The organism is Methylohalomonas lacus, from assembly GCF_024808875.1.
In the GTDB taxonomy this organism is placed as follows: Bacteria; Pseudomonadota; Gammaproteobacteria; order Methylohalomonadales; family Methylohalomonadaceae; genus Methylohalomonas; species Methylohalomonas lacus.
In genome coordinates, this window is sequence record NZ_JANUCT010000011.1 from 1 (window position 1) to 57671 (window position 57671).

The 57671-nt window shown below is 60.2% G+C and carries 53 protein-coding genes, 1 other RNA gene and 1 pseudogene (1 of these 55 running past the window's edge); 44 read left to right on the forward strand and 11 right to left on the reverse strand.

From position 1 onward, the window contains the following. A pseudogene (locus J2T55_RS08490) lies at nt 1-267 on the forward strand (IS4 family transposase); the annotation flags it as partial. A gap of 37 nt (nt 268-304) precedes the next feature. On the opposite strand, the gene ssrA reads toward J2T55_RS08490, so the two are convergent. After that, nucleotides 305-661: a transfer-messenger RNA gene (gene ssrA / locus J2T55_RS08495) on the reverse strand. Between the two features lie 164 nt (nt 662-825). Further along, the gene (smpB, locus tag J2T55_RS08500) at nt 826-1305 is read right to left on the reverse strand and encodes an SsrA-binding protein SmpB (protein WP_259055633.1); all 480 of its coding nucleotides are present in this window, start codon (nt 1303-1305) and stop codon (nt 826-828) included. Between the two features lie 118 nt (nt 1306-1423). On the opposite strand from smpB, the gene J2T55_RS08505 reads away from it, so the two are divergent. Genes J2T55_RS08505 through J2T55_RS08525 form a run of 5 tightly spaced genes read left to right on the forward strand, consistent with a single transcriptional unit; the run spans nt 1424 to nt 5265 of the window. Then, entirely contained in the window at nt 1424-2794 is a 1371-nt protein-coding gene (locus J2T55_RS08505; RefSeq protein WP_259055634.1) for a sodium-dependent transporter, read from the forward strand. Nucleotides 2795-2808: 14 nt separating this feature from the next. Further along, on the forward strand, nt 2809-3237 hold the full coding sequence (locus J2T55_RS08510) for a type II toxin-antitoxin system RatA family toxin (protein ID WP_407660070.1): 429 nt from the start codon (nt 2809-2811) through the stop codon (nt 3235-3237). Then, nucleotides 3230-3520 carry an RnfH family protein gene (locus J2T55_RS08515; RefSeq protein WP_259055636.1) on the forward strand — a complete coding sequence of 97 codons (291 nt, stop codon included), beginning with the start codon at nt 3230-3232 and terminating at the stop codon, nt 3518-3520. The genes J2T55_RS08510 and J2T55_RS08515 overlap by 8 nt, the downstream gene beginning before the upstream one ends. A gap of 3 nt (nt 3521-3523) precedes the next feature. Continuing rightward, complete coding sequence (locus tag J2T55_RS08520; RefSeq protein ID WP_259055637.1) at nt 3524-4501, forward strand: FecCD family ABC transporter permease; 978 nt, start codon at nt 3524-3526, stop codon at nt 4499-4501. Next, entirely contained in the window at nt 4498-5265 is a 768-nt protein-coding gene (locus J2T55_RS08525) for an ABC transporter ATP-binding protein (protein ID WP_259055638.1), read from the forward strand. Before J2T55_RS08520 ends, J2T55_RS08525 begins: the two co-directional genes overlap by 4 nt. 15 nt (nt 5266-5280) lie before the next feature. On the opposite strand, the gene J2T55_RS08530 is transcribed toward J2T55_RS08525, so the two are convergent. Both J2T55_RS08530 and J2T55_RS08535 read right to left on the reverse strand, forming a co-directional pair. Continuing rightward, nucleotides 5281-6201: a cobalamin-binding protein gene (locus J2T55_RS08530; protein WP_259055639.1), complete on the reverse strand. Its 921-nt coding sequence runs from the start codon at nt 6199-6201 to the stop codon at nt 5281-5283. Beyond that, entirely contained in the window at nt 6152-6733 is a 582-nt protein-coding gene (locus J2T55_RS08535) for an outer membrane protein assembly factor BamE (RefSeq protein ID WP_259055640.1), read from the reverse strand. Before J2T55_RS08535 ends, J2T55_RS08530 begins: the two co-directional genes overlap by 50 nt. Nucleotides 6734-6948: 215 nt before the next feature. On the opposite strand from J2T55_RS08535, the gene fur reads away from it, so the two are divergent. Further along, entirely contained in the window at nt 6949-7356 is a 408-nt protein-coding gene (gene fur / locus J2T55_RS08540) for a ferric iron uptake transcriptional regulator (RefSeq protein ID WP_259055641.1), read from the forward strand. A 114-nt stretch (nt 7357-7470) separates the two neighbouring features. Here the strand turns inward: fur and recN are convergent, their stop codons facing one another. Together recN and J2T55_RS08550 are read right to left on the reverse strand one after the other, a co-directional pair. Continuing rightward, complete coding sequence (gene recN, locus J2T55_RS08545) at nt 7471-9135, reverse strand: DNA repair protein RecN (protein WP_259055643.1); 1665 nt, start codon at nt 9133-9135, stop codon at nt 7471-7473. A gap of 157 nt (nt 9136-9292) precedes the next feature. Beyond that, nucleotides 9293-10165 carry an NAD(+) kinase gene (locus J2T55_RS08550; RefSeq protein WP_259055644.1) on the reverse strand — a complete coding sequence of 291 codons (873 nt, stop codon included), beginning with the start codon at nt 10163-10165 and terminating at the stop codon, nt 9293-9295. A 144-nt stretch (nt 10166-10309) separates the two neighbouring features. Between J2T55_RS08550 and hrcA the strand changes: the two genes are divergently transcribed. The 6 genes from hrcA (at nt 10310) to hpf (ending at nt 16814) form a co-directional block, all read left to right on the forward strand. Further along, nucleotides 10310-11362 (forward strand): heat-inducible transcriptional repressor HrcA, encoded by a 1053-nt coding sequence (gene hrcA / locus J2T55_RS08555; protein WP_259055645.1) that lies wholly within the window; start codon nt 10310-10312, stop codon nt 11360-11362. Nucleotides 11363-11435: 73 nt separating this feature from the next. After that, on the forward strand, nt 11436-12050 hold the full coding sequence (grpE, locus tag J2T55_RS08560; RefSeq protein WP_259055646.1) for a nucleotide exchange factor GrpE: 615 nt from the start codon (nt 11436-11438) through the stop codon (nt 12048-12050). Between the two features lie 104 nt (nt 12051-12154). Next, nucleotides 12155-14092: a molecular chaperone DnaK gene (dnaK, locus tag J2T55_RS08565; RefSeq protein WP_259055647.1), complete on the forward strand. Its 1938-nt coding sequence runs from the start codon at nt 12155-12157 to the stop codon at nt 14090-14092. Nucleotides 14093-14217: 125 nt separating this feature from the next. Beyond that, entirely contained in the window at nt 14218-15348 is a 1131-nt protein-coding gene (gene dnaJ / locus J2T55_RS08570) for a molecular chaperone DnaJ (protein ID WP_259055648.1), read from the forward strand. Nucleotides 15349-15601: 253 nt separating this feature from the next. Then, on the forward strand, nt 15602-16405 hold the full coding sequence (gene dapB, locus J2T55_RS08575; protein WP_259055649.1) for a 4-hydroxy-tetrahydrodipicolinate reductase: 804 nt from the start codon (nt 15602-15604) through the stop codon (nt 16403-16405). Nucleotides 16406-16475: 70 nt separating this feature from the next. Next, entirely contained in the window at nt 16476-16814 is a 339-nt protein-coding gene (gene hpf / locus J2T55_RS08580; RefSeq protein ID WP_259055651.1) for a ribosome hibernation-promoting factor, HPF/YfiA family, read from the forward strand. Here the strand turns inward: hpf and J2T55_RS13205 are convergent. Then, on the reverse strand, nt 16793-17074 hold the full coding sequence (locus tag J2T55_RS13205; RefSeq protein ID WP_310521983.1) for a DUF1289 domain-containing protein: 282 nt from the start codon (nt 17072-17074) through the stop codon (nt 16793-16795). The genes hpf and J2T55_RS13205 overlap by 22 nt on opposite strands. A 284-nt stretch (nt 17075-17358) precedes the next feature. Here J2T55_RS13205 and J2T55_RS08590 point away from each other — a divergent pair, with 284 nt between their 5' ends. From J2T55_RS08590 to J2T55_RS08600, 3 genes are all read left to right on the forward strand, one after another. Continuing rightward, entirely contained in the window at nt 17359-19398 is a 2040-nt protein-coding gene (locus J2T55_RS08590) for a marine proteobacterial sortase target protein (RefSeq protein WP_259055652.1), read from the forward strand. Continuing rightward, nucleotides 19391-19969, forward strand: a complete 579-nt coding sequence (locus J2T55_RS08595; RefSeq protein ID WP_259055653.1) for a class GN sortase — start codon at nt 19391-19393, stop codon at nt 19967-19969. Before J2T55_RS08590 ends, J2T55_RS08595 begins: the two co-directional genes overlap by 8 nt. 75 nt (nt 19970-20044) lie before the next feature. After that, on the forward strand, nt 20045-21088 hold the full coding sequence (locus J2T55_RS08600; protein ID WP_259055654.1) for a DUF2157 domain-containing protein: 1044 nt from the start codon (nt 20045-20047) through the stop codon (nt 21086-21088). An 84-nt stretch (nt 21089-21172) separates the two neighbouring features. On the opposite strand, the gene J2T55_RS08605 is transcribed toward J2T55_RS08600, so the two are convergent. After that, on the reverse strand, nt 21173-22276 hold the full coding sequence (locus tag J2T55_RS08605) for a transporter (protein WP_259055655.1): 1104 nt from the start codon (nt 22274-22276) through the stop codon (nt 21173-21175). 323 nt (nt 22277-22599) lie between these two features. Here J2T55_RS08605 and J2T55_RS08610 point away from each other — a divergent pair, with 323 nt between their 5' ends. The 6 genes from J2T55_RS08610 (at nt 22600) to J2T55_RS08635 (ending at nt 28691) form a co-directional block, all read left to right on the forward strand. After that, the gene (locus J2T55_RS08610) at nt 22600-24804 is read left to right on the forward strand and encodes a TonB-dependent siderophore receptor (protein ID WP_259055656.1); all 2205 of its coding nucleotides are present in this window, start codon (nt 22600-22602) and stop codon (nt 24802-24804) included. A gap of 142 nt (nt 24805-24946) precedes the next feature. Continuing rightward, nucleotides 24947-25207 (forward strand): DUF3649 domain-containing protein, encoded by a 261-nt coding sequence (locus J2T55_RS08615; protein WP_259055657.1) that lies wholly within the window; start codon nt 24947-24949, stop codon nt 25205-25207. Beyond that, nucleotides 25204-26760, forward strand: a complete 1557-nt coding sequence (locus tag J2T55_RS08620; protein WP_259055659.1) for a PepSY-associated TM helix domain-containing protein — start codon at nt 25204-25206, stop codon at nt 26758-26760. The genes J2T55_RS08615 and J2T55_RS08620 overlap by 4 nt, the downstream gene beginning before the upstream one ends. Further along, complete coding sequence (locus J2T55_RS08625; RefSeq protein WP_259055660.1) at nt 26757-27089, forward strand: DUF3325 domain-containing protein; 333 nt, start codon at nt 26757-26759, stop codon at nt 27087-27089. The genes J2T55_RS08620 and J2T55_RS08625 overlap by 4 nt, the downstream gene beginning before the upstream one ends. A 130-nt stretch (nt 27090-27219) precedes the next feature. Next, entirely contained in the window at nt 27220-27720 is a 501-nt protein-coding gene (locus J2T55_RS08630; RefSeq protein WP_259055662.1) for an RNA polymerase sigma factor, read from the forward strand. A 50-nt stretch (nt 27721-27770) separates the two neighbouring features. After that, nucleotides 27771-28691, forward strand: a complete 921-nt coding sequence (locus tag J2T55_RS08635; RefSeq protein ID WP_259055663.1) for a FecR family protein — start codon at nt 27771-27773, stop codon at nt 28689-28691. A gap of 6 nt (nt 28692-28697) precedes the next feature. Here J2T55_RS08635 and J2T55_RS08640 read toward each other — a convergent pair whose 3' ends face one another. After that, nucleotides 28698-29039: a Rieske (2Fe-2S) protein gene (locus tag J2T55_RS08640; RefSeq protein ID WP_259055665.1), complete on the reverse strand. Its 342-nt coding sequence runs from the start codon at nt 29037-29039 to the stop codon at nt 28698-28700. Nucleotides 29040-29234: 195 nt separating this feature from the next. Between J2T55_RS08640 and carA the strand changes: the two genes are divergently transcribed. The 17 genes from carA to J2T55_RS08725 all read left to right on the forward strand — a co-directional run bounded on the left by carA (nt 29235) and on the right by J2T55_RS08725 (nt 46989). Then, the gene (gene carA / locus J2T55_RS08645) at nt 29235-30380 is read left to right on the forward strand and encodes a glutamine-hydrolyzing carbamoyl-phosphate synthase small subunit (RefSeq protein WP_259055667.1); all 1146 of its coding nucleotides are present in this window, start codon (nt 29235-29237) and stop codon (nt 30378-30380) included. Nucleotides 30381-30637: 257 nt separating this feature from the next. Continuing rightward, entirely contained in the window at nt 30638-33868 is a 3231-nt protein-coding gene (gene carB, locus J2T55_RS08650; RefSeq protein ID WP_259055669.1) for a carbamoyl-phosphate synthase large subunit, read from the forward strand. Then, the gene (gene greA, locus J2T55_RS08655) at nt 33861-34337 is read left to right on the forward strand and encodes a transcription elongation factor GreA (protein ID WP_259055671.1); all 477 of its coding nucleotides are present in this window, start codon (nt 33861-33863) and stop codon (nt 34335-34337) included. Before carB ends, greA begins: the two co-directional genes overlap by 8 nt. 107 nt (nt 34338-34444) lie before the next feature. Then, the gene (locus J2T55_RS08660; RefSeq protein ID WP_259055672.1) at nt 34445-35062 is read left to right on the forward strand and encodes an RlmE family RNA methyltransferase; all 618 of its coding nucleotides are present in this window, start codon (nt 34445-34447) and stop codon (nt 35060-35062) included. Between the two features lie 49 nt (nt 35063-35111). Then, nucleotides 35112-37052, forward strand: coding sequence for an ATP-dependent zinc metalloprotease FtsH (gene ftsH / locus J2T55_RS08665; RefSeq protein WP_259055674.1), 1941 nt, complete (start codon nt 35112-35114; stop codon nt 37050-37052). Nucleotides 37053-37233: 181 nt separating this feature from the next. Next, the gene (glmM, locus tag J2T55_RS08670) at nt 37234-38589 is read left to right on the forward strand and encodes a phosphoglucosamine mutase (RefSeq protein ID WP_259055677.1); all 1356 of its coding nucleotides are present in this window, start codon (nt 37234-37236) and stop codon (nt 38587-38589) included. 118 nt (nt 38590-38707) lie between these two features. Then, on the forward strand, nt 38708-39223 hold the full coding sequence (locus tag J2T55_RS08675; protein ID WP_259055679.1) for a hypothetical protein: 516 nt from the start codon (nt 38708-38710) through the stop codon (nt 39221-39223). A 155-nt stretch (nt 39224-39378) separates the two neighbouring features. Beyond that, nucleotides 39379-39978 carry a peroxiredoxin gene (locus J2T55_RS08680; protein WP_259055681.1) on the forward strand — a complete coding sequence of 200 codons (600 nt, stop codon included), beginning with the start codon at nt 39379-39381 and terminating at the stop codon, nt 39976-39978. Nucleotides 39979-40058: 80 nt separating this feature from the next. Continuing rightward, the gene (gene trxB / locus J2T55_RS08685) at nt 40059-41072 is read left to right on the forward strand and encodes a thioredoxin-disulfide reductase (RefSeq protein ID WP_259055684.1); all 1014 of its coding nucleotides are present in this window, start codon (nt 40059-40061) and stop codon (nt 41070-41072) included. Between the two features lie 201 nt (nt 41073-41273). Then, complete coding sequence (locus tag J2T55_RS08690) at nt 41274-42863, forward strand: inorganic phosphate transporter (RefSeq protein ID WP_259055685.1); 1590 nt, start codon at nt 41274-41276, stop codon at nt 42861-42863. 136 nt (nt 42864-42999) lie between these two features. Next, nucleotides 43000-44595 (forward strand): BCCT family transporter, encoded by a 1596-nt coding sequence (locus J2T55_RS08695; protein ID WP_259055688.1) that lies wholly within the window; start codon nt 43000-43002, stop codon nt 44593-44595. A gap of 83 nt (nt 44596-44678) precedes the next feature. Then, nucleotides 44679-45194, forward strand: coding sequence for a gamma-glutamylcyclotransferase family protein (locus tag J2T55_RS08700; RefSeq protein ID WP_259055689.1), 516 nt, complete (start codon nt 44679-44681; stop codon nt 45192-45194). A 100-nt stretch (nt 45195-45294) separates the two neighbouring features. Further along, entirely contained in the window at nt 45295-45498 is a 204-nt protein-coding gene (locus J2T55_RS08705) for a hypothetical protein (RefSeq protein WP_259055690.1), read from the forward strand. 29 nt (nt 45499-45527) lie between these two features. Next, on the forward strand, nt 45528-45950 hold the full coding sequence (locus J2T55_RS08710) for a hypothetical protein (RefSeq protein ID WP_259055691.1): 423 nt from the start codon (nt 45528-45530) through the stop codon (nt 45948-45950). A 108-nt stretch (nt 45951-46058) separates the two neighbouring features. After that, the gene (locus J2T55_RS08715) at nt 46059-46367 is read left to right on the forward strand and encodes a hypothetical protein (protein ID WP_259055693.1); all 309 of its coding nucleotides are present in this window, start codon (nt 46059-46061) and stop codon (nt 46365-46367) included. Nucleotides 46368-46460: 93 nt separating this feature from the next. Continuing rightward, entirely contained in the window at nt 46461-46841 is a 381-nt protein-coding gene (locus tag J2T55_RS08720; protein WP_259055694.1) for a hypothetical protein, read from the forward strand. A gap of 25 nt (nt 46842-46866) precedes the next feature. After that, nucleotides 46867-46989, forward strand: coding sequence for a hypothetical protein (locus J2T55_RS08725; RefSeq protein ID WP_259055695.1), 123 nt, complete (start codon nt 46867-46869; stop codon nt 46987-46989). A 980-nt stretch (nt 46990-47969) separates the two neighbouring features. Here the strand turns inward: J2T55_RS08725 and dapD are convergent. Further along, entirely contained in the window at nt 47970-48791 is an 822-nt protein-coding gene (dapD, locus tag J2T55_RS08730; RefSeq protein ID WP_259055696.1) for a 2,3,4,5-tetrahydropyridine-2,6-dicarboxylate N-succinyltransferase, read from the reverse strand. A 55-nt stretch (nt 48792-48846) separates the two neighbouring features. After that, nucleotides 48847-50049 (reverse strand): succinyldiaminopimelate transaminase, encoded by a 1203-nt coding sequence (dapC, locus tag J2T55_RS08735; RefSeq protein ID WP_259055698.1) that lies wholly within the window; start codon nt 50047-50049, stop codon nt 48847-48849. A 121-nt stretch (nt 50050-50170) separates the two neighbouring features. Between dapC and J2T55_RS08740 the strand changes: the two genes are divergently transcribed. From J2T55_RS08740 to J2T55_RS08760, 5 genes are all read left to right on the forward strand, one after another. Next, nucleotides 50171-51073 (forward strand): DMT family transporter, encoded by a 903-nt coding sequence (locus J2T55_RS08740; protein WP_259055699.1) that lies wholly within the window; start codon nt 50171-50173, stop codon nt 51071-51073. A gap of 118 nt (nt 51074-51191) precedes the next feature. After that, entirely contained in the window at nt 51192-52271 is a 1080-nt protein-coding gene (leuB, locus tag J2T55_RS08745) for a 3-isopropylmalate dehydrogenase (RefSeq protein ID WP_259055701.1), read from the forward strand. 96 nt (nt 52272-52367) lie between these two features. After that, the gene (locus J2T55_RS08750) at nt 52368-53393 is read left to right on the forward strand and encodes an aspartate-semialdehyde dehydrogenase (protein WP_259055702.1); all 1026 of its coding nucleotides are present in this window, start codon (nt 52368-52370) and stop codon (nt 53391-53393) included. Nucleotides 53394-53566: 173 nt separating this feature from the next. After that, nucleotides 53567-53935 (forward strand): type IV pilus assembly protein FimV, encoded by a 369-nt coding sequence (locus J2T55_RS08755; RefSeq protein ID WP_259055703.1) that lies wholly within the window; start codon nt 53567-53569, stop codon nt 53933-53935. Between the two features lie 46 nt (nt 53936-53981). Beyond that, nucleotides 53982-57671: the 5' portion of a FimV/HubP family polar landmark protein gene (locus J2T55_RS08760; protein WP_259055704.1), read on the forward strand. Its footprint extends 165 nt past the window's final position; 3690 of the gene's 3855 nt are visible here — the first part of the coding sequence; it begins with the start codon at nt 53982-53984; the stop codon falls past the right edge of the window.

Genomic DNA, 57671 nt, shown 5'->3' on the forward strand with positions numbered 1-57671 from the left:
CGGCTGGAGATAACCCGCATCGCCAGTGACGCCGACGTGCCGCCGCAGCGCATCTCCTTTGTCATGGCATTACGCTACATCCAGGACGAGTTCCTCTGGTGCGCCATCGCTTCACCCGGCAGCATCCCGAAAAAACTTCGCGACCTGCGCCACAACGTGAAACAGTTTATTGTCCCCGAACGAAAACGGCCCCCGAAACCGAGGGCCGTCAGAAGAAATAAAACCCAATATCCCATCCATCCTAAAAAACGCAACTGCCTTAACTGAATGGTATTAACCGCAAGGGTGGCCTTTTTACTTATATTGGTGGAGGCGGCGAGAATCGAACTCGCGTCCGCGGGTCCTCCGCCCTCGGTTCTACATGCTTAGTTGTCCTATTGATTTAACTGTCTGCTACCCGGGCAACAGGGAGCACAGACAGCGAGTCCGTTAGGTTTTAGCGAATCCGTCCCGGACTGACTTCATCGCGATCTTGTGAGATATGATACTCGAAACCTGAACGCACAAGCACGGCTTCAGTCGAGCATTAGCCGGGTTTAAGCGGCTAAGGCGTAGTTGTCGTCGTTGGCAACTATATTGGTTGCAGCTGGATTTACGAGGTAGTCTGCGCCTCGGCATGCTCCTTAGGTTTTGTGACCCACGTCGAAGCCAGGTCGCCCCCAAGAGAAACTCGATTGTAGCAAAAATCATCGGGCGCCCCCAGCGGGGGCGCCCCTGACTTTAGTGTAATAGAGGAGGAAATAATAGCACTGTATGGGACGCTTTCTGGACGCCCGGGTTCCACAAACAGTTATTTCCTTTTAAATCAATAAGTAATGCGGTATTTCAGGCTTTGTGGCGCAGCAGCCGCTGTTTCTCCCGTTGCCAGTCACGGTCCTTCTCCACGGCGCGCTTGTCGTGCTCCTTCTTACCCTTGGCCAGACCGATCTCGACCTTGGCGCGGCCGGCTTTCCAGTACATGGCTGTCGCGACGACGGTATAGCCCTTGCGTTCGGCTGCGCCAACCAGCTTGGCGATTTCGCGTCGGTGCAGCAGCAACTTGCGCGTGCGCTGCGGGTCCGGCTGGATATGCGTCGAGGCGGTCGGCAGGGGCGTGATCAGGGCGCCGAACAGGAATGCCTCACCATCCTTGAGCAACACGTAGGAATCCCGGATCTGGACCTTGCCGGCGCGCAGACTCTTGACTTCCCAGCCCTCCAGGACGACACCAGCCTCGAAACGCTCCTCGATGAAATAGTCGTGGCGCGCCTTCTTGTTCAGTGCGATGGTGCTGCTGGTGTCTTTCTTGTTTGCTTTGCCAGCCATAAATTATAGTGTGGTCTTGATTTGGGGGTTCGGCCATTCGATATAAAGCGCCGGATTATAACAGTCCTGCGGCGGTTCACGCCTGCCGGCTGTCGTGACCAGGAGAAAAAACACAACAATGGCCCGTCCACGACAATCCATCCATGGCCAGTGGTCTTCCCGCTGGGCGTTCATTCTTGCCGCCACTGGCTCAGCCGTGGGACTCGGCAACATCTGGCGATTTCCCTACATCACCGGGGAATATGGCGGTGGTGCGTTTGTACTGATTTACCTGGTCTGCATCATCGGTCTGGGCGTGCCGATACTGATGTCGGAGGTGCTGCTTGGCCGTCGCGGCCGGCAAAGCCCGATCAACACCATGCGCACGCTCGCCGAAGAGGAGGGCGCCAGGCCCCAGTGGGGCTATCTGGGCTGGATGGGTGTTGTCGCCGGCTTTCTGATCCTGTCTTTTTACAGTGTCGTCGGCGGCTGGACGCTGGCGTACGTGGTTCGCGCGATTGGCGGCACGTTTGCCGGGGTCACGGCAACAGACACCAGTAACACGTTCAACGCCCTTATCGGTGACGCTGAACGCCTGCTGGCCTGGCATACGCTGTTCATGGTGATGACCACCGTGGTCGTCGCGCGCGGGGTACAGCACGGTCTGGAAAAGGCCACCCGCATTCTCATGCCGGCCCTGTTTATTCTGCTGGTAGTCATGGTGGGGTATGCCATGAGTACGCCGGGTTTTGTCGAGGCCATGCAGTACCTGTTCCGGCCGGACTTCGCCAGAATCGAAACCGAGGCGATACTGGCCGCACTGGGGCAGGCGTTCTTCAGCCTGAGCCTGGGCATGGGCGCGATCATGATCTACGGATCGTATCTGCCGGCCAAGGCGTCGATACCGCGCACAGCGCTGGCGATCGCGGCGATGGATTCCGGGGTTGCCATTCTCGCCGGCCTGGCAATATTTCCGCTCGTTTTCAGCTACGGCCTCGAGGCGGGTCAGGGCAGCGGCCTGATTTTCCAGACTCTGCCCATCGCGTTCGGACAGATGCCCTATGGCACGTTGTTCGGGACGCTGTTTTTCGTGCTATTGACCTTCGCTGCCTGGAGTTCGTCGATTTCGTTACTGGAACCGGCGGTCGCCTGGCTGTCGGAGAACCGCGGCATCCGCCGCATCAATGCCTCGATCATTGCCGGCTGCATTGCCTGGGTCATGGGCATCGGCTCGTTGCTGTCGTTCAATCTCATGGCCGACAACAAGCTGTTCGGCAAGACTTTCTTCGAGTTGGTCGAATACTTGACCACGAATATCATGCTGCCGCTTGGCGGTTTGCTGACGGCGGTCTTTGCCGCCTGGATCATGAAGCGCAGCTCCAGCGCCGATGAGCTGGGATTGGGGGAAAGTCCTGGGTATCATATGTGGCGTTTTGCCACCCGCTATATTGCGCCGGTCGGTGTCGCGCTGGTATTCCTGCAGGCCACCGGCATCATCAATCTCGGCTAATCTTTACCAGACTCGTGACGGAAATCCATCGTTCTGCCCAGGTGCCCTATGGCGCCGCCCAAATGTATGCGCTTGTCACTGATGTGGCATCCTATCCGCAGTTCCTGCCATGGTGCGATAACGTGGAGGTGCTGCAGGAAAGTGACGCCGAGGTGCAGGCACGCGTGTCGCTGGCAGTGGGCAAGCTGCATCAGCATTTCACCACCCGCAACCGTCTGCAGCCGTATGATTCGGTGGTCATGGAACTCGTCGAGGGGCCGTTCAAGCACCTGACCGGTTTCTGGAAGTTTCAGCCGCTGGACGCCGGCTGCCATGTCAGCCTCGATATGCGTTTCGAATTCAAGAACACGCTCACCAGACTGGCGCTGGGCGGGCCGTTCAATAAATTTGCCAACACGCTGATGGATGCCTTCATTCAACGCGCCCACGATATGTATGGCTGAGACCATTCACGTTGAAGTTGCCTACGCCACGCCCGAACGGGCCTACTGTATCCCGCTGCAATTACCCGCCGGTAGCAACCTGAAGCAGGCTATCGAGGCCTCCGGGCTGCTGGCGCAGTGCCCGCAGATCGATCTTGATGTCAATCGCGTCGGTGTCTTCGGTCAGGTGTGCTCGCTCGAAACCCCGCTCGGCGACGGCGATCGCGTCGAAGTTTACCGGCCGCTCGAAATCGATCCCAAGGAAGCCCGGCGCCGGCGTGCGGCCGCGCGCCGCGGCGATTAGCGCATGGTCAGTCGCCGCCTGTTGTTGTTATTGGTTGTCACCCTCGGCAGCCTGCTGTACGGGTTGTTGACCGGCAGTGTCGAGATAGCCATTGCCGAGCTGCTGCGTATTCTCGGCGGCCACGGCGAGCCGCAGCTGGCACAGGTCATCTGGGATCTGCGACTGCCGCGCCTGGCCAACGGCTTCGTCGTCGGTGCGCTGCTAGCGCTGGCCGGTGTGCTCATGCAGGTGTTGCTGCGCAATCCGCTGGCCGAACCCTATATTCTCGGTGTTTCCGGTGGTGCGGCTGTCGGTGCGTTGCTGGCACTCATGGCCGGTGTCGCCGGTTACTGGGTCAGTGGCGCCTCGTTGCTCGGTTCGCTTGCATCCATGCTGCTGGTGTTTGCCCTGGCACACGCGCAGGGTGACTGGCAGCCGCTGCGGCTGTTGTTGACCGGGGTTGTGGTCGCTGCCGGCTGGGGCGCCCTGGTCAGCCTGTTATTGACGATCAGTCCGGATCAATCGTTGCGCGGCATGCTGTTCTGGCTGATGGGCGACCTCGGCCAGGCGCCGTTCACCTGGTCGCCACTGTTGATCCTGCTGGCCGGAGTCGTGATCGCCCTGTTGCTGGGCCGGCAATTGAACCTGCTGCAGCGTGGTGACATGGAGGCGGCCGCACTGGGCGTAGCGGTTTTGCGGCTGCGGCTGATCCTGTACCTGCTCGGCGCCCTGCTGACCGCGACCGCGGTGATGCTGGCCGGCACGATCGGGTTCGTCGGGCTGGTGGTACCGCACCTGATGCGCCTGTACCTCGGTACCGACCATCGCCTGCTGGTGCCTGCCAGCGTGCTTGCCGGCGGCAGCCTGGTGGTGGTGGCCGATACGCTGGCGCGCAGCCTGCTGGCGCCGCAGCAGCTGCCGGTCGGTGTGCTGACTGCCTTCATTGGCGTACCGCTGTTTCTTTATCTCATGCAGCGTCAGGCCGGCGCGCAGCACTCATGACGTTGCTGGCAAGCAGCAAGCTCGACATCCGCGTCGCCGGCCGGCCGCTTTGCCGCGGTCTGGATTTTCGCATGCAACCGGGCGAATGCTGGGCACTGCTCGGTGCCAACGGTGTTGGCAAGACCATGCTGTTGCACACGCTGGCCGGCCTGCGACCCGCCGATGCCGGCCATGTCCGCATCAACGATCGGCCGCTCGCTGACTGGTCAGCACGCGAGCTGGCCCGCTACCGCGGCGTGCTGTTCCAGGACAGCCAGGATACCTTTCCGGCCAGCGTGCTGGAGACGGTGTTGAGTGGCCGCCACCCGTACCTGCGGTTCTGGGAGTTCGAAAGCGCGCATGATCACGAGCTCGCGCGCCAGGCGCTGGCGCGGGTCGGTCTGCAGGGGCTAGAAGCGCGCCGCGTCGATACCCTCTCCGGCGGCGAACGCCGGCGCCTGGCACTGGCCACGTTGCTGGTGCAGTCGCCGCGCGTGATGCTGCTGGATGAGCCGAGCAACCATCTCGATCTGCGCCACCAGATGCGCCTGTTCGCCTACCTGTGTGAACTGACGCGCGAGGGCCTGGGCGGGCTGTTGATGAGCCTGCACGACGTTAACCTGGCGCAGCGTTTCTGCAGCCACGTCATCCTCATGTTCGGGAGCGGCGACGTCTGTACCGGCCCGGTGGCCGAGACGCTGTCGGAGCACACTGTCAGCCGGCTTTACGATTATCCGGTACACGCGGTGTACGACGGCGTTCACTGCTGGTACCAGCCGGACTGAGCCGGCAGTCGCCGTTCATCCACGTGCCTCCTCGAGGATCCGGCACAGTTGTGCCGTGCCGTCGAGAATGCGCGGGCTGTGGCGTTGCAGGTGATCGGGGTTGATGTGGTAGAGGTGTTCGTCGCGAACCGCCGGCAGTTGTGACCAGTGACGCCAGTCATCCAGCCACTGCGGCCTTTGTCCATCCGGGCCGCTGGCAACGATGACCTGCGGGCGCGCAGCCAGTACGGCTTCGGTCGCTACCCGCGGTGCCAGCCGCGTGCTGGTGGCGAATACGTTGCGGCCGCCGCAGAGCTCGATCACTTCGTTAAGCACGTGAGCACCGCCGACCGTAATCAGGGGCTGGTGCCATATCTGGTAAAACACACTGATGGGCGGCCGGTCCCGGTAACGCTTATGCAGCGCTGCCAGTCGGGCGCGGTAGTCGTCGGCGGCACTTGTCGCGGTTGCCCGGTGGCCGGTCAGTTTGCCCAGCGTTTCCAGCAGGCGGGCGATGTCCGTGAGCTGCCGCGGTTCGGAGACATGCACGGCCAGACCCAGCGCACGCAGTCGCTGGAGCTGGCCGGCGGGGTTACCGCTTTGCCAGCCGAGCACCAAATCCGGCTGCAGGGCCACGAGCCGTTCGTTGTCGAAGCGGGTGTAGTTGCCGATACGCGGTATGTTGCGGGCGGCGGCCGGATAGTCGCTGTGGCTGACAGTGGCGATGATCGTGTCACCGGCGCCGATAGCGAACAGCAGCTCGGTCAGGTGCGGCGCCAGGCTGACGATGCGTGTGGCAGGCTGCGCCAGTTCCAGCCGCTGTCCGGTTGCATCCGTGACCTGTACTGCGCTGCCGGCGGAGGCAAGCAGCAGCAGCCCGGCAAACAGGGTCAGGCGAGTGAACGTATCAGGGACCACCCGGGGCAGGCTGTCCACCGGGCGCCGGTTGTTGTCCACCGCCGCCGGTCGGCATCTGCACGCTTTCTTCCTGACGCCGCCGCGCGCCGCCGTCGCTACCGGGGTCGCCGCTGAACAGACGGGCGAAAAAGCCCGGCTTGCTGCGATCGGGCACGACGTAGGTTTCCGCCTGCTTGTCGTCGTCGGCCGTATCGATGTCGGTGCGCAATTTCGGATCGCCGACGACGACGTCGCCATCGACCTGGGCCAGGCGATCCTCGTCGTCAAAGTACAGGGTAACATGGCGCTGTTCGCGGACCTTGTCGCTGCCCTTCTGGAAGCTATAGATATACTCCCAGCGGTTATTACGGAACGGATCGACGAGCACCGGTGAGCCCATGATGTAGCGCACCTGATCCTTGTTCATGCCGGGTTCCAGCCGATTGAACATTGACTGTTCAAGCACCGCCCCCTGTTGAATAGGGATGCGATAGACACCGGGCATTTTCCAGTTATAGTCGGCACAGGCGCCCACCATCAGGAGGGCGCAGGTAACAAGGAAGCTGGCTGATAGGCGCTTGAATGCGTGCATAATTCGTACGGCTCGATGGTTGCGTGACTGTAGGCGCTGTCGGCGGGCCTGTCGAGCCCCTGATTATAAATGACTGCGCGCAGATTTTCCGGCCCGGATTGCGTATAATTTGCATTGCTGGCCGGCCGGGCCCTGCCAGTGCTGTTGCCGGGCCTGTTAGAATAACGCCTTTGGCAATTCGCTGAATATACCAAGCCCAGACTCAGGAGCGATTTGTGGAAGCACAGGATCTCAAAAAAGTCGGACTCAAGGCGACGCTGCCGCGCATACGTATTCTGCAGATTCTTGAGGATTCCGACCAGAAGCATATGAGTGCCGAGGATGTCTACAAGGCACTGATGGATGCCGGCGAGGAAGTGGGCCTTGCCACTATCTACCGCGTGCTGACCCAATTTGAGGCTGCCGGACTCGTCATGCGGCACCACTTCGATAGTGGCCATTCGGTGTTCGAGGTCAACGAGGGCGAACATCACGACCATATGATCTGTGCCGAAACCGGCAAGGTGATCGAGTTCCAGAACGAGCAGATCGAAAAGCTGCAGCACGAAATCGCCGACAAGCACGGCTACGAGCTGGTCGACCACAGCCTGGTGCTGTACGTGAAGCCGAAGAAGAAGAAATAATCGTCCCTCGTCGTTCGTGCCTCGTTCCTCGAAAGAAGCGTGTAGGAGCAGCGCCCTAGCCGTTTACGAGGAACGAGCGACGAGAAACGAGGCACGCGCGCAGCGCCACGCCCATCATCCAGCCAGCATCTCCCGGGCATGGGCCCGGGTCTGCTCGGTAATCTTCAGCCCGCCCAGCATGCGGGCAATCTCCTCGACACGTTCCTCGGCCGACAGGGTTGCGACCCGCGTGCGGGTTTCACTGTCGCCGGTCATTTTCAGTACGCGCAGGTGCGCGTGGCCGAGCGAGGCTACCTGCGGCAGGTGGGTGACACAGAAGACCTGGTGATGTTCGCCGATCTGGCGCAATAGCTGACCGACGATCTCGGCCACCCCGCCGCCGATGCCGGCGTCGACTTCGTCAAAGATCATGCTGGCCGCGCCGCTGCTGTCGCTGGCCCTGACCTGCAGGGCGAGGCTGATGCGCGACAGTTCGCCGCCCGAGGCGACTTTGGCCAGCGGTCGCGGCGGCTGGCCGGGATTGGCGCTGACCAGAAAGTCGATGCGGTCCTGGCCATGAACGCTGGGGCGTGCCTCGGTTTCTGCCTGAACGTCGATCACAAATTCACCGCCGGCCATGCCGAGTTCGCGGATCTGCTCGGTGACCGTCTGGCCGAGTGCCGCGGCGGTCTTCTGACGTTCCTTGTGCAGCCGCGTGCAGGCAGCGTGGTACTGGTCCAGCAGTTTCTGTTGTTGATCCCTGAGTTGGGCGTAGTGCTCGTCACTGGCCTCGAGCTGTTGCAACTGCTCGCTGAGTGACTGCAGGTGGTCCGCCAGGGTCTCGGGCTGGATGTGATGCTTGCGCGCCAGGTCGTGCATGGCGGAAAGCCGCTGTTCGACCTGCTGCAGGCGTTCCGGATCCAGCTCCAGACGGTCGAGGTAATGGCGCAGTTCGTCGCCGGCTTCATTGAGCTGAATCACGCTGTTGTCCAGCAGGTCGGCCACTGCGATCAGGCGCTCGTCGTAACGGCCGAGTTCGCGCAGTTCCCGCTCGATACGCTTGGCCAGCACGCTGATGGCCTGATCGTCGTCGGCCAGCCGGCTGTAGGCGGACTGCGCACCTTCCACCAGGCGACTGGCATTCGCCAGCCGGGTGTACTCCTGGTCGAGTGCCTCGAATTCATCCGGCTGCGGATTCAGGCTCTGTAGTTCCTGGACCTGGTAGCGCAGCAGTTCCAGTTTTGCCTCGCGGTCCTCGCCGAGGCCGGCCAGGTTGTCCAGCTGCTGACAGACGTCGCGCCACTGGCGGTACAGATCGGCGACCTCGGCGAGTAATGCAGCGTAGTCGCCCTGCTCGTCCAGCAGCTGGCGCTGGGCGTCACGCTTGAGTAATGACTGATGGGCGTGCTGGCCATGAATGTCGATGAGCAGCTCGCCCATCGGTTTCAGGGTTTGCAGGGCGACCTGGCTGCCGTTGACGAACGCTTTGGAACGGCCGTCGGCATTGATGACGCGGCGAATCAGCAGCTCGTCGTCGCCGCCGCTGATGGCCTGTTCCTCGAGCAGCTCCTGCAACGGCGCGTTGCCGGTGATATTGAAGGTGGCGCTCAGCTCGCAGCGCTCGGCACCGGCGCGCAGCAAGGCCGAATCGGCGCGGTCGCCTAGGATGAGACCGAGCGCGTCGACAATGATCGATTTGCCGGCGCCGGTTTCACCCGTGAGCACGGTCATGCCGGCACCGAAGTGCAGCTCGACCTCGTCGATGACGGCAAAGTTGCGGATGTGGAGAGCGGTGAGCATGGTGGCGACGCCTAACCGACTGGTGATGGAGCAAACGATTTCGCGATCCTGTAAAACGGTGATCGTCCATCGTCCCTCTTGCCTCGTTCCTCGAATGATCGCGGCGCGCTCGTCGCCATGTCCACGAGTGACGAGGAACGAGTGACGAGGAACGCGTTCAACACAGTTCCCGCCCCCAGTGCAGCTTGGTGCGCAGCAGGCGGAAGTGTTCGTAGTTGGCCGGGTGGATCAGGTGGATCGCCTTGTCCTTTTTCTTGATCAGCAGGCGGTCACCGGGCGCCAGTTCCAGTTGACTGTCGCCATCGGCGGTCAGCCGCGCCTGGTCGGCTTCCTGGGTGACGACACTGATCTCGATTTCGGCCTGGCCATCGACGACGATCGGCCGGTTGCTCAGGTTGTGCGGGGCGATCGGCACCAGCAGCATGGCATCCAGGCGCGGGTGCAGTATCGGTCCGCCGGCGGACAGGGCGTAGGCAGTCGAGCCGGTCGGCGTGGCAATGATCAGACCGTCGGAGCGCTGGCAGTTCACCAGCGTACCGTCGATGTGGGTATCGAATTCGATCAGCCGGGCGGTGTTCCATTTCTGAATGATGATGTCGTTGATGGCCTCGCACTCGTGAATCACCTTGCCCTGGCGATGTACGGTCGCCTGGATCAGGCAGCGCACGTCCTCGTCATAGTCGCCGTTGAGAATGACATCGAGGTGTTCAGAAATGGCGTCCGCCGGGATATCCGCCAGAAAGCCCAGCCGGCCGAGATTGATGCCCAGCAACGGTACCTGCTGCTGCGACAGCTTATGCGCTGCCTTGAGCATGGTGCCGTCGCCGCCGACGGCAATGGCCAGATCACAGTGCTGGCCCATGTCGACCGCCGCAATCGTTTCCAGGTCGTCGCGGCCGAGGATCTCGGCACAGCACTCGTCGATGATCAGGTGCCGTTTGCGATCCTGCAGATACTGGACGAGATAACTCAGCGTATCGCGGATTTCAACAGCGCCCTGTTTGGCGATCAGGCCAATACGTTCAAACATGAAATTCTAACCCTTGTACGGGTCTCCGGGCAGATGGCCGTCAAACTTAGCATGGCCGCCAGTGGTCGCCAACACGTTTTGACACTCTCAACGGGAGAGTGCTAAATTCATTGCCAATCAGCGTCCAACCCGACTCCACATGGCATGCCCAAGTCCAAGACTCATAAGGAATTATCCGAACGCAGCGTGCACCTGTTCAAGGCTCTGGTGGAGCATTACATCAACCAGGGCCAGCCGGTAGGTTCGCGGACACTGGCGCGCGAGACGGACCTGGACCTGAGTCCGGCAACCATTCGTAATGTGATGGCGGACCTCGAGGATATGGGGCTGATCACCTCGCCGCATACCTCATCCGGGCGCATTCCGACCGCCAAGGGCTATCGCTTCTTTGTCGACAGTCTGATGCGCATCGACAAGCTCGATAGCGCCGAGATGAAGCGCATCGCCAGCGAGCTGGATCCCGGCGCCGACATCAAGTCGCTGCTCGAGCGCACCTCGTCGATGCTGTCCGAGATCACGCACCTGGCTGGCATTGTCATGCTGCCGCGCACCGAGCATAAGTCGCTGCAGCATGTCGAGTTCGTCAAGCTGTCGGACAACCGGGTGCTGGTGATCCTGGTCATGAGCGATCGCGAGGTGCAAAACCGCATTATCCAGACGGCCAAGCCGTACAGCACGGCGGAGCTGCAGCGTGCTTCGAACTACGTCAACAGTCACTTCATCGGCAAGGATCTGAACAACGTCCGCGAGGACATCCTGCGCGAGCTGCAAAAGGCCAAGGACGACGTCAATCACGTCATGCAGACCGCCATCGAGATGGCCGGTAGCGCCATCATCAAGGGCGACGGCCACGGTGACTACTTGATGGCTGGCCAGACCAACCTGATGGAAGTGGCTGAGCTGTGCGACGTCGACAAGCTCAAGCGTCTGTTCGAGATTTTCAGCCAGAAACGCGACATCCTGCACCTGCTGGACCAGGCCATCCATGCCCGCGGCCTGCAGATCTTCATTGGCGAGGAATCCGGCTACGAAGTGCTGGACGCCTGCAGCGTGGTCACCTCGCCGTACGAGGCCGATGGCGAGATTCTCGGCGTGCTCGGCGTCATCGGGCCGACGCGCATGCCTTACGAGCGGGTCATCCCGATCGTCGATGTCACGGCGAAAATGCTCGGTACGGCCTTGAATTCAGATTCCTGAGTCCCCAAGTAGAGGCAATACCGGCCGCCGCGGCGGCCGCAGGGTTTTTTTGTCTTAAATCAAAGAGGTCATCATGGCGAGCCATTCAGAACAGACAACCGCGGGATCCGGCCAGGCCGGATCCGACCACGACGCCCAGGCGCCCGAGGAGGAAACAGCGGTCGCCGGCGAGGTGCTTGAGGAAGACGCGAGCGCAGCCGTGACGCCGGAATCCGACGATCCGGCAGTGCTGCAGGCGGAGCTGAACGCCGCGCGGGCCAAGGCCGAGGAGCACTGGAGCAATCTGGTGCGATTGCAGGCCGAGATGGACAACCTGCGCAAGCGGACCAGCCGTGATGTCGAGCAGGCGCACAAGTACGCGCTGGACAAGTTCGTCGCCGAGCTGTTGCCGGTTATCGACAGCCTGGAACTGGGCATCAATGCTGCCGGCGAGAACAGCGGCGAAGAGGCCGCCAGCCTGCGCGAGGGTATGGAACTGACACTGAAGAAGCTGCTCGATGCGGTGGCCAAGTTCGGTGTTGAGACGGTCAATCCGCAGGGTGAGAAGTTCAATCCGGAACTGCATGAGGCGGTTTCGATGCAGGAAAGCGCCGAGGCCGAGAGCAACACGGTCATCACCGTGGTGCAGAAGGGCTACACACTGAACGATCGGCTGGTACGTCCGGCCATGGTCGTGGTGGCCAAGTAGCCCTGCGGCCCTTGAAATGGCAGCCCGTGCCCCCCATATAGCGGGGTAACTAAACAGTTATTTAAATCAGTAATTTAGCGATACGATTCTGGAGAGTTTCTGAAATGGGAAAAATAATCGGCATTGATCTGGGCACGACCAACTCCTGTGTCTCGGTGCTTGAGGGCGGCAAGCCGAAGGTCATCGAGAACAGCGAGGGTACCCGCACGACACCGTCGATCGTCGCCTACACAGAGGACGATGAGGTTCTCGTCGGCCAGTCGGCCAAGCGTCAGGCGGTGACCAATCCGCACAACACGCTGTACGCGATCAAGCGCCTGATCGGGCGCCAGTATGACGACGACGTTGTCCAGCGTGACATCAAGATGGTGCCGTACAAGATCGTCAAGGCTGACAATGGCGACGCCTGGGTTGAGGTGAAGGACAAGAAGATGGCGCCGCCGGAAATCTCCGCGCGCGTGCTCATGAAGATGAAGAAGACCGCCGAGGAATATCTCGGTGAGGAAGTGACCGAGGCGGTGATCACCGTGCCGGCCTATTTCAACGACTCGCAGCGCCAGGCGACCAAGGACGCCGGCAAGATCGCCGGTCTCGAGGTCAAGCGCATCATCAACGAGCCGACCGCGGCGTCGCTGGCCTATGGCATGGACAAGAAGCGCGGTGACGCCAAGATCGCCGTGTTCGACCTGGGCGGCGGCACGTTCGATATCTCCATTATCGAGATCGCTGACGTCGACGGCGAGAACCAGTTCGAGGTGCTGTCCACCAGCGGCGATACCTTCCTCGGCGGTGAGGACTTTGACCTGCGTGTCATCAATCACCTGATCGATTCCTTTAAAAAGGAAAGCGGCATCGACCTGAACAACGATCCGCTGGCCCTGCAGCGTCTGAAGGAAGCCGCCGAGAAGGCCAAGATTGAGCTGTCCTCGAGTCAGCAGACCGACATCAACCTGCCGTACATCACGGCGGATCAGGCCGGGCCGAAGCATCTGAACATGAAGCTGACCCGTGCCAAGCTCGAGTCGCTGGTCGAGGATCTGGTCGATCGCACGATCGAGCCCTGCAAGACCGCCATCAAGGATGCCGGCCTGAGCACGGGTGACATCACCGACGTCATTCTGGTCGGTGGTCAGACCCGCATGCCGAAGGTGCAGGAAAAGGTACAGGAGTTCTTTGGCAAGGAACCGCGCAAGGACGTCAATCCGGACGAGGCCGTGGCCATCGGTGCCGGTATCCAGGCCGGCGTGCTCGGCGGCGACGTCAAGGACGTGCTGCTGCTGGACGTGACGCCGCTGTCGCTGGGTATCGAGACCCTGGGTGGCGTGATGACCAAGCTCATCGAAAAGAACACCACCATTCCGACCAAGGCGAGCCAAGTGTTCTCCACCGCCGAAGACAATCAGAACGCGGTGACCGTGCATGTGCTGCAGGGTGAGCGCGAAATGGCCTCCGGTAACAAGTCGCTGGGCCGTTTCGACCTGACCGATATTCCGCCGGCACCGCGCGGTACGCCGCAGATCGAAGTCACGTTCGATATCGACGCCAATGGCATCATGCACGTGTCGGCGAAGGACAAGGCGACCGGCAAGGAGAACAAGATCGAGATCAAGGCTTCCTCCGGTCTGACCGAGGAAGAGATCGAGAACATGGTCAAGGACGCCGAGGCGCATGCCGAGGATGACAAGAAGGCACGCGAGCTGGTCGATTCGCGCAACCAGGCGGACAACATGATTCATGCGGTGCGCAAGTCGATGCAGGACCTCGGCGAGGACCAGATCGAGGAGCAGGAGAAAACCGACATCGAGTCCGCAATCAGCGACGTTGAGGAAGCCATGAAGGGTGATGACAAGGAAGCCATCGACGAAAAAACCCAGAAACTGGCCGAGCTCAGCGGTAAGCTTGCCGAGCGCGCCTACAAGCAACAGGCGGAAAGCGAGCAGGCGCAGTCTGGCGAGACCGGTGGTAGCGGTTCGGACGAGTCCGGCTCCGACGACGATGTGGTCGATGCCGAATTCGAGGAAGTCGACGACAGCAAGAAATAAGCTGTAATCCGTTTCCGTTACAGCTGGAGTAAACCCCGCCCGGCGCGCGGCATATCCCCGATATGCTTCGTCCGGGCGTCTGTTTTAGTTTTAATTGAATACGAAACGATAAGGATCGGCGGCTAATGGCCAAACGTGATTATTACGAAGTCCTCGGTATAGAACGCGGGGCCAGCAACGACGAGATCAAGAAAGCCTATCGCAAGCTGGCGATGAAATATCATCCGGACCGTAATCCGGACGATGAATCGGCAGTCGAACAGTTCAAGGAAATTCAGACGGCCTACGATGTGCTGTCCGACAGCCAGAAACGCCAGGCCTATGATCAGTTCGGCCATGCCGGTGTTGAAGGTGCCGCTGGCGGCGGTGGCCAGTACGGCGGCGGCTTCAGCGGCTTTGGCGATATTTTTGACAGTGTCTTCGGCGATATCTTTGGTGGCGGCCGCGGCGGCGAACAGGTCTTTCGCGGCTCCGACCTGCGCTACGACCTTGAGCTGTCACTGGAAGAGGCGGTCAGCGGTACCACGGTCAAGATCCGGGTGCCCAAGCTGGTCGGTTGTGATACCTGTCGTGGCTCCGGCGCCAAGCCGGGCAGCTCACCGGTCACCTGTTCGACCTGCGGGGGCGCTGGCCAGGTGCGCATGCAGCAGGGCTTTTTTGCCATTCAGCAGACCTGTCCGGCCTGTCGCGGCCAGGGCCGCGTGGTCGAGGACCACTGCACCGCCTGTCGCGGTGAAGGCCGCGTACGCGACAATAAGACCATCTCGGTCAAGGTGCCGCCGGGTGTCGACGACGGCGATCGTATTCGCCTGGCCAACGAGGGCGAGGCCGGTATCAATGGCGGACCGGCCGGCGACCTGTATGTTCAGGTACGCGTCAAGGAACACCCGATCTTTACCCGCGATGGCGCCGATCTCTATTGCGAGGTACCGATCAGCTTCGCCACCGCCGTCCTCGGCGGCGAACTGGAAGTGCCGACGCTGGACGGCCGGGTGACACTGAAGGTGCCGAGCGAGACGCAAAGCGGCAAGCTGTTCCGCCTGCGCGGCAAGGGCGTGCGCACGGTACGCAGCGCTGCCAAGGGTGACCTGATCTGCAAGACCATGGTGGAAACGCCGGTCAACCTGAACAAGAAGCAGAAGGAATTGCTGGAACAGTTCGATGAGGCCATGCGCGAAGACAGCGCCAAGCACAGCCCGCGCGAGTCTTCCTGGTTTGATGGCGTGAAGCGGTTTTTCGAGGATATGAAATTGTGAGGCGCGTGGCGCAAGCGCGTCGCTCGTTCCTCGTTCCTCGTCGCTCGTTGCTCGTGGAAAGTGAAGACTGGACCGGTGGTGGTGGAGAAGGGTTCTTGCGGGAAATGTATGTCGGTGCAATTGGTTCCTGCGCTGCAGAATTTAAGGGATAGATTTTGTCATGAGTATTTGCATCATTTGTTCCCGAGAGGGACGAGGAACGAGAAAAGACTGCCATTGACCCAAACTTGAAACTAATGGGGAATAAAAAAACATGACTCGCATAGCTGTTGCCGGGGCTGCCGGCCGTATGGGCAAGACCATCATCGAGGTTATCCATGAGACGGCCGGGGTCGAGCTGGGTGCTGCAATCGAGGTGCAGGGCTCCAGTCTGATCGGGGCCGACGCCGGCGAGGCCGCGGGGGTCGGCAAGCTGGGCGTGGCCATCAGCGACGACATCGCCCGGGTCGCCGCGGACTTTGACGTACTCATCGATTTCACCGTACCCCAGGCGACGATGAAGAATATCGACAAGTGCCGTGAGCACGGCAAGGCCATTGTCATTGGCACTACCGGCCTGAGCGACGGTGAAAAGCAGACCATTCGCGAGGCCGGTGCGTCTATCGGCGTGGTGCTGGCGCCGAACATGAGCGCCGGCGTGAATCTCACCTTCAAGCTGCTGGAAATGGCGGCACGCGCCGTCGGCGAGGATGCCGACATCGAGATTATCGAAGCGCACCACCGCGAAAAGAAGGATGCGCCGTCCGGCACCTCACTGCGCATGGGCGAGATCGTCGCCGAACAGCTCGGTCGTGATCTGAAAGAGTGCGCCATCTATGGCCGTGAGGGTATTACCGGGCCGCGCGACAAGAACACTATCGGCTTCGAGACCATCCGTGCCGGCGATATTGTCGGCGAGCATACCGTGATGTTCGCGCTGAATGGTGAACGCATCGAGATCTCGCACAAGGCCAGCAGTCGCAAGACCTTCGCCTCGGGTGCCGTACGTGCCGCACAGTGGGTACAGAGCCGCGGCGCCGGCGCATTCGATATGCAGGATGTGCTCGGCCTGCGCTGATGGCCGGAAACCGTCGGCGACTGAGTGCGTCGAACCTGTAAATGTTTTCCGAATGGAGCTAGCGTAAATTATGCAAATCGAGTGGCAGTACGAGCATCTTGATCATTCTGACGCCCTGCAGGAATTCGCCGAGAAGAAGCTCGATAAGATTGATCGGCGTTGGGGCGATCGCATTACCCGGATGCGTATCTTCGTTAGTGACATCAACGCGAACAAGGGCGGCGTCGACAAGCACTGTACTATGGAGGCGCGGGTGGCCGGCATCGATCCGGTAGTGGCCGAGACGACCGCCGCCGATATTTACGATGCCGTCAAGGGTGCGGTGGACAAACTGTCCCATGCCCTCGAACATGCGATCGACAGTCGCAAGGAAAAGCGGCCTGATGATCAGGTGCCGCCGCTTGATTGATCGGGTGCCGGCGCGTCTGTTTGCCGGTGGCCGCTCGCGCGGCTGACCTTTTCATAACGGGCGCGCAGCTTGCGCGCCTTTTTCTTGTCGCCGCTGGCGTGCGTTTCCAGGATGCGCAGCCACACAGCATGTTTTTCCTGCTTGCTCAGGTTTTTCCAGCCTTTCTTTTCCGCCTTCGTGCGGCCGCAGGCCTTGCAGATATTCTTCTTGTTGAATTCGCAGATATCGATGCAGGGGTTCTTGGTCAGCAATTCGTACATTCGGGCAGGCCAATAGTCGCTGTTGGTTGAAACCGGTGCCGCGTGTGACTCCCGCCGTCACTGAATTATCCCGCATAGCGGCCGCCATTTTTTCGCCACAATAATCCCGTGCTTCGTCATTCTGCCGACCGGTCCCGGTCAGCCTCCGGCGTTTTAATGGTCCGACATTTACCGGTACGGAGGTCGGTATGCGGGGCATAAATCAAACCGGGCGGCAGCGGTCTTCGCGACCGCGCTGGCCCGCAAGCGTCAGGATCGGGCTGCAGCTTGTCCTGATTATTGTGTTGTTTCTTGTTGCGAACGAGGTTGTGACGGCCCGGCAATCCGTGACCGGTGACGGCGTGTCACCGGAACAGGTTGACGCCGGCGAATTGCTGTTCAGGCACGCCGGCGGCTACGAGCGCGCCGTGATGCTCGACAGCCGTGTCGATTTCCGCGTCAGCGGTTTGATCGCTAACGTTACCCTGCAGCAGTCTTTTCGCAATACGGGCGATGACTGGCGTGAGGCGGTGTACGTATTCCCGCTGCCGGAACAGGCGGCGGTGCGTGACATGCGCATCCGGGTGGGCGAGCGTGTTATCGAAGGCGAGATCCGCGAGCGTGCCGAGGCACAGCGCGACTACCAGGCGGCCAAAAGCGAAGGCAAACGGGCGGGGCTGGTCGAGCAGGAGCGTCCGAACCTGTTCACCGTGTCCGTGGCCAATATCGCGCCGGGTGAGACGATCGCGGTGGAACTGGTGTATGTCGAGACGCTGCAGTACGACAGCGGTGAATTCAGCCTGCGTTTCCCGATGACGGTAACGCCGCGTTATATACCAGGCGCGGCGCTGAACGCAGGTGCTGACGAGACCGTCACGGCGGTGGACGGCGACGGCTGGTCCTACAATACCGACCAGGTGCCGGACGCGGCACGTATCACGCCGTTGCAGGATCCGCATCCGGCGACGGACAGCCGGATCGTGAATCCGATAACCATCCAGGCCGAGATCGACGCCGGCATGCCACTGGCCGCGATCGACAGTCCCTGGCACGACATTCGCGTCGACCGCGACGAGCAACGCTACCGGGTTGCATTGCGTGGCGGTCCGGTGTCGATGACGCGCGATTTCGAACTGCGCTGGCGGCCCGATACCGGCCGCCAGCCACAGGCCGCCTGGTTCACCGAGACGCTGGCCGGGGAACACTACGGTCTGCTGATGCTGGTGCCGCCCGCCCGGACTGAACAGGAACAGGTGTTGCCGCGCGAGATGATTTTGGTGATCGATACCTCCGGTTCCATGGGCGGTGCCTCGATCCGGCAGGCCCGCGCCGGCCTGTCGCTGGCGCTGGACAAGCTGCGGCCGGGCGATCGCTTCAACGTCATCGAATTCAACAACCGGCCGCAGGCCCTGTTCCGCGACAGCCGGCCGGCCAGCCGTGAACATATCGACCGGGCAAGGGAATACGTGGCGAACCTGGAAGCCGGCGGCGGCACCGAGATGCGCGCCGCCCTCGATATGGCGCTGTCGCAACAGGCGGCCGACGAATCGCTTTTGCGCCAGGTTCTGTTCATTACCGATGGCGCCGTCGGCAACGAGGCGGCTCTGTTCGGGCTGATCGACGAGAAACTCGGCCGCTCGCGGTTGTTCACGGTGGGTATCGGCTCGGCACCGAACAGTCACTTCATGCGCAAGGCCGCCGAATTCGGTCGTGGCAGTTATACGTATATCGGCGCGGTGGATGAGGTCGGCGCGCGCATGGCCGAGCTGTTCGGCAAGCTTGAGCATCCGGTCGCCGGTGATCTGACGGTCGACTGGCCCGCTGGAGTAGAGGCCGAAGCCTATCCGGCACCAATACCGGATCTGTACCAGGGCGAGGTGCTGTTGCTGGCGGCGCGCCTCGACGACATCAGCGGCGCGGTCACCCTCAACGGTCGTACCACCGGCCAGCGCTGGCAACGACGCCTGCCTTTGACCGCACGCGACGACAGCAGCGGTGTCGCCAGCGTCTGGGCGCGGCGAAAAATCGCCGCTTTGCTGGATGAAAAGATCAGCGGCCGGGATGCGGAGGCGGTGCGGGCCGACGTGCTCGAGACTGCTCTGGCGCATCAGCTCCTGAGTCCGTACACGAGTTTTCTCGCTGTCGACAAAACGCCGGTTCGCTCGCTCGACGCCGACCTGGAACGGGAATCCGTTCTGAATGCGCGTCCGCATGGCCAGAGCGCGCAGCCCTATGCCTGGCCGGCCACGGCAACCGACAGTCGATTCAACATGTTGATCGGCGTGTTGCTGTTGCTGCTCGCCTTTGTGAACTGGTGGCAAAATCGCCGGCCGCGTCATGGTTAGGTTGCGGCCCGGTAGTTATCTGCTGTTCGTACTGCTGATTCTGGGAATATGGCAGTTCGGTAGTGGCGCCTGGATACTGCTCAAGGCGGAACTGGCGCAGCACCTGATCGCACGGGCCTGGCAGCAGACGCTGGTACGACAGGCACCGGTGAAGCCGTGGTCCTGGGCCGATACCTGGCCGGTGGCACGTCTGCAGTGGCGTGACGAAATTGACCTCTACGTGCTCGACGGCGCGAGTGCCGCGGCCCTGCCGTTCGGTCCCGGCCTGCAGCGCCATGGCTCGCTGTTGCTGGCAGCCGGCCATCGCGATACGCATTTTGCCTTCCTGCGCCGGGTCAAACACGGCGACCGGCTGACGTTGACCGACATGCACGGTAGGGAAACGATCTTTCGGGTGCAGCTGCGACAGGTGGTCGACAGCCGCCAGGCGTCATTGCACGCCGCCGGCGCAGCGCCAGCGCTGGTATTGGTGACCTGCTATCCGTTCGACGCCCTGCGTGCCGGTGGCCCGTTGCGCTTTGTCGTTACCGCCACGCCACAATCCAACCATCATGATCCCGTGACGATCTGAGCCGGCTTTATACGTGGACTCGGCTAGCCGCTTCTGACTATAGTAGGCGCCACGTTCGGGCTGGAGGGTAACAGGATGCGGATCAGCAGGGAGATGCTGGAACAGGCCGGCGCCAGTGGTGTTATTCCGCCCGGCAGTGTCGACACCCTGTGGCAGTTTCTGGCCGAACGCACGCAGCAGCAGGCCAGCTTCCGGCCGGCGCATATCCTCTACTATCTCGGCGGCCTGATCGCGATCAGCGCCATGTCGCTGTTTGTCACGCTGGCCTGGGACAGCTGGTCCGGCCTGCCGATGCTGGCGGTGGCGCTGGGTTACGCCGTTGTCGGCATCGCGCTCACGCATTACTTCCTGTATCGCAAGCAATTGGAAATCCCCGCTGGTCTGACCATCACTTTTGCCGTGGCGATGACGCCGTTGGTCATCTACAGCCTGCAGCATATGCTCGGTTTCTGGAGCGGCGATTACACGGTGGCCGAGTATCACCGTTACATCGACTGGCGCTGGCTGTTCATGGAACTGGGCACGCTGACAGCCGCGGTGATCGCGCTGTGGCTATACCGGTTGCCGTTTCTGTTAATGATTGTGGCGGTCACGCTCTGGTATCTGCAGATGGACCTGGTGCCGTTCCTGTTCAACGATCTGGACCATACCTGGGAACTGCGCAAACTGACCAGCGTGGTTGCCGGCACGGTCTACATGCTGCTGGCTTTCTGGATCGATATCCGCTCCGGGCGCAAACGCGACTATGCCTTTTGGCTGTACCTGGTCGGCGTGGCAACGTTCTGGGGCGGTCTGACGGCGATGGACTCAAACAGCGAACTCGGCAAGTTCCTCTATTTCTGCATCAACCTGCTGTTGCTGTTTTTCGCCGCATTGCTGGTACGGCGCGTTTTTGCGGTGTTCGCTTCCATCGGCATCGCGCTGTATTTTTATCACCTGGCCGACAGGGTCTTTCAGCAGAGCCTGCTGTTTCCGGTGGCCCTGGCGGCGCTGGGACTGGCGATCATATTTGCCGGGCTTTACTGGCAGCGGCATGAGCAGCGGATACAGACCGCATTACTGAAGTGCATGCCGGGCAAACTGGTTGAGCTGATCCAGCGCGCCCACCAGCATTATTGATGCTGCCGGTACCGAAGATAAAAAAAGACGCCGCGGGTGGCGGCGTCCGGAAGGTACTACCGAGGTGGTGTTACGTAAGCGGTTTCAGTCCCAGGCGAATTGATAGCCGACGGTGATGGTCCAGTCGGTTTCCAGCTGCGGCCCGTTCAGGTCCTGATGCACCGGGGTACCGACCTCGGCGGCCAGACGATGGCCGGCGAGGGCGGTGCCGGGCTGGCCGGCGAGGTTGACGCCGAACAGCAAATCGACCCGGTCGCCGCCGTAGTTGTCCGGGTCAGCGGTTTGCACCGGTGCCATGATTTGATCGTCGCGGCCGTCGATGCGGTCGACATGCTGACCCGCCAGTCGCACGGAAGTACTGATCCACGGCCGCCACAGGTAGCTGCCCCAGGCTGTCAGGTGGTGTTCGTCGCCGAGGCTGTAGCCCTCGTCGTTTCTGCCCAGGCGCAGCTTGTTCGTGAACTGCGCGCCCCAACCCCACTGCGCGTGCTTGCCGGAGTAGGTTATGCCCGGCAGTAAATCGAAAGTCCCCGAACCCAGTTGCATGCCGTAGGGCAGGCGCATGGTCGGCGTCGTGCCCATGGGGGTGAGTACAGTGTCTTCTTCGGTGATCGAGCCGGTCGGCAGGCTGACGCCCAGGTTCAGGTGTAGATGATGGCGGCCGTCGTCGTACAGTTTGATCAGGCCGGTCAGGCTGGTGTCGCCGATGCCGCTGGAACCGGTCGTGAAGCTGCCCAGCCTGTCGGTGCCGGTGCCACCCTGGAAAGTGACGTGGTCCATCTGCTTGTCGTGATAGCGGCCCATCGCCATCAGCGTCAGCGAATCCGTCGGTGCGTACATGGCGCCGAACATGTGCATCTGCATGTCCATGCTGGTTGGTACTACGCGCAGGGTCGACGGTTGCATGGGCTGATCGGCAAAGCGGTTCGGCACGCCGGTGACGATGTCCTCCGGGCTGACGTCGTCTGTGCCGATGTGATTGCCCGCCATGTCCATGTGCATGAAACGGTAGGAGATCATCCACTCGCCGGCGCCGTGCATGTGATCGCCCATGACACCGATCGGCGCGTGGCCGTCGGCGCGCGACATGGCGTTGCCGGTTTGCCAACCGACCGGTGGGGATTCGTGTGCCGGAACGTTGAGCACAGTGAAGGCAAGTAAGGCAATAACAGCAATTCTGCAATACATGATATTTCACGAGCGGTATGGATGAATGGCGGATAAGAGTAATGCCGGCAGGTGCAGACGTCGATGCGACACGTTGTCGCACCACCGCGGCAGGTGGCTGAGCAAAGTTGTGGCTAAGCAAGACGAGCGGATTGATCGTGAACGGGAAATCTATATAATCTAAACAATAATAATTATCAGTACTATTACTATCGCACCTGCCGGCTCGCCGCTGCCTCGGGGGGAGCCACCGGAATTTCTGATTGCTTACAAAACTGAACTGACCCACGCGGCTGCTGACCGGCAGTAATCGGGGGAGATTGCTTTATTTTAGGGGGAAAATCATGCAGTTATCAGGATCAAACGCCAATGCCGCGGTATTGATATCCATGCTGATATTGGCGGCCGGCACCGGCGTCAGCAACGCCGCCGAGCCGCAGAACCGGGATGCGGCGTCAGGAAATGACCCAGCCGGCGTCGCCGAATTGGAGGCCGTCCAGGTCGAGGGCCGCTCGGAGTCGGCCTGGTACCCGACCGACAGCTACTTGGCGACGCACAATCATAGCGCCACCAAGACCGATATACCGCTGATCGAGACGCCGCAGTCGATCAGCGTGATCACGCAGGAACAACTTGAAGATCGGGGCGCCGATACACTGACCAAGGCGGTAACGTATTCTCCCGGCATCTACGTACAGAACCGCGCCAGCCAGAATGTGATCGATTCCTTTTCCATCGATATACGCGGTTTTGATGCCACGAGTTCAACATTTCGTGATGGCACCCAGATCCAGGCGGGTCTGCCTTATGACAGCCCGATTGAAGTCTACGGTCTGGAACGTATCGAGGTACTGCGTGGACCGGCGTCGGTGCTTTATGGACAGGGACAACCGGGCGGCATCATCAACATGGTGACCAAGAAACCGGCCCGCGAGCCGCTGCGTGAGATGGGTGTCGAATATGGCACTGATGATCACAAACAATTCAAGGCGGATATCAGTGACCGTCTTACCGCGAATGGCGATTGGCGTTTTCGCCTGACCGGCCTGATTCAGAAGGCTGATACGCATGTCGATTTCATCAATGATGACCGAATCTATTTTGCGCCGGCCCTGAGCTGGGAGCCGACTGACAATACCAAACTTACCCTGCTCGCCAATTACCAGAAGAACGAAACCAAGTACCCATGGACGGCATTTCCGCGCGAGGGCACCAAGGTGCCGAGCGAGTACGGCAGGATTCCGGACAGCCGCTATATCGGCGAACCCGGCTTCGACGAATACGATGCCGAGGAATATTCTGCCGGTTACATCTTTGAGCACAGCTTCGCGGATCGCTGGACGTTCCGGCAGAATTTCCGCTATCGCGATATCAATTATGATGTGAAAGATGTGTTCAGGGATTATAGCCTGGGCATGGGTTACGTAGAGTCTGATCTACGAACACTTAATCGTGGTCGGCGGATCCGGCATGACGAAGCTTATACAGTCACGTTGGATAACCAGTTAGTTTCGGAGTGGCAACATGGTCGTTTTGAACACACAGTACTAACTGGGTTTGATTATAAAATATTGGATTATGAACGGCGTGATACCGGTTTTAATTATGATGTGAGTACGCTTGATCTGTATGCACCAGTCTATGGCGACGATCCTTTCCCGGGGCCATTGTCTTTTTCTGAAACTAACACGCAGGCTGAGCAGCTTGGCCTGTATTTCCAGGACCATATCAAGTTCGGCGATCACTGGGCGTTGACCGTCGGTGGCCGTCAGGACTGGGTCGAGTCAGAAACCACAGGCGAAGACAAACGCGAACAGGATGAGCTCAGTCTGCGCGGTGGCTTGGTCTACCTGTTTGACAACGGTTTTGCACCCTATGTCAGTTACGCGGAATCATTCACGCCCCAATATGACAGCTTCAGGTTTACCGGCGAGCAGAAAAAGCCGATTACCGGGAAGCAATATGAAGCTGGTCTTCGCTATCAGCCACCGGGCCTAGGTTTTTCTGCCACCGCTGCAGTATTTGAAATTACACGCAAGAATGAGCTAGTAGAGGATCCGGTTAATCCGTTGCGAGTTTCTCAAATAGGCGAGACTCGTTCGCGCGGTTTCGAATTCGAACTGCTGGCCGATCTAACCAGTAACCTGCAGATGATCGGCAGTTACACCTATCAGGACGTCGAAGTGGTCGAGGCCGGCGGATCACAGGCAACCAATGGCAACCAGGTCACGGATCGGCCCAAGCACCTTGCCAAACTATGGCTCGATTACACTGTGCCGGCCGGCACGTTGGCCGGGCTGGGGGTGGGCGGCGGTATCCGCTACACCGGCACCTCCTATGCCGACGCCGCCAACACGGTGAAATACCCGGCGGCGACGCTGGTCGATGCATCGCTGCGCTATGACCTGGGCAGTGCCCGGTTGCAGCTTAATGCCACCAATTTGTTCGATGAGCAGAAGGTCTACTGCTCCGGTGTGCAGCCAACCTCGACCTGCGACTATGGTCTGCCGCGTTCAGTCATCGCCAGCGTGACTTATCGTTGGCAATGACCGTTGCAGTCGGGCATTTGACAGGCTAATAGACTTCAGTATTATCTGATTGATAATCAATCTTATTAGTGTTTTATATGCTATGCCCACTGACTCGCTGTTGTCGCGTTTCATGCATCTTATGCCTCAGTCCAGACACGTTATGTCATTAGCGTCCCGCATAGCCGCCGCCCTGTTCGGTGGCTATGCGGTGGCGTATTTCGCCGCTGCCGCACTGGCGGTAATCCTGCCGCTGGTCCGCTCGGAGGCAGCTGTCACGGCCATGCTGCTGGGCCTGCTCGTCTATGCGGCGGCGGTCATGTGGGTGTTTAGTGCCCGCAGTGCCGCGCACGCCTGGCTGGTGCTTTTAATCATCGCGGCGGTTTGTGCAGCGGTCGCCTACTTACCGGGCATGTTGTCATGAAAAAAACCTTTTCCCAGTCGATGGCCTGGCTGCACACCTGGAGCGGCCTGATCTTCGGCTGGATCCTGTTTGCGATATTCCTGACCGGTTCATTATCCGTTTTTGATCGCGAGATAAGCCAGTGGATGCAACCGGAGTCGGCCGCTAGTCAGGTGCCGGCGACTACGGCCGTGGATAGGGCCGCCGACTATCTGCGCAACAACCACCCGGACGCGCCCAGTTGGTTAATTGTACCGCCCAGTGATCGCAGTGCGACGATGCTGGCCTACTGGCAGGAAGGCCAGGAATTCCCGCATGTCGCGCTGGACCCCGCCACCGGCAAAGTGGCCAAACGGGATACCGATGGTGGCCATTTCTTTGTGCATTTTCATTACCAGTTGCACGCCGGCACCATTGGTACGTGGATCGTTGGTGGCGTGGGCCTGATGATGCTGATTGGTTTGTTGTCCGGCATCGTGATTCACAAGCGTATCTTCAAGGATTTCTTCACCTTCCGGCCGCGCGCCGGGGCGCAGCGTTCGTGGCTGGATGCGCACAATGCACTGGGCGTGCTGACGCTGCCGTTTCTGCTGATGATCACTTTCAGCGGTCTGGCCATTTTTGCCTTCATGTACCTGCCCAGCCCGGTCAAACTGCTGTACGGCGACAGTCTCGAGGACAGCGAGGAGTTCTTTCACGAGGCCCGCCCGCACGTTGATTTGGAACCCACCGATCAGTCAGCAGCCTTGTTGCCTCTTGGCGGCTTCGTTGAACGTACCCAACAGGCTTTTGGCACTGAGCAGATCTGGTATATCTCGGTCGATCATCCCGGTGATGAAAATGCCGTCGTTTCACTCGAACCGCTGTATGGCGAGCAGTTGACCCTGTCGAACCAATTGATCCAGTTTCGGGGGATAACCGGCGAACTGCTGCAAAAGGGTATGCCGTTTCAGCCGGCCACACATACCCAGCGTGTATTGACTGGCCTGCACTTTGCCCAGTTTGGTGGTGCCGTGACGCACTGGCTGTATTTCATCTCTGGCCTTGTCGGCACGGCGATGATCGCGACCGGCCTGCTGCTCTTCAGCGTCAAGCGGCGGCGCCAGATCGTCCTGGACAGCGATGTCAGCACCGGCTTTCTGAATGTGGTCGACCGTCTGAATGTCGCCGCCATTGCTGGCCCCATACTGGCCTGTCTGGCGTATCTGTGGGCTAATCGCCTGCTACCGCCGGGTCTGGCGGAACGCCCGGCCTGGGAGATCGGCGCCTTCTTCGCTGTCTGGGCACTGTCATTGATACATGCCCTGTGGCGGCCCGCCCGCCGCGCCTGGCTGGAGCAGTTTACGGCTGCGGCGCTGCTAAGCCTGTTGCTGCCACTGCTGAACATGCTGACCAGCAGTCAGCACTTGTTGGTGACGCTGCCGGCCGGTCGCTGGCGGCTGGCCGCCGTGGACCTGACCGTGCTGGCCCTGGGACTGGCTTGCGTCTGGCTGTTGCGGCGACTCGGGATGGAACGCCAGCGGACAGCCGTATCCGGCTCTGCCGCACCGGTCTGGGAGCTGGCCGATTCATGATCGTGTTAATGCTGGTACTGGCTTACGGCGGTATGACGGCGCTGTGCCTGGCCATGAATCGTCACTACCGCCAGGTCCGGTTTGGCCGCCCCTCGTTGCAGCTCAAATGGATACTGCGGTTGACGGGTACGGCATTGTTACTGGTCGCACTGCTGCTGGGCAGCATCGGCTGGGGGCCGACGATCGGGCCGGTTGTCTGGTTTGGCGTATTGTCGGTCAGTGCCTTAATATTAATCTTCATGTTGCCGTACCGGCCGCGACTGGTATTGCGCTCCAACCTCGCGGTGAGTCCTCTGGCACTGCTAGCCAGTCTGATCATTCTGCTCTAGCACTGGCCCATCTCCTTGCTCGGGCTGGCTGCTGTTCCCGGGTATTTTTCCCGTGCTACAGCCGGAGATTCTCCGATACGATTAATCTACTGTTGTTGCATAGTTGAATGGCCAGCGCCGGGTAGCGATCTTGAATCTGAAATTGCAGCAACTTTTTCTGCGCCACCGGCAGGAACTCGAGGAGTTTTTGTGCAAGCGAGTATCCAGCCCGGAAGTCGCAGCGGATCTGGCACAGGAAGCGTACCTGCGCGTGCTGGACAGCGAACGGCCGTGCGCGGACGAGAATCTGCGCCGGCGGTTGTTTCGTGCTGCTTCCGAACTGGCCGCTACGCATCAGAAACAGGCTGCCAGCGATAAGGCGAAGATGGGGGCGCCGGTTGTTGCGGAAGCCACCGATGGTTCTGCCGAACAGCAGGCCCTGTCCACCGAAGAGCTCGATATTCTGCGCCAGGCCATCGATGAACTGCCGCGTGTGACGCGTAAGGTTTTCCTGCTGCATAAGTTCGAGCAATTGAGTTATGCGGAAATCGCCGCGCAGCTGGATATGCCGCGCAACAAGGTCACGGTCCATATGGCGCGTGCGCTGGCTTATTGCCGACAGCGGCTGGACGAGTACCGCCGACGCGGCTGAGGTCCTGAATGGGGGATGAGCAAGCGCAATGCAACAACCGGGAAGCGTATATGAATAGCACCCCACAGGCTGTCAATGATGCCGCCGCCGAATGGTTCGCAGCCATGCACGACGATGCTGTTGAAGAGTCGACTTGTACGGCATTCGCGGCATGGCTCGAAGCCGATCCGGCGCATCGGCAGGCGTATGCTGAACTCGAACGGATGTGGCACGGGCTTGATGGACTGGCCGCGGAGATGCAGTTTCACCAGGCCGGTGACCGTGGCACCCGTTCGGCCTGGTTACAGGCCTTGCGGCGCCCGCGTAATCGCTGGCTTGGTGCCGCCGCTGCCGTGATACTGGTGTTCGTGATCAGTTCCGCCTGCCTGATCGCGCCATCATCCGTGCAGACCGAGTACCAGACCACACGGGTGGAAAAGAATTTCACCCTGCCGGATGGCTCGCAGCTTTTACTGGCCCCGGGATCGCGGCTGTCGGTGGCCATGAGCGACAGCGAGCGACGCATCGATCTGCATCGGGGCAGTGCTGTATTCTCCGTAAGCGCGGATCCCGAACGACCGTTTGATGTTAATGCCGCCAATGGTCGCATCAGGGTCGTCGGTACCATCTTTGAGGTGCGCATCGATGAACGGGTTCACGTCGGTGTGCGCCGGGGTGCTGTCGACGTACTGATCGACGGCGCAGCGGAACCAACCCGGCTGAGCCGTGGCGACGGAGCGACCTATGACGATCGTGGCCTGACCCGCGTCACTCAGCAGGACGGTGCGCCGCCGGCCATCAGTGCCAACCTGCGCGATCCGCGCATGGCGTTGCTGGCTGGTGGCGCCCGTTTTCCAACTGCACCAGCCCCGGAACCGCGCGTGGCGAGTAACGAATCGCTGCACCACTGGCAACCGACGATGCGCCATCGTCGCGGTCGCCACTATACAGCCAGCGATAATACCCCATGGCTGAGCCTGTCGTTCGGCTGACGCCGCTCAGCCCGTCTCCAGCAGTACCTTGTTGCCAGTGACGCCAACGGTCAACGCCGTCAGCCGGTCGCCTTGGCAGGGGCCGTAAACGCAATAGCCGTTATCGATTTCGAATTCGGCTCCATGCAGGGCGCAGATGATCCGGGATTGATCGAGCGTCAGGAACTCACCCGGCATCCAGTCCAGTGCCGCGCCGGTATGCGGGCAGCTGTTGAGGTAGGCATAGACCCGGTTTTGCCGGCGGATCACCATGATTTCCTGGGGTCGGTCATCGATGCTGATGCAAAAGCCACGGCTGCCCGGGTCAGGGATCGCATCCAGACTGCAGAGTTCCAGCGGTTTCTTCATGGGTTTCAACGGCTTGTAGAATAGTTACCATTTCCGCCTGCGCATAGACCCGGCGCGGCATGTTCGCTAAAATTAACGCCAGTTACAGGCGGGGGCCACCGATGCGGTGGCTCCCGTTTTGCATGTCTGGCGTCCGGCCCGCAAAGCCCGGTTCCTGCAAGCATTTAACCAGACTTCTGAACCTGGAGGACCTCCTTGAATAAACCAGCCCTGCTGGCACTTGAAGACGGCAGTCTGTTTCGCGGCCGTTCGATCGGCGCCGACGGTCAGACCGTCGGCGAGGTGGTATTCAATACCGCCATCACCGGTTACCAGGAAATACTGACCGATCCCTCTTACTACAGGCAAATCGTCACCCTGACACAGCCGCACATCGGCAACGTCGGCACCAATGCCGAAGACGAGGAGTCACAGCGGATCTACGCCGCCGGTCTGGTGGTTCGCGATCTGCCTGCCGAATTGAGCAACTGGCGGTCGCAGACATCGCTGGGTGACTATTTGCACGACAATAACATTGTCGCCATCGCCGATATTGACACCCGGCGGCTGACGCGACTGTTGCGCGAGCAGGGGGCCCAGCGCGGTTGCATCGTTGCCGGTGACAACATCGACGAAACCCAGGCGGTCGAAGCCGCGCGTGCATTTGCCGGCCTGAAGGGCGCCGATCTGGCGCGTGAGGTCTCCACTGCTACGGCCTACGAGTGGCGCCGCGGCAGCTGGCAACTGCATGGTGATAACGCCGCGGAGGTGCCGGCAGAGAAACTGCCCTGGAACGTGGTGGCCTATGATTACGGCACCAAGCGCAACATTCTGCGCATTCTGACTGATCTCGGCTGCCGGTTGACGGTGGTGCCGGCACAGACACCGCTGAACGAGGTGCTGGCGGAAAAGCCCGACGGCATCTTCCTGTCCAACGGCCCGGGCGATCCGGAACCCTGTGATTATGCCATTGAAACGATCCGCGGTTGCATCGACGCGAACATACCGACGTTCGGTATCTGTCTCGGTCATCAGCTGCTGGGGCTGGCCAGCGGCGGCAGGACAGTGAAGATGAAATTCGGTCACCACGGCGCCAACCACCCCGTGGTTGATATCGATACCGGCCGCGTCATGATCACCAGCCAGAACCACGGCTTTGCCGTCGACGAACAGACATTGCCGGAGACGATGAAAGCCACGCACCGGTCGCTCTTCGACGGTTCGCTGCAGGGCATTCATCACCGGAATGCACCGGCGTTCAGCTTCCAGGGCCATCCCGAGGCGAGCCCGGGACCGCACGATGTGAAGCCACTGTTTCAGCATTTCATTGATTTAATGCAGGCCGCGAATGCACGCAAATGAACGCGAAGAAATGCGCGTGCGGCAGGGTAGGTCACTGGTCAATGAATGAACAGTAAAAGTGCTGAATGGACACGTACTGCATGTACGGGTTGGTTGATCGAAGTGCCGAAGCCTCTGCGCCCGGCGCATGGCAGGAACTCATGCATGATTTAAATACCAGCAACAGTGCGCTGGTTTGTTACTAATTAAGGTCGATATAGTGGCCACTCAATTTATTTGCGTTTATTTGCGTTCATTTGCGGATTGGTTAAACAGTAATGCCTAAGAGAACGGATATTCAATCCATTTTGATCATCGGCGCCGGCCCGATCGTTATCGGTCAGGCCTGCGAGTTCGACTATTCCGGCGCCCAGGCCTGCAAGGCGCTCAAGGAAGAGGGTTTTCGCGTCATCCTGGTGAACTCGAATCCGGCCACCATCATGACCGATCCGAACATGGCCGATGCCACCTATATCGAGCCGGTGCGCTGGGAAGTTGTAGAACGGATCATCGCAAAGGAAAAACCCGACGCACTGCTGCCGACCATGGGCGGTCAGACCGCGCTCAATTGTGCGCTGGATCTCGACAAGCACGGCATTCTGGAAAAGCATGGCGTCCAGCTTATCGGCGCCTCCAAGCAGGCCATCGACATGGCCGAGGATCGGCAGCTGTTCCGTGAAGCCATGTCGCGTATCGGTCTGAGCACACCGCGTTCTGACATAGCTCATAGCATTGAAGAAGCCCGCACCATCCAGGAGTCAACCGGTTTCCCGGTTATCATCCGGCCGTCATTTACCATGGGCGGTTCCGGTGGCGGTATTGCCTATAACCGCGAGGAGTTTGTCGACATTGTCGAGCGCGGCCTGAAGGAGTCGATGAACCACGAGGTGTTGCTGGAACAGTCCGTTCTCGGCTGGAAAGAGTACGAAATGGAGGTGGTGCGCGACAAGAACGACAACTGCATCATTATCTGCTCGATCGAAAACCTCGACCCGATGGGTGTGCATACCGGCGACTCGATCACGGTGGCACCGGCACTGACACTGACCGACAAGGAATATCAGATCATGCGCGACGCCTCCTTGGCGGTGTTGCGCGAGATCGGCGTTGAGACCGGTGGTTCCAACGTCCAGTTCGCGGTCAATCCCGATACCGGCGACATGATCGTCATTGAAATGAATCCGCGCGTGTCACGTTCATCGGCACTGGCGTCGAAAGCGACCGGCTTCCCGATTGCGAAGGTTGCGGCCAAGCTGGCGGTTGGTTACACGCTGGATGAACTTGCCAACGAAATCACCGGCGGCGCGACACCGGCGTCGTTCGAGCCGAGCATCGACTACGTCGTTACCAAGATTCCACGTTTTACGTTCGAGAAATTTCCGCGCGCTGATGATCGTCTGACTACGCAGATGAAGTCGGTCGGTGAGGTCATGGCCATCGGCCGTACGTTCCAGGAATCGCTGCAGAAAGCGATACGGGGCCTGGAAACCGATCACGACGGTTTCACCGAGCGGCTGAAGCCGGATCAGGCCGATGTGGTTGATCGGATTATCGCCGAACTGCGCGTACCGCGTGCCGAGCGGCTATGGTATGTCGGCGAGGCTTTCCGTTACGGCATGAGCATCGACGAGGTACACGAGCATACCTGGATCGATCCCTGGTTCCTGGCACAGATTCGCGATTTGATGCTCGAGGAAGGTCAGGTCAAGACGGATGGTATCGCCGGCCTGACGGCCGAGCGGATCTATCAGCTGAAGCGCAAGGGTTTTTCCGACCGACGTCTGGCACGTTTGCTGGGTACGAACGAGGATGACATCCGCAAGCAGCGTCACGACTTCGGCATCCGCCCGGTCTACAAGCGTGTCGACTCGTGCGCCGCCGAGTTCGCCACGCCGACCGGCTACATGTACTCGACCTACGAAGAGGAAAACGAGGCCGAGCCCAGCGATCGCAAGAAGATCATGGTGCTCGGCGGCGGTCCGAACCGCATCGGTCAGGGCATCGAGTTCGATTACTGCTGTGTACACGCGGCATTTGCCATGCGCGAACTCGGTTACGAAACGATCATGGTCAACTGCAACCCGGAAACCGTATCCACCGACTACGACACGTCCGACCGGTTGTATTTCGAGCCGCTGTCACTGGAAGACGTCCTCGAGATCGTCGAACTCGAGCAGCCCGAGGGCATTATCATCCAGTACGGCGGCCAGACACCGCTGAAACTGGCACGCGCACTGGAAAAGGCGGGTGCACCGATTATCGGCACGTCGCCGGACTCAATCGACCTGGCCGAGGATCGCGAACGTTTCCAGCGCCTGTTGAATGACCTGAACCTGAAGCAGCCGCCGAACCGCACCGCGCGTTCGCTGGAACAGGCCATCACCCTGGCCGAGGAAATCGGCTATCCGCTGGTCGTACGACCATCCTATGTCCTCGGTGGCCGTGCCATGGAAATCGTTTTCGGCGAGGAGGACCTGCGCGAGTACATGGACAAGGCCGTGTCGGTCTCGCATGAATCGCCGGTGTTATTGGACCGGTTCCTCAATGACGCTATCGAGGTGGATGTCGACGCGGTCTGCGATGGCAGCGACGTCGTCATCGGCGGCATCATGGAACATATCGAACAGGCAGGTGTCCACTCCGGTGATTCTGCCTGCTGTCTGCCGCCGCACAGCCTCAGTCGCGAGTTGCAGGACGAGATTGCCGATCAGGTTAAAAGCATGGCAAAAGGCCTGAATGTGGTGGGCCTGATGAATGTCCAGTTCGCGATCCAGAATGGCGCGGTCTTCGTGCTGGAAGTCAATCCGCGTGCCTCGCGTACCGTGCCCTTCGTTTCCAAGGCAGCCGGCGCGCCGCTGGCCAAGATTGCGGCACGTTGCATGGTTGGTCACACACTCAAAGATCAGAACTTCACCCAGGCCATCACTCCCGACTATTATTCAGTCAAGGAAGCGGTTTTCCCGTTTATCAAGTTCCCCGGTGTCGATCCCCTGCTGGGTCCGGAAATGAAGTCGACCGGCGAAGTGATGGGTATCGGGCTCAATTTTGGTGAGGCCTACGCCAAGGCGCAGCTGGCGGCCAACCAGATCATTCCGCGTCAGGGTCTGGCTTTCATCAGTGTCCGTGATGCCGACAAGGCCCAGGCACAAATTGTCGCGGCCGAACTCGATCGGCTCGGTTTCACGCTGTGCGCCACGCATGGCACGGCGCGGGCATTGCGTGACGCCGGCCTGAACTGTCTCGGTGTGAACAAGGTTCGTGAGGGCCAGCCGCACATCGTCGACATGCTGAAAAATGATGAAATCAATCTGATCGTCAATACGACAGAAGGCAAACAGGCAATCGCCGATTCGTTCACGATCCGGCGTACCGCCCTGCAGCACCAGGTGTTCTACACGACCACCATGGCCGGCGCGACCGCCACGATCCTCGCCCTCAAGGAGCAGGACTCGGATCGCGTCAACCGTCTGCAGGATCTGCATCAGGGAGTCTTGAACACCCATGAGTAAAGCACCGATTACAGCCAAGGGCGCAGAGAAACTGCGCGAACAGCTGCACCAGATGAAAAGCGTCGAGCGGCCCAAGATCATCGAGGCCATCGCCGAGGCTCGCGCGCACGGCGATCTCAGCGAAAATGCCGAGTACCATGCTGCCAAGGAGCAGCAAAGCTTTCTCGAAGGCCGCATCAAGGAGCTGGAGATGCATCTTGCCGATGCCCAGGTGATTGACGTGACCAGCGTTAACGCCAACGGCAAGGTGGTGTTTGGTGCCACGGTTGATTTGCTGCATCTGGAGAACGACACCGAGGTGACGTATCAGATCGTCGGCGAAATGGAAGCCGACATTGACAATGGCCTCATCTCGATAAGTTCACCGATCGCCCGGGCCCTGATTGGCAAGAACGAAGGCGACGTCACCAGCGTCCAGGCGCCCGGCGGCGAGGTCGAATATGAAATTCTCGAAGTACGCTATGAATAACGTATCTCGTCGCTCGTATCTCGTATCTCGCAGCTGCCGTTCAGGGGCCGCGAGTTGCTACCCGAGATACGAGATACGCTTCACGAGATACGCATTCGCGTCAGCGAATGAGTAGGTCCCGCTCGCGCGGCTGGTTCCAGAAGCACAGCCGCGACACCTATGTGCGCCAGGCGCAGGCGGCCAACTACCGCGCCCGCTCGGCCTTCAAGCTGGCCGAGATTGACGAGCGCGAAAAACTCTTTCGTCCCGGCCAGACGATCGTCGACCTCGGCGCTGCCCCCGGCAGCTGGTCGCAGTACGTCGCGGAGAAAGTGCAGCCCGGCGGTCGAGTGCTTGCCATCGACCGGCTGGAGATAAAGCCCATCGACGGCGTGAGCCTGATTCACGGCGATCTCGAGGACCCGGCCGTGGTCGAGAAGATCCGGGACTGGCTGGCGGGCCGTCCGGCGGACCTTGTAATCTCGGACGCCGCCCCCAATCTAACGGGTATAGCCGTAACTGATCAGGCCAACATGGCGGCGCTGGGGCGCCTGCTGGTAGGCTTGTGCCCGGCAACCCTGAAACCCGGCGGTCATTTTCTGATCAAGCTGTTCCAGGGCGACGAACTGGCCGCGTATGTTGAGGAATTGCGGGAACATTTCCGTACGGTTGTGACTCGAAAACCTGCAGCCTCGAAAGACACCTCGCGCGAGGTGTATGTCCTCGGGCGGGGCTATAATGTATAGTGGTAGTTACGATTTCTTTATGTCAATCAGCACGTTGTGAGGTATTCGCTTGAACGATATGGCAAAAAACCTGGTTCTCTGGGTCATCATCGCCCTGGTGCTGATGATGGTGTTCCGCAATTTCGGCCCGCCAGAGACAGCCAACGAGATGAAGTACTCGCAATTCCTGAGCTCGGTCAAAAGCGGTCAGGTTGCCGAAGTGACCATCGAGGGACAGACCATCCGCGGCAGCAAGCAGGACGGTTCGAGCTTCATGACCTTCAGTCCGGAAAACAACAACGAGGCGCTGATTGGCACGTTGTTGGATAACAACGTCAGTATTGAGGGCAAGGCACCGGACAGGCAGGGCCTGCTGACGCAGATATTTATTTCCTGGTTCCCGATGCTGTTGCTGATCGGCGTGTGGATCTTCTTTATGCGCCAGATGCAGGGCGGCGGTGGCGGTCGCGGTGCGCTGTCGTTCGGCAAGAGCAAGGCCAAGCTCATGACCGAGGAACAGGTCAAGGTCATGTTCAACGACGTCGCCGGCGTCGAGGAAGCCAAAGAAGATGTCGCCGAACTGGTCGACTTTCTCAGGGACCCGAGCAAGTTTCAGAAGCTGGGTGGCCATATCCCGCGTGGCGTCCTCATGGTGGGACCGCCGGGTACCGGCAAGACCATGCTGGCCAAGGCCATCGCCGGCGAGGCCAAGGTGCCGTTCTTCACGATTTCCGGTTCCGACTTCGTCGAGATGTTTGTCGGTGTCGGTGCCTCGCGCGTGCGCGACATGTTCGAGCAGGCGAAGAAACAGGCCCCGTGCATCATCTTCATCGACGAGATCGATGCGGTCGGCCGCCAGCGTGGCGCCGGTCTCGGTGGCGGGCACGACGAGCGCGAGCAGACGCTGAACCAGTTGCTGGTCGAGATGGACGGCTTCGAGGGCAATGAGGGCATCATCGTCATCGCCGCGACGAACCGTCCCGACGTGCTCGATCCGGCGCTGTTGCGTCCGGGCCGTTTCGACCGCCAAGTGATCGTGCCGTTGCCCGATATCCGCGGCCGCGAGCAGATCCTCAAGGTGCACATGCGCAAGGTAGCGCTCGGCAATAACGTCGATGCCAGCATCATCGCCCGCGGCACGCCGGGTTTCTCCGGTGCCGATCTGGCCAATCTCGCGAACGAGGCGGCGCTGTTCGCCGCGCGTGCCAACAAGACCCATGTCGAGATGGAAGACTTCGAGCGCGCCAAGGACAAGATCATGATGGGCGCCGAGCGCAAGTCCATGGTCATGAGCGAGCAGGAGAAGAAGCTGACCGCCTATCATGAGTCGGGCCATGCCATCGTTGGCCGGCTGATGCCGTCGCATGATCCGGTCTACAAGGTGACGATCATCCCGCGTGGCCGGGCGCTGGGCGTGACCATGTTCCTGCCCGAGGAAGATCGCATGAGTTACAGCAAGGAGCGCCTGAACAGCCAGATATGCAGCCTGTTCGGCGGTCGTCTTGCTGAGCTGCTGATCTTCGGCAAGGAGCATGTGACTACCGGTGCTTCCAACGACATCAAGCGCGCTACCGAGTTGGCCCGCAATATGGTTACGAAGTGGGGGCTGTCCGACAAGCTCGGCCCGTTGACCTACAGCGATGACGATGGCGAGGTGTTTCTCGGCCATTCGGTCACCAAGCACAAGGAAGTCTCGGATGAGACGACGCACCTCATCGACCAGGAAGTGCGCAACATCATTGATGAGAACTACTCGCGTGCCGAGAAGATACTGACCGAGAACATGGACAAGCTGCACATGATGGCGGAAGCGCTGGTCAAGTATGAAACCATCGATGCCAGTCAGATCAATGACATCATGCAGGGCAAGACACCGCGGCCGCCGCAGGGCTGGGATGACAATAATCCGCCCGGCCACGCCAGCGATGCCGGTGACGACGATGCCGTGACCGACAGTAGCGGTGGCCGTAATACCGGGCCTTCCGTCAACGGCCCGCCGGAACCCGCATGACAGGGACGCGTTAACGTGTCCCTGTCATGCGTATCTCGTTTCTCGTGAAGCGTATCTCGTTGAAGTGATAGCTTGGTCTGTCATGGCATTTCCGGAAATAGAGTAGCCGTGATTGAGCTATAAAAAGCTATTTGTTGGCAATAACGAGATACGAGATACAAACGACGAGATACGAAAGTAAGTGGAAAGAAAGTATTTTGGCACCGACGGAATCCGTGGCACGGTTGGCAGCGGCTTCATCACGCCGGAATTTGTCCTGAAGCTTGGCTGGGCCGCCGGCCGCGTGCTCGGCAACGGTCGCAGCGGCCAGGTGCTGATCGGCAAGGACACCCGCATTTCCGGTTACATGTTCGAGTCGGCACTGGAAGCTGGCCTGTCGGCCGCCGGCATGGACATCAGTCTGCTCGGCCCGATGCCGACGCCGGGCATTGCCTACCTGACCCAGAATACCCGGGCGATCGCCGGTGTCGTCATCAGCGCCTCGCACAATCCGTTCGAGGACAATGGCATCAAGTTCTTTTCCAGCAATGGTACCAAGCTGGCAGACAACACCGAACTCGCCATCGAGGCGGAGATGGACCAGCCGGTTACTACGGTCGGTTCGGCCAGCCTTGGCAAGGCGCGCCGCTTCAGCGATGCGCTACGCCGTTATATGGAGTTCTGCAAGTCGACGATCAGTCCGCACGTCAATCTTGAGGGCCTGCATATCGTGCTCGATTGTGCGCATGGAGCCACTTACCAGGTAGCGCCGTTGCTGTTCGAAGAGCTGGGCGCAAGGGTTACCAGTATCGGCAACACGCCCGATGGCCTGAACATCAACCACGAATGTGGTGCCACGGCCCCCGCCAAGCTCCAACGGACCGTGCGCGACACCGGCGCTGATCTAGGCATCGCCTTCGACGGCGACGGCGACCGCGTGATCATGGTTGACGGCAATGGCGAATTGCTGGATGGCGACGAGTTGATGTATATCATTGCCGCTGACCGGCCGACTACGCTCAATGGTACGGTCGTCGGCACGCAGATGAGCAATCTCGGACTGGAGCAGGCACTGCGGGCGCTGGGTCTCGACTTTATCCGCACCAAGGTGGGCGATCGTTACATCTACGAGGCCATGGCAGCGCAGAACCTGGTGCTGGGGGGCGAGACCTCCGGCCATATACTCTGCCTTGAGCTGACGACAACCGGTGACGGCATCATTTCGGCCCTGCAGGTACTGGAGGTGATGTACAACAGTGGCCGCAAGTTGCATGAACTCAAACAGGGCATGCAGAAACTGCCCCAGGTGCTGATCAACGTGCGCCTGCCGCGGCCGATGGATGTGGTTGGTATCGATTCCGTGCAGGCGGCGGTGCGCGATGCGGAATCCGCGCTGGGCGCGCATGGCCGCGTGCTGCTGCGGCCATCAGGAACCGAGCCCGTTGTGCGTGTCATGGTGGAAGGCGAACAGGCAACGCACATCGAGGAACTGGCCCGGCAGATAGCGGGCGCCGTGACCGAAGTCATCGACGGTGCCGAGGCTTCGGCTCCCCGCTGAACCCGTGTAGCATGTCCGGGTCTGATTGACTACCGACTGTATACGGGACGCCCGTGCAGCACACGGGCTTGCCCGAAAAAATGCCAATAACCCATTATTCCAATCAAGGCTTTTACCTATGCATTACATGAAACGTTGTCTGATCCTGCTTGTGCTCTGCGCCATGACCAGTGTGGCCGTGGCGGAACCGGACGAGCCGCGCCGCGAGCCGCAGCGTACCGTGGCCAAATCGGACGCCGTGGATGCGCTCCACTCGTTCCAGGACGACCCCCTGAACGGCCTGCCCGCTGCCCAGATTTTCACCAAGTACGTCAAGGAAGATGGTGAATATCATATCTCCATGACGGAGCGGCTGGTGCCGTGGATGGTGAACCGGCAGGTGCCGCAACGTACCAAGGCGATCCTGCTATCGGCGTTTGTCGCCGGCAATTTCCAGGCGCAACTCGACGACGAGTCCAAGCTCGACGACACGGCCGCTGGCCTGCGCTATACCGTCGAGGTCTATGAAAAGCTGAAGCAGGAAGATCCGACCCTGATGGTGGCCGAACTGGATGAACTGGTCAGCGCCAAGGAAAAGGGCAACCTCGACAGCGCCATAGACCGGATGACCGGCGACGATGGCGGCGACGAATGACCGAGTCTGTGGGGCCGGAGGCTGGCCCGGAGCTAAGATAGTCATTAACTATCAAAAAAATAAATAAATTCAATTTTATTAATGATGCACTGCAGCTATCATTAACACTGCAATTGAAACGTTGAATTCAACAAAATCCACTGGAGGTTAGAAACATGAGCGTTCTGGTAACCCAACAAGCTCCCGATTTTACCGCCGCGGCTGTCATGCCGGACGGCACGTTCAAGGAAGATTTCAAGCTGTCCGACCTGCGCGGCAAGTACGTCGTACTGTTCTTCTGGCCGCTGGACTTCACCTTTGTTTGCCCGTCAGAAATCATCGCGCACAACAACCGTATCCAGCGCTTCAAGGAACTGGGCGTTGAACTGGTCGGCGTGTCGATCGACTCGCACTTCACCCACTTTGCCTGGAAGCAGACGCCGGTCGAAAACGGCGGCATCGGTAACGTCCAGTTCCCGCTGGTGGCCGACGTCAAGCACGAGATCGTGCGTGCCTATGGCATTGAGCATCCGGACGGTGTCGCCCTGCGCGGTTCCTTCCTGATCGACAAGGACGGTGTCGTCCAGCATCAGACCATCAACAACCTGCCGCTGGGCCGTAACGTTGACGAAATGATCCGCCTGGTCGAGGCGCTGCAGTTCACTGAAGAACACGGTGAAGTCTGCCCGGCCGGCTGGCAGAAGGGTCAGAAGGGCATGAAGGCCGACGCTGATGGTGTCGCCAGCTACCTGAAGGAAAACGCCGAGTCCCTGTAAGTACCCAGGGAATCGACTGACCCGGCAAGCCGGTGTGGTTTCCACACCGGCTTCACTAACCAGAGATAAGGTCATTTGACATGAGTAAGCAGACGCCAAGACATATTCGCATGCTGATATTGGGTTCCGGTCCGGCCGGCTACACAGCAGCCATTTATGCAGCGCGCGCCAATCTCAATCCGGTCATGATCACCGGTATCCAGCCGGGCGGTCAGCTGACGACGACCACCGAGGTCGATAACTGGCCCGGTGACGTTGAAGGCCTGCAGGGCCCGGCATTGATGGAGCGTATGCAAAAGCATGCTGAACGCTTCGATACCGAGATCATTTTCGATCACATTCACACGGCGGACGTGACCCAGCGGCCGTTCCTGCTTGAAGGCGATGCTGGTTCCTATACCTGCGACGCGCTGGTAGTTTCAACCGGTGCCAGTGCCCGTTACCTGGGCCTTGAGTCGGAAAGCGCGTTCATGGGCAAGGGTGTATCCGCCTGTGCAACCTGTGACGGCTTCTTCTACAAGGGCCAGAAGGTTGCGGTCATCGGTGGCGGCAATACCGCTGTCGAGGAAACGCTGTACCTGTCCAATATTGCCGCCGAGGTGACGCTGATCCATCGCCGCGATGAACTGCGTGCCGAGAAGATCCTGCAGGACAAGTTGTTCGAGAAGGAGAAGAACGGCAACGTCAACATCATCTGGGATCACGTGCTCGACGAGGTGCTCGGCGACGACAGTGGTGTTAACGGTGCACGGCTGAAGAGTACCAAGGACGACTCGACCCGGGAAATTGACATCTCCGGCCTGTTCATTGCCATCGGTCATGATCCGAATACCGGTATTTTCCGTGGTCAGCTGGACATGAATGAGGAAGGTTACATTCATATCAAGAGTGGCCAGGAAGGCGGTGCGACGCAGACTTCGGTCAAGGGTGTCTTTGCCGCCGGTGACGTCTGCGATCATGTCTACCGTCAGGCGATTACCTCGGCCGGCTTCGGCTGCATGGCCGCCCTGGACGCGGACAAGTACCTCGGTCAGCTCGACGACGAGTTCGAGGCGGCGGAGCGTCATAACAGCGCCAAGGCGGAAACCGCCTAGAGCCATTCCCACGGTTGTCTAGCAGCAGTATCCAAGCCGCGTGTCCGCACGCGGCTTTTTTTATGTCCGCCTTACCGGCGCATGCAACTCTTTGACATTTAAAGATTTTATTTGGCTGTCGGGGGCAATGTGACCGGATTGTGACAATTCGGTTACCATGCGCGCTTCAATAACAAGCAAAACAACGTATGGAGTAGCAGAATGGCGCTAGAGGCCGTTGGCAATCAACTGACACAGGCAGATCCTTCCCCGACCGGCAGGTTGCTGAGGTTTTCCCTGGCACTGTTGTTCATTGTCGGCGTCATCATCTATACCCTCTACTTCGTCGATGCTCCAGTCAGCATGACGCTGGTCGTTGCCGCGGTTGTTGGCGGCTACATGGCCATGGGCATCGGTGCCAACGATGTCGCCAACAATGTCGGTCCGTCGGTCGGCGCAAAAGCGCTGACGCTGGGCGGTGCGTTGATTATTGCGGCGATCTTCGAGGCCGCCGGCGCGCTGATCGCCGGGGGCAACGTGGTCGAGACGATTCGCAAGGGCATCATTGATCCGACCCTGATCCCCGATGCAGCCACCTTTGTCTGGGCTATGCTGGCCGCGCTCCTGGCCGCCGCCCTGTGGCTGAATCTGGCGACCTCGATCGGTGCGCCAGTGTCGACGACCCACTCCATTGTCGGTGCGGTCCTTGGCGGTGGCGTTGCCGCCGCCGGCTTCGGTATCGCCGACTGGGGTCTGGTCAGCAAAATTGCCGCCAGCTGGATCATCTCGCCGGTCATGGGCGGCGTGATCGCGGCGGCCTTCCTCTACATCATCAAGCACAGCATTACCTACCAGACTGACATGGCCTCGGCGGCAGGGCGCCGCCTACCGTTGCTGGTTGCCATCATGGCCTGGGCTTTCGCGACCTATCTGCTGGTCAAGGGACTTGGCAAGATTGTGTCCGTCGGCATGATCGGCGCGCTGATCTATGGCTTAATCATTGCAGTGGTTGTTTTTTTCCTGGTGCGGCCGGTGATCGGTCGCCAGTCGCGCTCCATCGACAATAACAAGCTGTCGGTCAATACGCTGTTCAATGTGCCACTGATATTCGCCTCCGCGCTGTTGTGCTTCGCCCATGGTTCCAACGACGTCGCCAACGCGGTCGGCCCGCTGGCAGCGATCGTCGACGTGATGTCGCAAAGTGACGGCAGCATCGGTGGACAGGCGGCAATACCGCTGTGGGTCATGCTGATCGGTGCACTGGGCCTGTCGGTCGGACTGGCGCTGTTCGGTGCTCGCGTCATCAAGACGGTCGGCACCGAGATTACCGACCTGGACCAGACCCGCGCCTACTGTATCGCCATGGCGGCGACCATTACCGTGATCATCGCCAGTCAACTGGGCCTGCCGATCAGCTCGACGCACACGGCGGTCGGCGCGGTGTTTGGCGTGGGTTTCCTGCGCGAATACTTGAAGACCAGCTATGCGCGCAAGATCGACGAAATCAAGGAGCACCATGCCAACGAGGAGCAGCATGTACTGGACGAATTCCTGCGCGAGTTCGAACAGGCCTCGGCCAGCGACAAGAAACAGATGCTGAAAGATATGAAACGACGCGGCAAGCAGGACAAAAACGCGGTGGTTATTTCCAAGTCCGAGCGCAAGAGCCTGCGCAAGGTCAACCGCGAGGAACTGGTCAAGCGTTCGCTGGTATTCCGCATCGCCGCCGCCTGGATCATCACCGTGCCCGCGTCGGGGCTGATGGCGGCGATGCTCTTCTTCATGATCCGCGGCATGATGCTGCCGGCATAAACTGGGCCGGCTTATGCTCATGGACCTGTGCGAGCGATGGCGCTGCCTGATAGCCTGACAGTTGGCGATGGCTGGAACCGGGTATGCATGACACTCGAATATAGAGGGGCTGTTTTTTCGTGAGGGTTGTCAGCATATGAGTACGCGCCCGGGCTGGGTATTTTACCTCTCGGTCATTCTGCTGATCGCGTTCGCGCTGTTGGGATTCCTCTATCCTGAGCAGCTCGCGTCCGGCTCCCAGGAAGCACTCGATTTCACGACCGTGCATTTCGGCTGGTTGTACCTGTTCGCAACCACGGGGTTCCTGATCTTCTGTATCGGCGTGGCCATGAGTGACCATGGCCATATCCGGCTCGGGGCGGATGGTGAGATGCCCGAATTTTCCTACCTGGCATGGCTGGGGATGATCTTCTCCGCCGGCATGGGGGTGGGTCTGGTGTTCTGGGGCGTGGCTGAACCGATGACGCACTATGTCGATCCGCCGCTCGGCATGGCCGAACCGCGCAGCCCGGAAGCCGCCGGCCTGGGCCTGCGCTATTCACTGTTCCACTGGGGTTTTCACCTGTGGGCCAATTTTGCCGTGGTGGGGCTGGCTATCGCCTATGTCCGATTCCGCCAGCAAAGGCCCGGTCTTATCAGCGAAACCTTCCGATCGACCATGGGAAATCGGGTAGACGGTGCCCTGGGGCACACCATCAACATACTGGCCGTGGTCTCGACGGTGTTCGGTGTGGCGACAACCCTGGGTCTCGGTGTCATCCAGATCAACAGTGGCCTGGATTCGGTGGCCGGCACCGGCTTCGGAACCGACCAACAACTGGCCATACTGGGCGGTGTCGCGGTCGTTTTTCTACTCTGTGCGCTGGCACCGCTGGAAAGTGGTATCCGTCATGTCAGTAACCTCAACATGGTCCTGGCTGCCGGCTTGCTGCTGTTTGTATTCTTTTTGGGGCCCACGGATTTCATTACCGCCGCATTGACGAATGCCATAGGCGACTATTTCGGCAACCTGATCGGCATGAGCCTGGTGATGACGCCTTACACGGGTGGTGACTGGGTTGAACGCTGGACGATTTTTTACTGGGCGTGGGGTCTTTCCTGGGCGCCTTTCGTGGGTACGTTCATCGCCCGCATATCACGGGGGCGGACAGTCAGGGAATTTGTTCTGGGTGTCATTGGCATGCCAGTACTGTTGAGTGCGGTCTGGTTTGCCACCTTTGGTGGCTCGGCGCTGTATTTCGAACTCTTTTCCGAGGCCCGCATCGGCGACGCCGTCACCCGCGAGATGAGTTCGGCATTGTTTGCCACGCTGGAGTATCTGCCCGCGCCCGAGGTGTTAAGCCAGCTGATGCTGGCCCTGATCGTGCTTTTCGTGATCACGTCAGCCAACTCTGCCACCTTTGTTCTGGGTATGTTCACCAGCAAAGGCGTTTTGACCCCGAGCCGCCTGTTGCGCGTGATATGGGGAGTGCTGCAGGTGCTGGTTGCCGGCGTCCTGTTGCTGAGTGGCGGCCTGGCCGCGCTGCAGACGAGTTCCATTCTGGCGGCTTTCCCATTCATGGTGCTTATGGTCTTCATGGCGGCGGCCCTGCTGAAATCCCTGCGCGACGAGCGGCGCCAGATGGAACTGCATCGGGCGTTACTGCAGGAACGGTTGCAACGCATGCTGGAATTGTATGATCCGGATGCCGGCGGCAATAAGAGCGATGGTGAGGAGGAACAGTCCCGATAGGGACGGCCCGCTGCCGCAAAACAGTCCGTGGTTGTCCATGTTCCGCGATAACCTGATCCTTAACTGATTGAAGACCGCATACCATGACCGAGCGACTCTATTTTGCCTATGGTTCCAACATGTCGACCCGGCGCCTGCAGCAGCGGGTGCGCGTTGTTGAAGTGGTGACGGTTGCCTGGCTGGAAGGGCATAGACTGAAATTCCATAAAAAGAGTCACGACGGTTCGGCGAAGTGCGACATCGAGCAGACCGGCGCCCCTGGTGATCGCGTGTACGGTGTTGTATTCCGATTGCCCGCCAGCGATAAGCCGGCGCTCGACGCAATGGAAGATCTGGGACGCAGCTACGCGGAAAAGCGCGTTGTGGTTAACAGCCCGGCGGGCGAACAGTACGAGGCATTCACCTACTACGCGCTTGTTATGGATCCGCAGATGAAACCGTATAGCTGGTACAAGGAACATGTACTGCGCGGTGCGCGCGAACACCATTTGCCGCCGGAATATATTAGTTGTATCGAACGGGTCGCGGCCGTACCGGACCTGGATGCCGAACGGCATGGCGGGGAACTGCTGATATACGATGACCTGCACGAGACATAAACGGTCTGGCGGACTTTCCAGTGACACGGGCAAAGCGGCGGCGGGTGTTCTATAGTTGAGCGGTAACGGTTTCGTTATCGGTCTCCGGTGAATCTCCGATATGTCAAACAGGCGCCGCAATGAGCGACTGGTACGTGCCCTGGCGTTAGCCGGCATCGGCCTGCTGGTCGGTGTGGCTGCGGGTCTCGGTATCGGTGTGCTGATGAAAGATCTGTTGATGGGGGCGGGCATCGGCCTGGCTCTGGGCGCGGGGATCGGCGGTGTGCCGGCGGCGCTGCTGTACGGCGGCGATATCGATCTCTGAGGCATATCTTGCAGCTGCGGGGAGGGGGAATGAACCAGGAACTCTATTTCTGCCGCCGCATTGTCACGGTGTTGCTGGTTTGTCTGATCACCGCTACGTCATCCGTGCCGGCGCAGGAGGCGGACGTCCCCGACTGGCTCGGCGGCAGGGCGGACACGGTCGAGCGTACCGAACGCTGTGCGTTGTATGCCTGGTTCCTCGATGAGGCCGACCGTAAGACCGACAACGAGGCCAGCCGCGACGAGCTGGCCAGAATGCGGGTTATCAATATCGCCAACAAGCTGGCGGATCATCATGCGACAGCTGAGGCAGCCGATGAGCAGACCTACGCCGCCCGGCTGAAATTCCTTGTGTTCGGCGAGCCCGGACCGTATCACTTTTCTTTCCGGATTGAACGCCAACGGCTGGAGCAACTGCTGTGCGCCGATTGCGCTGACGATGCGCCCGGATAGTGACGGCCATTTCCGCTGACAGATCGAGCACGATGGGCTGACCATACTGGCAGCGCGCATGTATTTGTGTATAAATAAACCCGATAGCGACCCGGACAGGGATGTGACATGAAACAACAGATCCGCAAACTCGCCCTGCATCAAAACGCCAAGGTGATGGCAGTATGGCTTGCAGTCAGTAGCCTGATATTTCTGCTGCCCATGCTTGTAGTTACGGCACTGACCATGCCACTGGTGGATCAGAACGGCAATCCGATCGAATTTCCCTTATTCGTTTTCCTGTTGATGCCTTTCTTTTACCTGGTGTTCGGTTATATTTCCATTGTAATCGGCTGCCTGATTTACAATCTGCTGGCCACATACATTGGCGGCATAGAGTTCGAGCTGACGAACAGCGATGAACAAAAACAAGACTGAATACCTGGCCTGGAACTGGCGCGGGCTATTAATCCGCTTGCTGATGGCCGGGATCGGGGATGGGTAATTACTGGGCATACGGGGGATGCAGATATGAACTTATTCCAGAATGGCCGGCTGTGGCTCGGCTTTTTGATACCGTTTCTGGCCGTCGGCCTGCCGTACTGGCTGCTGCCCTATGACCGGGTCAATGTCCCGGACGCGCTGCTCACGCCGGGCCTGGCCCTAGTCGCGTTCGCGGCACTGGTGCTGTGCGCCTGTCGGTTAACCTCGTTCTGGAAGGCCACCTGGATCGCGGCCGCCGCTGTGCCGGCCGTAGTCATGGCCCGGGTGCTGGTCGAGGGTCTCATGGCCCCCACGTCCCACAACCTCTGGCCGCTGGAGCTCATCATCGCGCTGCCGGTCGGTTTCGTCCCCGCCCTCGCCGGCGCCATAGTCGGCGGCCTGTTCGTACGGCTGAATACCGGGCGCTGATGTGCATGCGCCGAGAACACATCCCATGAACCTGTTCACCGGCCTCGGCATCCTGCTGGGCATCTATACTATCCATGCCGCCATGACCGGTGAAGTCTTTGCCAAATCCGGCCCCTGGGGACGTACTGTCCAGCAGGCCGGTCTGTAGGTCGCTGTCCGGTAGCAGTGGATTATGTCAGGTACTTCATGAGGCCTGTGCGCCACTGGCACCGCGTTTTCAAATGGTATCACTGGTCTAATAAAAGATGGATCTACGATCAGGCGCCGAGGAGACCAATTAATCTACCCGAAGGTACAAAGGAAGACATCTTAATATCCGTTCCGAACGGATTTTTTCTCGGGGAAGTGCAAAAAGCAGAGGTGCATGATCAGGCGGGAATGCTTGGAAGGTCACATGGCCAAGGCTAGGACGACTTCAAACTTTGATTAGAAGTCAGGCTATTTATGACAAACAGGAAGAAAACGAGCGTCAGCAGTGCAAGGTTAAAGGGTATTTAGCTGGGGAGTACTTCCATATTTATGCTCAGTGGAACCAAGAACCAGGGAAAAAGAACTCGTTCAAGGGGCGATTTTTCCGATTCCAGACACGGCAAGAATATGAGCGTAAGTGGTGAGATTTAGTAGAGAATCAGATCCCGAGCCTTCTGCGAGAGGAAGTTTTAGAAATTCAATGAATATAATAATCGACTGCACAGCGACCGTTTTTCCGCCACTTTGCGGCTCCAAACCGGCGCGTGAGCCGGGCGTTATGTTCTTAGAGTGCAATTCCAAATGCTGAAAGTATTAGCTTGGATCGGAGTCGTGTCATCGATCGTTCTGCTTGCCCTAGCCGCCTGGCCATTCTCTGGTTATTGCTCTGGTAGGTTCATGGGATTCGACTGTGAAAGCCGAGCGATCTTCGGCGTCAATATGTTTGGACCCCTTGGAATACTGGGCGCTATTTGTTCAGCCTGGTCGCTGAAGTACAAGACAGCAGTGCCGCAATTCGTTTTGCTCTTCGGCTTCATAGCCATCATGACTTACTGGCTTGCTCACGCGCTATGACATATTTCGGAGAAGAGTACATAACAAGTCGCTCAAGTACGTTCCGGCCCTATCGGGCCTCCACCGGACGCGCTTAGCTAATCGTTAAATTGACCGCAACAACTCGTTAATACCCACCTTGGCGCGGGTCTTGGCGTCAACGCGCTTGACGATCACGGCGCAGTAGAGACTGTAGCTGCCGTCGGAGGAGGGCAGGTTGCCGGAGACGACGACCGAGCCGGGCGGGATTTTGCCGAAGCTGGTCTCGCCGGTTTCACGGTTGAAGATCTTGGTGCTCTGGCCGATGTACACGCCCATCGAAATCACCGAGCCCTCGCCGACGATCACGCCTTCAACAATTTCCGAGCGCGCGCCGATGAAGCAGTTGTCCTCGATGATTGTGGGGGCGGCCTGCAGCGGTTCCAGTACGCCACCGATGCCCACGCCGCCCGAGAGGTGAACGTCCTTGCCAATCTGGGCACAGGAGCCGACCGTCGCCCAGGTGTCGACCATGGTGCCGGTGTCGACGTAGGCGCCGATGTTGGTGTAGCTGGGCATGAGTACGGTGTTGGGCGCGATGTAGCTGCCATAGCGGGCGGTGGCCGGCGGTACGACACGCATGCCCATCTTCTCGAAGTCGGTCTGGTCGAGGCCGTTGAATTTCATCTTTACCTTGTCGAAGTAGTTGGTGAAGTTGCCCTCGATGACCTCGTTGTCGTTCAGGCGGAACGACATCAGCACGGCTTTTTTCAGCCATTCGTTGACGATCCAGTCGCCATCCTTTTTCTCGGCCACGCGCAGACTGCCGTTGTCGAGACCGGCCAACGCCTCGTCGACGGCGGATTTGAGTTCGCTGTCGGCATTCTTGGCATTGATGTCGGCGCGGCGTTCGAAAGCGTTATTGATGATTTCCTGGATGTTGCTCATTGTTGTGAATCCTTGGATTTTTGACGGGTTGCCGGATCAGGCCGGCACGGGAAATTCAGGACAGGGATTGTACTAGATTCCGGATGCGCTGTGCTGCCTCGACGCAGTTGTCGACCGGAGCGACCAGGGCAATGCGCACGCGGTTTTCGCCTGGATTGATGCCGCCGGTCTCGCGCGACAGGTAGCTGCCGGGCAGGACCGTGACGTTTTCGCGCCGCTTGAGTTCATGGGCGAATTCGGTGTCGCTGACCGGCGTCTTCGGCCACAGGTAGAAGCCGCCGGCCGGGCGCTCGACCTCCATAACCGGCTGCAGGATTTCCAGCGCGCGGTCGAATTTCTCGCGGTAGAAGTTGCGGTTTTCCAGCACGTGCGATTCGTCGTTCCAGGCGGCGATGCTGGCCATCTGCGCGTACGGCGCCATGGCACAGCCGTGATAGGTGCGGTAGCGCAGGAACTGGCGAATCAGTTCGGCGTCGCCGCCGACGAAGCCCGAGCGCATGCCCGGCGCGTTCGAGCGTTTCGACAGGCTGTGGAAAGCCAGCAGACGCCGGTAGTCGTCGCGACCGTGGCGCGCGGCGGCCTCCAGGATGCCGAGCGGTGGCACGGCCTCGTCCGGATAGATCTCGCTGTAGCATTCGTCGGCGGCGATGACGAAGTCGTGTTCATCGGCCAGCGCGAACAGACGTTCGTACGTGGCTTGCGGAATGACGGCGCCGGCCGGGTTGCCCGGTGAGCACAGGTACAACAGCTGGCAGCGCTGCCAGTCGGTGGCTGTCACGCTGTCGAGGTCGGGCAGGAAACCGCTGGCCTGCGTGCAGTTGAGATACTGTGGTTCGGCGCCGGCGAGCAGTGCCGCGCCCTCGTAGATCTGGTAGAACGGGTTCGGCATCAGGACCTTCGCATCCTTGGCCGTGCCGTCGACCAGGCACTGGGCGATGGCGAACAGCGCCTCGCGCGTGCCGTTGACCGGGATGACGTGCTGCTCCGGGTCGATGCTGCCGGGGCTGAGTTTGAAGCGGCGCGTCAGCCAGTCGCTGATGGCGATGCGCAGTTCGGCGATGCCGCGGGTCGTCGGGTAGCGGCCGGCATCTTCAAGATGGCTGCCGAGCGCGGCGCGGATCAGGCTCGGCGTCGGGTGCTTGGGCTCGCCGATCGACAGGTCGATGGGCGTGCGCTCGGCCGCCGGCGTCACGTCGGCGAATAACTGCGCCAGCTTTTCAAACGGGTACGGCTGCAGGTGTTCGAGTCCCTTGTTCATCCCGGTCGTCCTTTAGCTTTGCTCCTTGGGCAGGCGCAAGCTACCGGAAATGCGCCGGCGCGTATAGTTTTCCGCCACGCGCATCAGCCGTCGGCGGATTTTCTGCTACCCTGTCGCGCTTATGTCCGCGCCGCGATCCATCCTGCTGCCTGTCGCCAGCTGCCTGCTCGCCGCGACCCTGTGGGGCACGTTCTGGTTCCCGTTGCGCCAGTTCGAGGCGCAGGGTCTACCGGGCGTGTGGGCGACGCTGGTGATCTACATTGGCGCCACGCTGGCCCTGCTGCCGTGGCTGTGGTCGCGGCGCATTGGTCTGCCAGGCCAGCTGCGGCAACAGCCGCTGAACCTGCTGGTGATTGCCATCGCCGCCGGTTGGACCAATCTGGCCTTTATCCTCGCGCTGCTCGACGGCACCGTCGTGCGCGTGCTGCTGTTGTTTTACCTGGCACCGATGTGGACTGTGATCCTCGGCTGGCTGATCCTGCGCGAGCGCCCGGATCGTACCGCTGGTGTCACCCTGGCGCTGGCGCTGACCGGCGGCGTGATCATGCTCTGGCCCGAGCGCACCGCGACGCTGACGGCGGCGCTGAGCCGGGCCGACCTGCTGGCGCTGTCGGCCGGCTTTGGCTTTGCCCTGAACAACGTGATGATCCGCCGCTCGGGACCGCTGCCGATGGGCTTCAAGATGCTGGCGGCCTGGATCGGCGTGCTGGTGCTGACCGTCGGCACGATCCTGCTGTTCGACCGTGAACTGCCGGCCGCGGCGACCATGCCGGGCTGGGTGGGGGCATTCGTCTTTGGCCTGCTGGGCATGACATTGATGACCTTCAGTGCCCAGTACGGTGTCACGCACCTGCCGGTGTACCGTTCGGCGGTGATCTTTCTGTTCGAGATCGTCGCCGGCGCGGTCTCGGCCTGGTTGCTGAGCCAGGAGGTGATTACGCCGCGCGAATGGATCGGTGGGTCGCTGGTCATCCTGGCCGCCTGGCAATCGGCGCGCGCCGAACAACGACGCGACAGCGACTGACGGCGAGGCGGCGTATTCAAGCCGGCGCCGCGCTGCGGTATGCTTGGCAACTTTTTGACGCCACGGCGCCGATTCATTGAATGAACATTAATACGCCGACCACAGGAAGCGAGCAGTCATGTCCAGTGAAATATTGATATTGCCCGGCGACGGTATCGGTCCCGAGATCGTTGCCGAGGCGGAGAAGGTACTGAATGCGCTGCGGCGCGATCACGATCTCGACATAGAGATCAAGCACGGTCTGGTTGGCGGTGCCGCGATCGATGCGCTCGGCAAACCGCTGCCGGACGCCACCCTGGAAGCCGCGCGCGCCGCCGATGCGGTGCTGCTGGGTGCGGTCGGCGGGCCGAAGTGGGAGACCATCGAACGCTCGATCCGGCCGGAGCGCGGTCTGCTGGCGCTGCGCGCCGGGCTCGGCCTGTTCGCCAACCTGCGCCCGGCCATGCTCTACGCCGAGCTCGCCGGCGCCTCGTCATTAAAGCCGGAAGTTGTCGCCAATCTTGATATCATGATCGTGCGTGAACTTACCGGCGGCATCTATTTCGGCGAGCCGCGCGGGATCGAAACGCGCGCCGACGGCGAACGCGAGGGCTTCAACACCGAGCGTTACAGTGAGAGCGAGATCAAACGTATCGCCCGCATCGCCTTCGAGATCGCCGGCAAGCGCCAGGGCCGGGTGTGCTCGATCGACAAGGCCAACGTGCTCGAGGCGACCGAACTGTGGCGCGAGGTTGTGACCGAGGTCGCAGCGGAGTATCCGGATATCGCGTTAACTCACATGTATGTGGACAACGCCGCCATGCAGCTGGTGCGGGCACCGAAACAGTTCGACGTCATGCTGACCAACAATATCTTCGGCGATATCCTGTCGGATCTGGCGTCGATGCTGACCGGCTCGATCGGCCTGCTGCCGTCGGCGTCGCTGGCAGCCAGCCGCCAGGGGCTGTACGAACCGATTCACGGTTCGGCGCCGGACATCGCCGGACGCAATATTGCCAACCCGCTGGCAACGATCCTGTCGGTGGCAATGCTGCTGCGCTACTCGCTGGATGAGAAAGACCTGGCCGAACGCGTCGAGGGCGCGGTGCAGAAGGTGCTCGCCGACGGCTTTCGCACCGCCGACATCGCCGGCGACGATGTTACGCCGGTGGGCACCGGCGAGATGGGTGACGCGGTGGTGGCGGCATTGGCGAATTGAATGGTGAATATTTCGGATGAGAGGACCTTAGAAGTTTTATGGCTTTATCCGAATGTTCACGCTTCACGAGATACGGGTTAACGAGGAACGATTTAAATGAGTGACAGGCAGTTCAATGTGGCCGTGGTCGGTGCGACCGGTGCCGTCGGCGAAACCATGCTGGCGATACTTGAGCAGCGCAAATTCCCGATCAAGCGACTGCACGTCCTGGCGAGCAGTCGTTCGGCCGGCAAGACGGTGCAGTTTCGCGGCGAGTCGTTGACGGTCGAGGATCTGGAAACCTTCGACTTCAGCGATGTCGATATCGGCCTGTTTTCGGCCGGCGGCTCGGTGTCGGCGGTCCATGCGCCGCGCGCCGCCAGTGCCGGTTGCGTTGTCATCGACAACACCTCGCAGTTTCGTCGCGATGCGGATATCCCGCTGATCGTGCCGGAAGCGAACAGTCACGCGATCGCCGGCTATAAGCAGCGCGGCATCATCGCCAATCCGAACTGCTCCACCATCCAGATGGTGGTGGCATTGAAGCCGATCCACGAGGCGGTGGGCATCGAGCGCATCAATGTCTGCACCTACCAGGCGGTCTCCGGGACCGGCAAGCGCGCGATCGACGAGATGTACGCGCAGAGTCGCGCCGTGCTTGCCGACGAGGCGGTGGAGATGGCGGTCTATCCGAAGCAGATCGCGTTCAATGCGCTGCCGCACATCGATACGTTCCAGGACAACGGCTATACCCGCGAAGAGATGAAGATGGTGTGGGAAACCCAGAAAATCCTGGAAAATGACCAGATCCGCATCAATCCGACCACCGTGCGGATACCGGTGGCTTTCGGTCATTCCGAGGCGGTGCATATCGAGACCGAGGACAAGATCTCGGTCGACGAGGTGCGCCAGCTACTTGAGGCTGCGCCCGGCATTGAGGTCATCGACGAGCGCTGTGACGGTGGTTACCCGACCGCGGTGACCGAGGCCGCGGGCAACGATCCCGTCTATGTCGGCCGTATTCGCGAGGATATCTCGCACCCGCGCGGCATCAATTTATGGGTAGTAGCCGACAATGTGCGCAAGGGGGCGGCACTGAACAGTGTTCAAATCGCTGAAATTTTGGTAAAAGACCATTTGTAAACTATAGTTAAGCAATGTTTATAAAGCAGGTTCGCAGGTTTTGGCGCAAATTGGCGGGCGTCATTGGGTCGTTGCGGGCCATGCCGGCGGGATAAGAAATTCCCGCCGTATTACAACGGCTTAAGTCGTAGTTGCCGGGATTTGTACAAACTGACACAAGTGTACGGAACTGAATGATCAGACGACTCACGTGGGGGCTGGGTTTTTACCTGTTACTGGCCGGTGTGCCGGCGTTGGCGCTGGCGCCTGCGGGTATCAACGTCGATTCTTCCCTGAATCAGCCACTCGAGGCACACATTCCCCTGCACAACGCGACCGCCGGGCAACTGATGAGCCTCCGGGTCAGCCAGACCGGTGCGGCGACTGGCCTGGCCGGCAACCGGCTGCGTTTTCGTGTTGAAAACGATGCCAGCGGCGGGCCCGTTCTATGGTTGACCACAGCGGCGCCCGTCAAGGAGCCGGCACTCAGTTTCGTGCTGGAGTTTGCCTGGGAGGGCGGACAATTATCACGGGAATACACGATACTGCTGGATCCCCGGTAACCGGGACCGGCGCGGTGCGATCTGAATATAACAGGTGTAGCTCGATATGAAGCAAAGATTTCAGACTTTTGCGGTAGCGGTTTTACTGACTGCCAGTGCACCGTTAGCAGCGCTCGGTCTGGGTAAACTGGATCAGGATTCAGCCCTGAACGAGCGTTTCGAGGCCCGTATCCCGTTGCTGTCCGTGACTGCGGATGAACTCAACACCCTCAAGGTCAGGCTGGCCGACGAAGCGGCGTTCAACCGTGCCGGCATCGATCGCGCACCGGCGTTGAGTCAGCTGCGTTTCAAGCTGGTCGAACCCGAGGTTGGTGATGAATATATCCGCATCACCAGTGAACAGCCCATTCGTGAACCCTTCCTGAACTTTCTGGTGGAACTGAGCTGGGGCGCCGGACGGATCTACCGTGAATACACCGTGTTGCTGGATCCACCGGTCTATGACACTGGCCAGCAGCGCGCCGAGCGCCCGGCGCCTTCGACGTCCCGAGATACAGCCGGCACACCCGCAGGAGCCGACCGCGGCGCGGACTCGCCAGCGCAACCGGTGCGTCCGGCCCAGCGTAGCGGCGCCTACGACGGCGGCGACTACGGTCCGGTGCAGTCGGGCGAGACGCTCTGGTCCGTTGCCAACCGCATGCGTCCGAGCGACGTGACGACGCACCAGATGATGCTGGCCCTGTTGCGTGCCAATCCCGAGGCGTTCACCAACAACAACATCAACGGTCTCAAGCGCGGCGCGATTCTGCAGATGCCGGACGAGCCGGCGCTGAACAGGCTTGGCGCCAGCCAGGCCCGGGATGAAGTCAGCCGCCAGCATGATTTGTGGGAACAGGCGCGCCAGTCGATCGCCGCCAGTCCGACGCAACGCGGTGAAAGTACCACCGCCCGGGCGCCGGCAGACAGCGCCGAGGCCGGGACGGATACCGCGGATGCGGACGGGGCTACCGAATCACGGCTGGCCCTGCTTGCCGCAGAGGATGGCGAGAGCGAACAACAGGGTGGCGCCGACGGCAGCGCCGATGCGGCGCAAAAGCTGGCGCTTGCCAATGAAGAAATCGAATCGCTGCGCCAGCAACAGGCTGATCTCAAGGACCAGCTGGCTGAAAACGAGGCGCTGATCGAGGATCTCAAGCGCCTCATAGCACTGAAGGATGATGAACTCAGCGCCCTGCAGGACAGTGAGCTGGAAGAAGCCGCCCAGGTTGCAGCTGACGATCGGTCACCGACGGCGGCAGATTCACTGCAGCAGGACGGTCATACGGTCAATTATCCGAATGGCGATCCGGCCCAGTTCATCAAGCAGGGAGACATACCCGACGGTGTCGCGCCGGCACCGGCGACGAGTGAACCGGCGGCCATCAGCCACACGGTGAATTACCCCGATGGCGGGCAACCGTCCGCGGATGAAACAGCGGCCGGCGACGAACAGGAACAGGCGCCGGCGGCCGAGCGTCCGGATGAAGCACAGGTCAGCGCGGCGGACGAGCCGGCGGCAACGGAACAACCGGAGCGTACGGCTGGGCAGGGCATGATGGACACGCTCGCGGGACTGGCGGCCAGCGCCCGCAGCTTCCTCATGGATAACCTGATGATCGTGGGCGCGGCATTACTGGCCCTGATCGCCCTGTTGGCGGGCATGAATTTCATGCGCCGTCGCCAGACCACGGCGGAAGATGACGAAGCAGCCATGGCCGCGACCGGATTCCCCGATTTCAGTGCCGGTACGACCGCCGGCCAGACCGACAGCGCGGCTGACATGACGGCCATGACCGGTATGGGGACGCAGCTGGACGCGGATGAGACGCCGACCGAAATTGGCGAGCAGACCCAGACAGGCAGGCAACCGGTTGCTGAAAGGGCAGGTGTCGATGATGACGACAGCCTGTTTGTGTTGCCGGAGGGCGAGGGCCCGGACGTGGCAGTCGATCACGAGGAAGCCGGAGATCCGCTCGCCGAGGTGAACGTGCTCATGGCCTACGAACATTTTGATCAGGCCGAGAGCTTCGTGCGCAACGCGCTGAAGAGCGACCCGGATAATGTCGAGTACCAGGCCAAATTGCTGGAGGTCTTCTACGCCGCCGGCAACAAGAAGAAATACGAGGAGGCCGCCAGCGACCTGCGCGACATGACCGGTGGCCACGGTGAACACTGGAAAATGGCGGTGGCCATGTGGCAGGAGATGTCACCCAACCGGCCGCTGTTCGAAGGTGGCGAGGAAGAGGATGAACTCGGTGCCAGCACCGGTGGCGGCGGCGGTATCGTCGACATCACCAGCGATACTGCCAGTGAAGCCACGGGCAGTGGCGGAACCGACGGCACCAGCGGTGGCCTGGACTTTGATCTGGGTGATTCCACCGGTGGCGGTAGCGGCAGTGATGACGGCGACAACGAGATGCTGGATCTCACCGCCTCGCAGGACGAGGCCGATGACGAGATGCTGGATCTGACTTCATCCACGGGTTCCAGGAACACGCCGGAAGATACCCGCACACTGGCGCAGAGCGAGACACCCGGGGAAAACACGAGTGCCACGGCCGGCGGCGGCCAGGCCGCCGCCCACGACAACGGCCTGGACTTCTCGCTGGACGACAGCGGCAGCGACAGTGACTTGCTGGATGTCACCAATAGCGGCAGCGCGATGGCCAGTGATGACGACGATATCCTCGACATCACTGCGTCGGGCAGCAAAGCCGAATCTGCAGACGACAACAGCCTGGATTTCTCTCTGGATGAAAGCGACACGGCGGCTGACGAAGCTGGTACACCGGCGGCCGACAGTGGCGAGCATGACAACATGCTGGAGTTTGAAGGCTTTTCTGCTGCCGATGATAGCGACGATGACGACAGTCTCGAATCCGGCAGCGCGACGAGTGCCGGTACTGACGACGCTCTCGAGTTCGATGCCGGTTCCGGAGAGGATGAACAACAGGCCGACAAGCAGCCGGATAGCGGCGGTGAAACGGCTGCCAGCGGTTTCGATGATCTGGATCTGCAGATCGAATCTTACGATGACAGCGCCGACCTGGACGAGATTGGCGAGGAACTCGACCGGCTCGAACAGACTCTGGGCACACTGTCGCGCCAGGAAACCACACAATCCGGTACCTCCGATGCGCTTGAGGGCATCGACAGCGAGCTGGAGAATTTCTCTGGCGAGCAGAACGAAAGCACTGCCGATAATGTGGCTGAAGCGGATGATGACGGTTCCGAGTTCGAATTGTCGCTGGACGACGCTGAGCAGGATGACAATACGATCGATGACGATCTGTCAGCGCTGAGCAAGGAACTGGACGAGGCGATTGCTGCAGCCGGTACCGGTGACACTGACGACAGCGGCTATGACAGTGACAATAGCGGCGGTCTCGATTTCGATCTGGGCGATGCTGGCGACGACGCGGACAGCGATGAGCTTGAGATCGAACTCGATGAGGGTACGTCAGACGATAGTGACGACAGGGAGCCGGGTGCGGATTTGAACAGCGATGATTTTTCGCTGGAAACCGTGCAGATGGATGCGGTCGATACCAGCAAGAAACCGAATGAGCACGGTTTTGGACTCGATTTTGACCTGGAAGGCGAAGCGGATGAAAGCGATTCGCTGGCGTCCATCGATATGGACTCGACCGTCGAGATTCCAAAGAGTCAGGCCAGAGAAGGCCTGTCATTGACGGATGACGACAGCGATGCTGGTGATGATGAAAACACGCTGTTTGTGGCGCGCGGTGGTGACAGC

Excerpts from the sequence above, each read along its gene's own strand:
- smpB (WP_259055633.1), bottom strand. The coding sequence starts at position 1,305 with ATGGCTGGCAAAGCAAACAAGAAAGACACCAGCAGCACCATCGCACTG.
- J2T55_RS08505 (WP_259055634.1), top strand. The coding sequence starts at position 1,424 with ATGGCCCGTCCACGACAATCCATCCATGGCCAGTGGTCTTCCCGCTGG.
- J2T55_RS08515 (WP_259055636.1), top strand. The coding sequence starts at position 3,230 with ATGGCTGAGACCATTCACGTTGAAGTTGCCTACGCCACGCCCGAACGG.
- J2T55_RS08520 (WP_259055637.1), top strand. The coding sequence starts at position 3,524 with ATGGTCAGTCGCCGCCTGTTGTTGTTATTGGTTGTCACCCTCGGCAGC.
- J2T55_RS08525 (WP_259055638.1), top strand. The coding sequence starts at position 4,498 with ATGACGTTGCTGGCAAGCAGCAAGCTCGACATCCGCGTCGCCGGCCGG.
- J2T55_RS08535 (WP_259055640.1), bottom strand. The coding sequence starts at position 6,733 with ATGCACGCATTCAAGCGCCTATCAGCCAGCTTCCTTGTTACCTGCGCC.
- recN (WP_259055643.1), bottom strand. The coding sequence starts at position 9,135 with ATGCTCACCGCTCTCCACATCCGCAACTTTGCCGTCATCGACGAGGTC.
- J2T55_RS08550 (WP_259055644.1), bottom strand. The coding sequence starts at position 10,165 with ATGTTTGAACGTATTGGCCTGATCGCCAAACAGGGCGCTGTTGAAATC.
- hrcA (WP_259055645.1), top strand. The coding sequence starts at position 10,310 with ATGCCCAAGTCCAAGACTCATAAGGAATTATCCGAACGCAGCGTGCAC.
- grpE (WP_259055646.1), top strand. The coding sequence starts at position 11,436 with ATGGCGAGCCATTCAGAACAGACAACCGCGGGATCCGGCCAGGCCGGA.
- dnaK (WP_259055647.1), top strand. The coding sequence starts at position 12,155 with ATGGGAAAAATAATCGGCATTGATCTGGGCACGACCAACTCCTGTGTC.
- dnaJ (WP_259055648.1), top strand. The coding sequence starts at position 14,218 with ATGGCCAAACGTGATTATTACGAAGTCCTCGGTATAGAACGCGGGGCC.
- dapB (WP_259055649.1), top strand. The coding sequence starts at position 15,602 with ATGACTCGCATAGCTGTTGCCGGGGCTGCCGGCCGTATGGGCAAGACC.
- hpf (WP_259055651.1), top strand. The coding sequence starts at position 16,476 with ATGCAAATCGAGTGGCAGTACGAGCATCTTGATCATTCTGACGCCCTG.
- J2T55_RS13205 (WP_310521983.1), bottom strand. The coding sequence starts at position 17,074 with ATGTACGAATTGCTGACCAAGAACCCCTGCATCGATATCTGCGAATTC.
- J2T55_RS08595 (WP_259055653.1), top strand. The coding sequence starts at position 19,391 with ATGGTTAGGTTGCGGCCCGGTAGTTATCTGCTGTTCGTACTGCTGATT.
- J2T55_RS08600 (WP_259055654.1), top strand. The coding sequence starts at position 20,045 with ATGCGGATCAGCAGGGAGATGCTGGAACAGGCCGGCGCCAGTGGTGTT.
- J2T55_RS08605 (WP_259055655.1), bottom strand. The coding sequence starts at position 22,276 with ATGTATTGCAGAATTGCTGTTATTGCCTTACTTGCCTTCACTGTGCTC.
- J2T55_RS08610 (WP_259055656.1), top strand. The coding sequence starts at position 22,600 with ATGCAGTTATCAGGATCAAACGCCAATGCCGCGGTATTGATATCCATG.
- J2T55_RS08615 (WP_259055657.1), top strand. The coding sequence starts at position 24,947 with ATGTCATTAGCGTCCCGCATAGCCGCCGCCCTGTTCGGTGGCTATGCG.
- J2T55_RS08620 (WP_259055659.1), top strand. The coding sequence starts at position 25,204 with ATGAAAAAAACCTTTTCCCAGTCGATGGCCTGGCTGCACACCTGGAGC.
- J2T55_RS08625 (WP_259055660.1), top strand. The coding sequence starts at position 26,757 with ATGATCGTGTTAATGCTGGTACTGGCTTACGGCGGTATGACGGCGCTG.
- J2T55_RS08635 (WP_259055663.1), top strand. The coding sequence starts at position 27,771 with ATGAATAGCACCCCACAGGCTGTCAATGATGCCGCCGCCGAATGGTTC.
- J2T55_RS08640 (WP_259055665.1), bottom strand. The coding sequence starts at position 29,039 with ATGAAGAAACCGCTGGAACTCTGCAGTCTGGATGCGATCCCTGACCCG.
- carB (WP_259055669.1), top strand. The coding sequence starts at position 30,638 with ATGCCTAAGAGAACGGATATTCAATCCATTTTGATCATCGGCGCCGGC.
- greA (WP_259055671.1), top strand. The coding sequence starts at position 33,861 with ATGAGTAAAGCACCGATTACAGCCAAGGGCGCAGAGAAACTGCGCGAA.
- J2T55_RS08660 (WP_259055672.1), top strand. The coding sequence starts at position 34,445 with ATGAGTAGGTCCCGCTCGCGCGGCTGGTTCCAGAAGCACAGCCGCGAC.
- J2T55_RS08675 (WP_259055679.1), top strand. The coding sequence starts at position 38,708 with ATGCATTACATGAAACGTTGTCTGATCCTGCTTGTGCTCTGCGCCATG.
- J2T55_RS08680 (WP_259055681.1), top strand. The coding sequence starts at position 39,379 with ATGAGCGTTCTGGTAACCCAACAAGCTCCCGATTTTACCGCCGCGGCT.
- trxB (WP_259055684.1), top strand. The coding sequence starts at position 40,059 with ATGAGTAAGCAGACGCCAAGACATATTCGCATGCTGATATTGGGTTCC.
- J2T55_RS08690 (WP_259055685.1), top strand. The coding sequence starts at position 41,274 with ATGGCGCTAGAGGCCGTTGGCAATCAACTGACACAGGCAGATCCTTCC.
- J2T55_RS08695 (WP_259055688.1), top strand. The coding sequence starts at position 43,000 with ATGAGTACGCGCCCGGGCTGGGTATTTTACCTCTCGGTCATTCTGCTG.
- J2T55_RS08700 (WP_259055689.1), top strand. The coding sequence starts at position 44,679 with ATGACCGAGCGACTCTATTTTGCCTATGGTTCCAACATGTCGACCCGG.
- J2T55_RS08705 (WP_259055690.1), top strand. The coding sequence starts at position 45,295 with ATGTCAAACAGGCGCCGCAATGAGCGACTGGTACGTGCCCTGGCGTTA.
- J2T55_RS08710 (WP_259055691.1), top strand. The coding sequence starts at position 45,528 with ATGAACCAGGAACTCTATTTCTGCCGCCGCATTGTCACGGTGTTGCTG.
- J2T55_RS08715 (WP_259055693.1), top strand. The coding sequence starts at position 46,059 with ATGAAACAACAGATCCGCAAACTCGCCCTGCATCAAAACGCCAAGGTG.
- J2T55_RS08720 (WP_259055694.1), top strand. The coding sequence starts at position 46,461 with ATGAACTTATTCCAGAATGGCCGGCTGTGGCTCGGCTTTTTGATACCG.
- J2T55_RS08725 (WP_259055695.1), top strand. The coding sequence starts at position 46,867 with ATGAACCTGTTCACCGGCCTCGGCATCCTGCTGGGCATCTATACTATC.
- dapD (WP_259055696.1), bottom strand. The coding sequence starts at position 48,791 with ATGAGCAACATCCAGGAAATCATCAATAACGCTTTCGAACGCCGCGCC.
- dapC (WP_259055698.1), bottom strand. The coding sequence starts at position 50,049 with ATGAACAAGGGACTCGAACACCTGCAGCCGTACCCGTTTGAAAAGCTG.
- J2T55_RS08740 (WP_259055699.1), top strand. The coding sequence starts at position 50,171 with ATGTCCGCGCCGCGATCCATCCTGCTGCCTGTCGCCAGCTGCCTGCTC.
- leuB (WP_259055701.1), top strand. The coding sequence starts at position 51,192 with ATGTCCAGTGAAATATTGATATTGCCCGGCGACGGTATCGGTCCCGAG.
- J2T55_RS08750 (WP_259055702.1), top strand. The coding sequence starts at position 52,368 with ATGAGTGACAGGCAGTTCAATGTGGCCGTGGTCGGTGCGACCGGTGCC.
- J2T55_RS08755 (WP_259055703.1), top strand. The coding sequence starts at position 53,567 with ATGATCAGACGACTCACGTGGGGGCTGGGTTTTTACCTGTTACTGGCC.